This window comes from Arthrobacter sp. TS-15 (assembly GCF_006964045.1).
GTDB lineage: Bacteria > Actinomycetota > Actinomycetes > Actinomycetales > Micrococcaceae > Arthrobacter.
Genome location: NZ_SDXQ01000050.1, coordinates 1 through 54,992, shown reverse-complemented (window position 1 = coordinate 54,992; position 54,992 = coordinate 1). Strand labels below are relative to the sequence as shown.

General features: G+C 62.2%; 61 protein-coding genes (1 of these 61 running past the window's edge). 40 read left to right on the top strand and 21 right to left on the bottom strand.

Translation table 11 applies throughout. The features are described from left to right. The 5 genes from EU811_RS19960 to EU811_RS19940 all read left to right on the top strand — a co-directional run. Positions 1–1,840: the 3' portion of a DUF5107 domain-containing protein gene (locus tag EU811_RS19960; protein ID WP_238703477.1), read on the top strand. 98 nt of this gene lie to the left of the window's left edge; 1,840 of the gene's 1,938 nt are visible here — the last part of the coding sequence; its start codon lies off the left edge, out of view; it ends in the stop codon at positions 1,838–1,840. An 87-nt stretch (positions 1,841–1,927) separates the two neighbouring features. Continuing rightward, a complete protein-coding gene (locus EU811_RS19955) occupies positions 1,928–2,530 on the top strand; it encodes a DUF1349 domain-containing protein (RefSeq protein ID WP_142940043.1) in 603 nt (200 codons plus the stop codon). Positions 2,531–2,626: 96 nt separating this feature from the next. Then, positions 2,627–4,861: an McrB family protein gene (locus tag EU811_RS19950; RefSeq protein WP_142940042.1), complete on the top strand. Its 2,235-nt coding sequence runs from the start codon at positions 2,627–2,629 to the stop codon at positions 4,859–4,861. Between the two features lie 151 nt (positions 4,862–5,012). Further along, complete coding sequence (locus EU811_RS19945; protein ID WP_142940041.1) at positions 5,013–6,221, top strand: 5-methylcytosine restriction system specificity protein McrC; 1,209 nt, start codon at positions 5,013–5,015, stop codon at positions 6,219–6,221. Positions 6,222–6,254: 33 nt separating this feature from the next. Beyond that, complete coding sequence (locus tag EU811_RS19940) at positions 6,255–6,506, top strand: PLD nuclease N-terminal domain-containing protein (RefSeq protein ID WP_142940040.1); 252 nt, start codon at positions 6,255–6,257, stop codon at positions 6,504–6,506. Positions 6,507–6,509: 3 nt separating this feature from the next. Here EU811_RS19940 and EU811_RS19935 read toward each other — a convergent pair whose 3' ends face one another. Then, complete coding sequence (locus EU811_RS19935) at positions 6,510–8,180, bottom strand: sensor histidine kinase (RefSeq protein WP_142940039.1); 1,671 nt, start codon at positions 8,178–8,180, stop codon at positions 6,510–6,512. A 99-nt stretch (positions 8,181–8,279) separates the two neighbouring features. Here EU811_RS19935 and EU811_RS19930 point away from each other — a divergent pair, with 99 nt between their 5' ends. Next, a complete protein-coding gene (locus EU811_RS19930) occupies positions 8,280–9,023 on the top strand; it encodes a response regulator transcription factor (protein ID WP_142940038.1) in 744 nt (247 codons plus the stop codon). Between the two features lie 67 nt (positions 9,024–9,090). Here the strand turns inward: EU811_RS19930 and EU811_RS19925 are convergent, their stop codons facing one another. Continuing rightward, a complete protein-coding gene (locus EU811_RS19925; RefSeq protein ID WP_142940037.1) occupies positions 9,091–9,477 on the bottom strand; it encodes an Hpt domain-containing protein in 387 nt (128 codons plus the stop codon). 188 nt (positions 9,478–9,665) lie between these two features. Between EU811_RS19925 and EU811_RS23825 the strand changes: the two genes are divergently transcribed. Continuing rightward, positions 9,666–9,842 carry a hypothetical protein gene (locus tag EU811_RS23825; protein WP_165450215.1) on the top strand — a complete coding sequence of 59 codons (177 nt, stop codon included), beginning with the start codon at positions 9,666–9,668 and terminating at the stop codon, positions 9,840–9,842. 69 nt (positions 9,843–9,911) lie between these two features. Here EU811_RS23825 and EU811_RS19920 read toward each other — a convergent pair whose 3' ends face one another. The 3 genes from EU811_RS19920 to bioB all read right to left on the bottom strand — a co-directional run bounded on the left by EU811_RS19920 (position 9,912) and on the right by bioB (position 11,688). Beyond that, complete coding sequence (locus EU811_RS19920; RefSeq protein WP_142940036.1) at positions 9,912–10,352, bottom strand: very short patch repair endonuclease; 441 nt, start codon at positions 10,350–10,352, stop codon at positions 9,912–9,914. 41 nt (positions 10,353–10,393) lie between these two features. After that, positions 10,394–10,531: a biotin synthase auxiliary protein BsaP gene (gene bsaP / locus EU811_RS24770; protein WP_446698068.1), complete on the bottom strand. Its 138-nt coding sequence runs from the start codon at positions 10,529–10,531 to the stop codon at positions 10,394–10,396. A 131-nt stretch (positions 10,532–10,662) separates the two neighbouring features. Beyond that, the gene (gene bioB, locus EU811_RS19910) at positions 10,663–11,688 is read right to left on the bottom strand and encodes a biotin synthase BioB (RefSeq protein ID WP_142940034.1); all 1,026 of its coding nucleotides are present in this window, start codon (positions 11,686–11,688) and stop codon (positions 10,663–10,665) included. Positions 11,689–11,883: 195 nt separating this feature from the next. Here bioB and EU811_RS19905 point away from each other — a divergent pair, with 195 nt between their 5' ends. Then, positions 11,884–13,611, top strand: coding sequence for a purine-cytosine permease family protein (locus EU811_RS19905; protein WP_142940033.1), 1,728 nt, complete (start codon positions 11,884–11,886; stop codon positions 13,609–13,611). A gap of 160 nt (positions 13,612–13,771) precedes the next feature. Here EU811_RS19905 and EU811_RS19900 read toward each other — a convergent pair whose 3' ends face one another. Both EU811_RS19900 and EU811_RS19895 read right to left on the bottom strand, forming a co-directional pair. Next, on the bottom strand, positions 13,772–13,957 hold the full coding sequence (locus tag EU811_RS19900) for a CsbD family protein (RefSeq protein ID WP_142940032.1): 186 nt from the start codon (positions 13,955–13,957) through the stop codon (positions 13,772–13,774). A 113-nt stretch (positions 13,958–14,070) separates the two neighbouring features. Next, on the bottom strand, positions 14,071–15,246 hold the full coding sequence (locus tag EU811_RS19895) for a zinc-dependent alcohol dehydrogenase (protein WP_142940031.1): 1,176 nt from the start codon (positions 15,244–15,246) through the stop codon (positions 14,071–14,073). A 236-nt stretch (positions 15,247–15,482) separates the two neighbouring features. On the opposite strand from EU811_RS19895, the gene EU811_RS19890 reads away from it, so the two are divergent. The 12 genes from EU811_RS19890 to EU811_RS19835 all read left to right on the top strand — a co-directional run bounded on the left by EU811_RS19890 (position 15,483) and on the right by EU811_RS19835 (position 26,675). Further along, entirely contained in the window at positions 15,483–15,740 is a 258-nt protein-coding gene (locus EU811_RS19890) for a hypothetical protein (protein WP_446698067.1), read from the top strand. 137 nt (positions 15,741–15,877) lie between these two features. Beyond that, positions 15,878–16,393, top strand: a complete 516-nt coding sequence (locus EU811_RS19885) for a hypothetical protein (protein ID WP_142940029.1) — start codon at positions 15,878–15,880, stop codon at positions 16,391–16,393. Positions 16,394–16,416: 23 nt separating this feature from the next. Continuing rightward, on the top strand, positions 16,417–17,037 hold the full coding sequence (locus tag EU811_RS19880) for an SIS domain-containing protein (RefSeq protein WP_187697265.1): 621 nt from the start codon (positions 16,417–16,419) through the stop codon (positions 17,035–17,037). Between the two features lie 108 nt (positions 17,038–17,145). Next, on the top strand, positions 17,146–18,216 hold the full coding sequence (locus tag EU811_RS19875) for an alkene reductase (protein ID WP_142940028.1): 1,071 nt from the start codon (positions 17,146–17,148) through the stop codon (positions 18,214–18,216). Positions 18,217–18,370: 154 nt separating this feature from the next. Beyond that, positions 18,371–19,069 (top strand): GntR family transcriptional regulator, encoded by a 699-nt coding sequence (locus EU811_RS19870; protein ID WP_142940027.1) that lies wholly within the window; start codon positions 18,371–18,373, stop codon positions 19,067–19,069. A gap of 281 nt (positions 19,070–19,350) precedes the next feature. Next, entirely contained in the window at positions 19,351–20,352 is a 1,002-nt protein-coding gene (locus tag EU811_RS19865) for a sugar phosphate isomerase/epimerase family protein (RefSeq protein ID WP_142940026.1), read from the top strand. Positions 20,353–20,355: 3 nt separating this feature from the next. Continuing rightward, a complete protein-coding gene (gene dhaL, locus EU811_RS19860; protein ID WP_142940025.1) occupies positions 20,356–22,110 on the top strand; it encodes a dihydroxyacetone kinase subunit DhaL in 1,755 nt (584 codons plus the stop codon). Then, entirely contained in the window at positions 22,107–22,589 is a 483-nt protein-coding gene (locus EU811_RS19855) for a ribose-5-phosphate isomerase (RefSeq protein ID WP_142940024.1), read from the top strand. Before dhaL ends, EU811_RS19855 begins: the two co-directional genes overlap by 4 nt. Before the next feature lie 2 nt (positions 22,590–22,591). After that, positions 22,592–23,581, top strand: coding sequence for a 3-hydroxyacyl-CoA dehydrogenase family protein (locus tag EU811_RS19850; RefSeq protein ID WP_142940023.1), 990 nt, complete (start codon positions 22,592–22,594; stop codon positions 23,579–23,581). Positions 23,582–23,600: 19 nt separating this feature from the next. Continuing rightward, on the top strand, positions 23,601–24,365 hold the full coding sequence (locus EU811_RS19845; protein ID WP_017197721.1) for an SDR family NAD(P)-dependent oxidoreductase: 765 nt from the start codon (positions 23,601–23,603) through the stop codon (positions 24,363–24,365). A 156-nt stretch (positions 24,366–24,521) separates the two neighbouring features. Next, the gene (locus EU811_RS19840; protein ID WP_142940022.1) at positions 24,522–25,871 is read left to right on the top strand and encodes an MFS transporter; all 1,350 of its coding nucleotides are present in this window, start codon (positions 24,522–24,524) and stop codon (positions 25,869–25,871) included. Between the two features lie 6 nt (positions 25,872–25,877). Further along, a complete protein-coding gene (locus EU811_RS19835; protein WP_142940021.1) occupies positions 25,878–26,675 on the top strand; it encodes a triose-phosphate isomerase family protein in 798 nt (265 codons plus the stop codon). Here the strand turns inward: EU811_RS19835 and EU811_RS19830 are convergent. Further along, a complete protein-coding gene (locus EU811_RS19830) occupies positions 26,672–30,265 on the bottom strand; it encodes a TM0106 family RecB-like putative nuclease (protein WP_142940020.1) in 3,594 nt (1,197 codons plus the stop codon). The genes EU811_RS19835 and EU811_RS19830 overlap by 4 nt on opposite strands. A 145-nt stretch (positions 30,266–30,410) precedes the next feature. Here EU811_RS19830 and EU811_RS19825 point away from each other — a divergent pair, with 145 nt between their 5' ends. The 3 genes from EU811_RS19825 to EU811_RS19815 all read left to right on the top strand — a co-directional run bounded on the left by EU811_RS19825 (position 30,411) and on the right by EU811_RS19815 (position 34,053). Beyond that, positions 30,411–30,863, top strand: a complete 453-nt coding sequence (locus EU811_RS19825) for a nucleoside deaminase (protein ID WP_142940019.1) — start codon at positions 30,411–30,413, stop codon at positions 30,861–30,863. Positions 30,864–30,994: 131 nt separating this feature from the next. Further along, complete coding sequence (locus EU811_RS19820) at positions 30,995–31,429, top strand: CBS domain-containing protein (RefSeq protein WP_142940018.1); 435 nt, start codon at positions 30,995–30,997, stop codon at positions 31,427–31,429. Positions 31,430–31,593: 164 nt separating this feature from the next. Beyond that, complete coding sequence (locus tag EU811_RS19815; protein WP_142940017.1) at positions 31,594–34,053, top strand: Tex family protein; 2,460 nt, start codon at positions 31,594–31,596, stop codon at positions 34,051–34,053. A 3-nt stretch (positions 34,054–34,056) separates the two neighbouring features. Here EU811_RS19815 and EU811_RS19810 read toward each other — a convergent pair whose 3' ends face one another. The 3 genes from EU811_RS19810 to EU811_RS19800 all read right to left on the bottom strand — a co-directional run bounded on the left by EU811_RS19810 (position 34,057) and on the right by EU811_RS19800 (position 36,504). Further along, positions 34,057–35,088, bottom strand: coding sequence for an alpha/beta hydrolase (locus EU811_RS19810; RefSeq protein ID WP_142940016.1), 1,032 nt, complete (start codon positions 35,086–35,088; stop codon positions 34,057–34,059). Further along, on the bottom strand, positions 35,085–35,447 hold the full coding sequence (locus tag EU811_RS19805; RefSeq protein ID WP_142940015.1) for a DUF1622 domain-containing protein: 363 nt from the start codon (positions 35,445–35,447) through the stop codon (positions 35,085–35,087). The genes EU811_RS19810 and EU811_RS19805 overlap by 4 nt, the downstream gene beginning before the upstream one ends. A 136-nt stretch (positions 35,448–35,583) precedes the next feature. Continuing rightward, positions 35,584–36,504, bottom strand: coding sequence for an MSMEG_6728 family protein (locus EU811_RS19800; RefSeq protein WP_142940014.1), 921 nt, complete (start codon positions 36,502–36,504; stop codon positions 35,584–35,586). Positions 36,505–36,587: 83 nt separating this feature from the next. Here EU811_RS19800 and EU811_RS19795 point away from each other — a divergent pair, with 83 nt between their 5' ends. The 3 genes from EU811_RS19795 (at position 36,588) to EU811_RS19785 (ending at position 39,054) form a co-directional block, all read left to right on the top strand. After that, entirely contained in the window at positions 36,588–37,619 is a 1,032-nt protein-coding gene (locus EU811_RS19795; protein ID WP_142940013.1) for an adenosine deaminase, read from the top strand. Positions 37,620–37,764: 145 nt separating this feature from the next. Then, on the top strand, positions 37,765–38,676 hold the full coding sequence (locus EU811_RS19790) for a pullulanase X25 domain-containing protein (RefSeq protein ID WP_142940012.1): 912 nt from the start codon (positions 37,765–37,767) through the stop codon (positions 38,674–38,676). Between the two features lie 93 nt (positions 38,677–38,769). Beyond that, entirely contained in the window at positions 38,770–39,054 is a 285-nt protein-coding gene (locus EU811_RS19785; RefSeq protein WP_142940011.1) for an acylphosphatase, read from the top strand. 256 nt (positions 39,055–39,310) lie between these two features. Here the strand turns inward: EU811_RS19785 and EU811_RS19775 are convergent, their stop codons facing one another. Both EU811_RS19775 and EU811_RS19770 read right to left on the bottom strand, forming a co-directional pair. Further along, positions 39,311–39,826 carry a DinB family protein gene (locus EU811_RS19775; RefSeq protein ID WP_142940010.1) on the bottom strand — a complete coding sequence of 172 codons (516 nt, stop codon included), beginning with the start codon at positions 39,824–39,826 and terminating at the stop codon, positions 39,311–39,313. After that, the gene (locus tag EU811_RS19770; protein WP_142940009.1) at positions 39,823–40,254 is read right to left on the bottom strand and encodes a VOC family protein; all 432 of its coding nucleotides are present in this window, start codon (positions 40,252–40,254) and stop codon (positions 39,823–39,825) included. The genes EU811_RS19775 and EU811_RS19770 overlap by 4 nt, the downstream gene beginning before the upstream one ends. A gap of 81 nt (positions 40,255–40,335) precedes the next feature. Between EU811_RS19770 and EU811_RS19765 the strand changes: the two genes are divergently transcribed. Together EU811_RS19765 and EU811_RS24350 are read left to right on the top strand one after the other, a co-directional pair. Beyond that, positions 40,336–41,025, top strand: coding sequence for a hypothetical protein (locus EU811_RS19765; RefSeq protein WP_142940008.1), 690 nt, complete (start codon positions 40,336–40,338; stop codon positions 41,023–41,025). Then, entirely contained in the window at positions 41,022–41,228 is a 207-nt protein-coding gene (locus EU811_RS24350; RefSeq protein WP_208096528.1) for an SDR family oxidoreductase, read from the top strand. Before EU811_RS19765 ends, EU811_RS24350 begins: the two co-directional genes overlap by 4 nt. 143 nt (positions 41,229–41,371) lie before the next feature. Here EU811_RS24350 and EU811_RS19755 read toward each other — a convergent pair whose 3' ends face one another. Both EU811_RS19755 and EU811_RS24345 read right to left on the bottom strand, forming a co-directional pair. Continuing rightward, on the bottom strand, positions 41,372–41,872 hold the full coding sequence (locus tag EU811_RS19755; RefSeq protein WP_142940007.1) for a GNAT family N-acetyltransferase: 501 nt from the start codon (positions 41,870–41,872) through the stop codon (positions 41,372–41,374). A gap of 140 nt (positions 41,873–42,012) precedes the next feature. Further along, positions 42,013–42,423, bottom strand: a complete 411-nt coding sequence (locus tag EU811_RS24345; protein WP_223942011.1) for a hypothetical protein — start codon at positions 42,421–42,423, stop codon at positions 42,013–42,015. 268 nt (positions 42,424–42,691) lie between these two features. Here EU811_RS24345 and EU811_RS19745 point away from each other — a divergent pair, with 268 nt between their 5' ends. The 3 genes from EU811_RS19745 to EU811_RS19735 all read left to right on the top strand — a co-directional run bounded on the left by EU811_RS19745 (position 42,692) and on the right by EU811_RS19735 (position 45,287). Then, a complete protein-coding gene (locus EU811_RS19745) occupies positions 42,692–43,426 on the top strand; it encodes a GAF and ANTAR domain-containing protein (protein WP_142940006.1) in 735 nt (244 codons plus the stop codon). A 114-nt stretch (positions 43,427–43,540) separates the two neighbouring features. Beyond that, positions 43,541–43,801: an SHOCT domain-containing protein gene (locus tag EU811_RS19740; protein ID WP_142940005.1), complete on the top strand. Its 261-nt coding sequence runs from the start codon at positions 43,541–43,543 to the stop codon at positions 43,799–43,801. Between the two features lie 121 nt (positions 43,802–43,922). After that, positions 43,923–45,287, top strand: coding sequence for an MFS transporter (locus EU811_RS19735; RefSeq protein ID WP_142940004.1), 1,365 nt, complete (start codon positions 43,923–43,925; stop codon positions 45,285–45,287). Positions 45,288–45,325: 38 nt separating this feature from the next. Here the strand turns inward: EU811_RS19735 and EU811_RS19730 are convergent, their stop codons facing one another. After that, positions 45,326–46,528 carry a hypothetical protein gene (locus tag EU811_RS19730; protein ID WP_142940003.1) on the bottom strand — a complete coding sequence of 401 codons (1,203 nt, stop codon included), beginning with the start codon at positions 46,526–46,528 and terminating at the stop codon, positions 45,326–45,328. 90 nt (positions 46,529–46,618) lie between these two features. Between EU811_RS19730 and EU811_RS19725 the strand changes: the two genes are divergently transcribed. The 3 genes from EU811_RS19725 to EU811_RS19715 all read left to right on the top strand — a co-directional run bounded on the left by EU811_RS19725 (position 46,619) and on the right by EU811_RS19715 (position 49,152). Then, positions 46,619–47,614 carry an NADP-dependent oxidoreductase gene (locus EU811_RS19725; protein ID WP_142940002.1) on the top strand — a complete coding sequence of 332 codons (996 nt, stop codon included), beginning with the start codon at positions 46,619–46,621 and terminating at the stop codon, positions 47,612–47,614. A gap of 27 nt (positions 47,615–47,641) precedes the next feature. Then, positions 47,642–48,487, top strand: a complete 846-nt coding sequence (locus EU811_RS19720) for an alpha/beta fold hydrolase (RefSeq protein ID WP_142940001.1) — start codon at positions 47,642–47,644, stop codon at positions 48,485–48,487. A 62-nt stretch (positions 48,488–48,549) separates the two neighbouring features. Further along, positions 48,550–49,152 (top strand): TetR/AcrR family transcriptional regulator, encoded by a 603-nt coding sequence (locus EU811_RS19715; protein WP_142940000.1) that lies wholly within the window; start codon positions 48,550–48,552, stop codon positions 49,150–49,152. Positions 49,153–49,183: 31 nt separating this feature from the next. Here the strand turns inward: EU811_RS19715 and EU811_RS19710 are convergent, their stop codons facing one another. Continuing rightward, positions 49,184–50,371, bottom strand: coding sequence for a TerC/Alx family metal homeostasis membrane protein (locus EU811_RS19710; protein ID WP_142939999.1), 1,188 nt, complete (start codon positions 50,369–50,371; stop codon positions 49,184–49,186). Between the two features lie 181 nt (positions 50,372–50,552). Here EU811_RS19710 and EU811_RS19705 point away from each other — a divergent pair, with 181 nt between their 5' ends. Together EU811_RS19705 and EU811_RS19700 are read left to right on the top strand one after the other, a co-directional pair. Further along, positions 50,553–50,996 (top strand): hypothetical protein, encoded by a 444-nt coding sequence (locus EU811_RS19705; protein WP_142939998.1) that lies wholly within the window; start codon positions 50,553–50,555, stop codon positions 50,994–50,996. Then, complete coding sequence (locus tag EU811_RS19700) at positions 50,993–51,298, top strand: winged helix-turn-helix domain-containing protein (RefSeq protein WP_142939997.1); 306 nt, start codon at positions 50,993–50,995, stop codon at positions 51,296–51,298. Before EU811_RS19705 ends, EU811_RS19700 begins: the two co-directional genes overlap by 4 nt. Positions 51,299–51,474: 176 nt before the next feature. Here the strand turns inward: EU811_RS19700 and EU811_RS19695 are convergent, their stop codons facing one another. Next, the gene (locus tag EU811_RS19695) at positions 51,475–52,569 is read right to left on the bottom strand and encodes a hypothetical protein (protein ID WP_142939996.1); all 1,095 of its coding nucleotides are present in this window, start codon (positions 52,567–52,569) and stop codon (positions 51,475–51,477) included. Between the two features lie 246 nt (positions 52,570–52,815). Between EU811_RS19695 and EU811_RS19690 the strand changes: the two genes are divergently transcribed. Then, on the top strand, positions 52,816–53,265 hold the full coding sequence (locus tag EU811_RS19690) for a hypothetical protein (protein WP_142939995.1): 450 nt from the start codon (positions 52,816–52,818) through the stop codon (positions 53,263–53,265). A gap of 35 nt (positions 53,266–53,300) precedes the next feature. Next, positions 53,301–53,480, top strand: a complete 180-nt coding sequence (locus EU811_RS19685; protein ID WP_142939994.1) for a DUF4175 domain-containing protein — start codon at positions 53,301–53,303, stop codon at positions 53,478–53,480. Positions 53,481–53,541: 61 nt separating this feature from the next. Here EU811_RS19685 and EU811_RS19680 read toward each other — a convergent pair whose 3' ends face one another. From EU811_RS19680 to EU811_RS19675, 3 genes are read right to left on the bottom strand one after another with little or no spacing between them, the layout of a single operon-like run. Then, a complete protein-coding gene (locus tag EU811_RS19680) occupies positions 53,542–53,973 on the bottom strand; it encodes a hypothetical protein (protein ID WP_142939993.1) in 432 nt (143 codons plus the stop codon). Between the two features lie 12 nt (positions 53,974–53,985). Continuing rightward, a complete protein-coding gene (locus EU811_RS23575; protein ID WP_160147667.1) occupies positions 53,986–54,135 on the bottom strand; it encodes a hypothetical protein in 150 nt (49 codons plus the stop codon). Between the two features lie 23 nt (positions 54,136–54,158). After that, positions 54,159–54,404 (bottom strand): MarR family winged helix-turn-helix transcriptional regulator, encoded by a 246-nt coding sequence (locus tag EU811_RS19675; protein WP_238703476.1) that lies wholly within the window; start codon positions 54,402–54,404, stop codon positions 54,159–54,161. A gap of 2 nt (positions 54,405–54,406) precedes the next feature. Here EU811_RS19675 and EU811_RS24340 point away from each other — a divergent pair, with 2 nt between their 5' ends. Both EU811_RS24340 and EU811_RS24335 read left to right on the top strand, forming a co-directional pair. Beyond that, a complete protein-coding gene (locus EU811_RS24340; protein WP_342211723.1) occupies positions 54,407–54,667 on the top strand; it encodes an EamA family transporter in 261 nt (86 codons plus the stop codon). Continuing rightward, positions 54,664–54,992 (top strand): EamA family transporter (locus EU811_RS24335; protein WP_238703475.1); only part of this gene is annotated, 329 nt, incomplete at its 3' end. The genes EU811_RS24340 and EU811_RS24335, both read left to right, overlap by 4 nt.

Here is a 54,992-nt window from a genome sequence, read left to right as displayed (position 1 = left end):
GCTGGACCAGCCCTACACCGTGGGAGAGGGGGTGCCGGAGGATCTCCAGGCCTCGGCGCGGTTCGGTGTGGTGCCCAACGTTTACCCGTACCTCATGCAGGACGGCTACAGCCGGGACGCGGCACCCAAGGAAGTGCCCGCCGTCGTGCTTGAAAACAGCAAACTCAAGGTGACGGTCCTCCCGTCGCTGGGAGGCCGCATCTGGGAACTGTTCGACAAAAAGACGGGCAAGCAGCTCCTCCACACCCACGATGCCCCGCAACTGGCCAACATCGCGCTGCGCAAGGCCTGGTTCGCCGGTGGGCTGGAATGGAACATCGGCACCCGAGGCCATTCGCCCACCATTTGCGATCCTTTGCACACCGCGATTGTCCGCACCCCGGACGGCAAGCACATCCTGCGAATGTGGGAATACGAGCGGCTGCGGGAAGTGGTTTTTCAAGTGGACATCTGGCTGCCCGGCGACTCGCCTGTGGTCTTCGCGGCGGTGCGGATCCGCAACCCAAGCGACCACGAGGTCCCCATGTACTGGTGGAGCAACGCAGCCATCCCTGAGACGGAGCGGACCCGCGTGATCGCCCCGGCGGATGAGGCCTTCGGCAGCGACTACACCATGGACATCACTCGCGTCCGGCCCACCGACCACGAAGGATATGACGGCACCTGGCCGGTCAACAGCCCCCACGCGGTGGATTTCTTCTTCGACATCGACCCTTCCGAACGGCGTTGGGTTGTTGCAGCCGACGACGACGGCGACGGGCTGGCGATGCTCTCCACGGGACTCCTCCGCGGCAAGAAGCTCTTCGTATGGGGCCAGGGGCAGGGCGGCAAGCGGTGGCAGGAATGGCTGAGCCCCGGAGCTGGACCGTATGCCGAAATCCAGGCGGGTTTGGCGCAGACGCAGTTTGAACACCTTGTCATGCCAGCCGACGCGGAGTGGGCATGGGTAGAGGCCTACGGTAACGGTCATCTCGATCCGGAAACCTCGCACGGTGCCGACTGGGACGCTGCGGTGGCCAACGCCAGCCAGCGATTGGAGCAACTCCTGCCCCATGACGAACTCGAGGCCATGCTTCCCGCAGCCCTCAACGACGCCGACATCCCGCCGTCCACCATGCTGCTGCGCGGCAGTGGTTGGGGCGTTCTTGAACGCGCCCGGCGCCGGAAATCCGGGAAGGGCTGGGTGGATGAGAGCGGTACACCTTTCGGGGTGGAGAGCGTCACGGCCGAGCAGGAACCGTGGCTCGGTCTGTTGGAGGGAAAAACGTTCGACGGCGGGCCCGGTTTCGTCGCCGGGGCGGACTGGGAAGAGTTGCTTGGTGGGCAGGCCAGCCCCGAATCGAGGTTTCACCTGGCCACCATGAAGCACGCCCGTCAGGACCTGGACGGTGCGAAGGCGGGGTACCGCGGGGTGCTTTCCGACGGAGGGGCCGCTCCCGGCATCAGGGCGCTCGCGCACCGCGGCTTGGGCTTGGCCCTGCTCGCCGCAGGTCAGGAGACTGATGGACTTACCGAGCTCCGGAGGGGCGTTGACGCTGACCCCTCCACCACAGCCTTGCTGACGGAAGCCGTCACGCTCAGCATCCGGCACGGGGACCCCGCCATGGCACTGGGACTGGTGGAGTCGGCACCCAAGGAGGGCGCCGGCGTCGGACGTTTGAGGTTCCTCAAGGCGCTGGCGCTCGCGCGAACCGGGAAAGCCACCGAAGCAGCCGCGATCCTGCGTGAGGGCGTCGAGATTCCGGACCTCCGCGAGGGCGAGGACGCCATAGCGGCCTTGTGGGAAGAAGTGTGCCCGGACGAGCCCGTCCCTGCGGCCTATCAGTTCGGGATGCACTGACGGGCGCGCGGTGTGGCCTCCCGCACATCGGGGGTAATCTCTGAAAGCGTGTTCTGGTACATGCAGACGCAACGAACGGAGCACGTAATGCCCCCCGAAATACCGGGACTGCCAGCCTTGGAATGGTCCTCCTCAGACGGCCATGCCAGCTACGACCAGGCGGAGGGGACGCTGACGCTCACGGCAGCCCCCGGCGTCGACTGGACCAACGATTCCCTGGGCGGCGAGCCGCAGCACCGCGCCACAGCGTTGGGCTTCAGGGCACCTGCCGCGTTCTCACTCTCAGCCCGGGTGTTGGTGGCCTCACCACGGACAACGTTCGACGCCGGTGTGCTGACTTTGTGGGCGGACAGCGAGCACTGGGCCAAGCTCTGCTTCGAGTATTCTCCGCAAGGGGAAGCCATGGTGGTCAGCGTTGTGACCAACAACTACTCCGACGATTCCAACGGCCCCGTGGTGGACGCCCCGTGGGTTTACCTGCGCGTGAGCCGGGTAGGGCCAGCGTGGGCTTTCCACTGGTCATCGGACGGCCGGGAATGGTCCTTCGTACGGCTGTTCAGGCTGGATACGGAGAAGGCAGTGCACGTCGGGTTCATGTCGCAAGCGCCCATGGGCGAGAGCTGTGAGGCACGTTTCGACGCCATCGAAGTGAAGGACGAACCTCCGGCTGACCTCCGCGACGGAAGTTAGCGCTGGTCAATCGGGGGTTGAACGCAGCTTAGCCGGGATGGGCAGCAAGCCTGTGGATATCCAGATGCTTGGATAAACCAAACAAGGTAAGTTGGCATGGTGATTCCCTCCGTAAAAACTGCCATTGACCGCGCCCCCGGAGTCTCCAAGGAGATCGAGGACGCAGCTTGGTATGTGCTGGGTCCGGCGCTCCACGGGAGACCCTCGGCGCTGGACGGCAGGACGTTGACGTGGACCGCAGATGCTGCCGCTGAGCTCCTGGAAAGGCTTGAACGCGGGGTGGAGGACTCCAAAGCCCCCATGATGACCAACCTGCGGCAGAACCTTCATGGCGCGTCCCGGGAAGCCAAGCTGCTGGCCGTGGAACTGCTATTCCTGCAATCACTGCCGCTCGCGCACGAGGTCAAGTCCCTCCGGGTCAAGCGTGCCCGCGTCACCGAGGCCGCATCATGGGTTGAGCCGCCCATCGAGCTGCCGGAAGAGCTATATGAGGGCATGACGGACCACGGCGTCATCCGTGACCGCACCGCCGAGTTCAACTGGACCATCTGGGACCACCTGAAATGGCTGTGCCGCTTCGTGGCCCACGTGGACAGCCAAAGCACAGCCACCATCAACGAGGCACTCGCGGACCCGCTGAAGTTCCATGAACTGGCCGCCGCAACGCCCGAGGATCAGCCTGCCCTGCGCCGCAGCATCGAGTACTTGGTGTGGCCGAGCTACTTTGAGCCCGTAGTGGCAGACGTTGAACGCCAGGAAATCCGGGACGCCTTTGCTTCTCTCGTCGGCGGGGCCGGGGGCGATACAGACGAGGACATTACCGCCGACATCCACCGCATCCGCCTGCACCTGGACGAGCAAGCCGGGCAGCGCATCGACTGGTACGGACGCCAACTGGTAAGCCAATGGCGCAAGGTGGGAGATCCGGGGCGCCGTTCCTGGCTCCTGCGTACCCATCACGACAATGCGGACCTGCTGGCCGCCTGGGTTGCCGAAGAGAAGGCCACCTTGGATGTGGAACATCTGCGCGCCCTCAACGCAGGCGTCACGGCAGGCGTTGTCCAGCATGCCGTGGATGAGGATTACAAGCACCTGGGCTACGTGGAGCGCGAAGACACCAAAACAGCTGTTTTCGCTTTCCTGACAGTCATGAAGCCAGGTGACCTCACGCTGTACCAGCACGCCGGCCGGGTAAGGGTTGGGGTGGTCCTCGGAGAACCCGAACACCATGAAGACAATCGGCGGATCCGCCGCAAGGTCCGCTGGTTCGATGACAGTTACGCTATCCCCGAGCTTCCCCGTCACGCCCAGCGTCAACTTTCCACACCGGGCATCATCGTGGACGTCACCAGGGTGATTCAGGCCCTGCAGGAGCTGCTCCCCGTGGAAGCCGAAACCGATGGCGAGGACGAAGCCCCGCCCACTACCGTCGTCGAGGTTGTCCAGCAAGGGTTCCGGCCGCTGACCGAAGAGTTTGCAGCGTCCCTGCACATGGACGTTGAACCACTCAAGGAGATCGCTGAACTTCTCGAGGAAAACCGCCAACTGGTTCTTTATGGTCCGCCGGGAACCGGCAAAACCTACCTTGCAAAGCATCTAGCCGCCGAGTTGGCCGGTGACCACACCGACGAACGGGTGAAGCTGGTCCAGTTCCATCCCTCGTATGCCTACGAGGATTTCTTCGAGGGCTACCGGCCGGACAAAACTGATGATGGCCAAGTGTCCTTCAAGCTTGTGGCCGGTCCACTGCGGCGTCTCGCCGAGGAGGCCGCGAAACCCGAGAATGCGCACAAGCCGTACTTCCTGATCATCGATGAAATGAACCGCGCCAACCTGGCCAAGGTCTTCGGCGAGCTCTACTTCCTCCTGGAATACCGGGACGACCGCATCTACCTCCAGTACAGCCCCAATGAGCCCTTCAGCTTGCCGGACAACCTTTACATCATCGGAACCATGAACACCGCGGACCGTTCCATCGCCATGATGGACGCCGCCATTCGCCGGCGGTTTGCGTTCATCGAGCTCCACCCCAAAGAGGAGCCGATCCGTGGCACGCTGCGTCGCTTCCTGGAAGCCCGCGGTCTGGACACCCTCAACGCGGACCTGCTGGATGCGCTCAATGACGCGATCGACGACTGGGACCGGGACCTGATGATCGGGCCGTCCTACTTCATGAAGAACGCGGCCCAGAACCCCACTGGACTCCGCCGCATCTGGAAGTACGAGCTCATGCCGTTGCTGGAGGAGCACTATCACGGGCAGCTGAACCGGGCGCAGCTGGAGGAACGCTTCGGCCTGGACCAGCTGCTGGGACGTCTTGCAGCCCGCTAAAGGCATCCCGCCAAGGCCCGGCCGTGCGCCCGCCAGCGCGGGGGGTGTGCCCGCCAGCGCGGGAAGTGCGCCCGCCAGCGCGGGGCGGGTCACTACGGGCCGTGCGTCCGCCAGCGCGGGGCGGGTCAACTCCGGCCCCCGGCATATCGTCATGGACGAGCTCTCCCGCGGGGTGGTGGAAAAACTCGATCCCCAATCGGCGGCATTCATCAACACCAGCGGGCTGGCCAAGGCCTCTCCCATGGGCATGGGCCTCTACCGGATTGAACCCGTTGGCAAGGTGGGCTCAGTACGGACCACCACGGTGCAGCTCGAAGTCCGTCCCAAGGACCGGCTTGGCCTGAGCAGGCTCCTCTTCCTGCTCAGCTACGCCGGAGAGCAGGGCTTCCGTGATCACTCAGTGGAGGCCGTGGAGCACCCGGACCTGTGGAGCGCACTGGCCGAATCACTAGCTCAGTTGGCGGACAAAGCCCTGAGCCGTGGCGTCCTGCAGGGCTACCTCACCGTGGAGGAGTCCTTGCGCACCGTCAAAGGGCGCATCCGGATCTCGGACCAGATTTCACGACGTCCCGGGATGATGGTGCCATTGGAAGTCTCCTACGACGAATTCACAGAGGACATCGCGGAGAACCGTATCCTCCGTGCTGCCTTGGAGCGCATGGGTCAGGTTCCCGGCGTCCGGCCCACTGTCCTGAGCCGTTTGCGGCAGCTCAAGGGAAAGCTCGACGCCGTCACACGGCTCCAGTCCGGAGCGCCCCTGCCGCCGTGGCGGGCCAGCCGGATGAACCTCAGGTACCACCCCGTGCTGCGCCTGGCCGAGGTGATCCTCCGCAACGCTTCCGCCGAGGCCGGTGAGGGTAAGCAGCAAACTGCGTCCTTCGTGGTGGACATGGGCCAGGTGTTCGAGGAATTCGTGGGGACCGCGTTGCGCAGCGCCATGAGTGCCCACCCGGGAGAGATGCGCCTCCAGTACGGCGCGCTCCTCAATGAGGCAGTCCGGGACTCCGATCGCATTACCGTTCGTCCGGACGCCGTGCATTTCCTGGGTGGGCGTCCCGTGGTGGTCTACGACTCCAAATACCAGGCAGCCTCCGACGCCGGCGCGTCCCTAAGCGCGGACCACTACCAGTTGCTGGCATACTGCACAGCCCTCAGGGTACCCACCGCATGGCTCGTCTACGCGGGTTCGGGGGAAATGAAGCTGCGTAGGATCCTCAACACGGACATCGACATTGTGGAGTACCCGCTGGACCTGTCCTTGCCGCCGTCGGAAATCCTGGCCGCAGTCGCTGACCTGGCCGAACAATCCTGGGGCGAAGTAGTACGCCAGGCTGTGGCGGGTCGCCCGGCGTCGGACTAGCCTGATAAGTAAATCTTCACTGGAGGAGGCATCATGGCCCGCAGGAAATCGTGGCGCGACATGTCCAAAGGCCAACGGATCATGCTGATGGTCAGTGGCGCCGTCAACATGGCCTTGCTGGGCGCGGCGCAGCGGAGCATCGGCAAGACTCCTGACGATCAGATCAGAGGCAAGAAGGCGGTCTGGCGCGCTGTCTCCTTCATCAACTTCTTCGGCCCGGTCAGCTACTTCCTGTTCGGCCGCCGTCGGGACGCTGAGATGGGTGCAGGCGCCCCTAAGCGCTGATGCTCACGAGGGCATCTTCACCGTGAACGTGGTGCCCCGGCCTGGTTCGCTGTCCAACGTGATGGTTCCGCCGTGCGCCTCAACAATGGCTTTGCTGATGGGCAGTCCAAGCCCGACGCCGGGAATGGCGCTTTTGCGTACGCCGCCGGCCCGGAAGAACTTGGTGAAAGCCTCGGCCTGTTCCTCTTCGTTCATCCCCATCCCGGTATCGGTTACCCGGCAGAAGATGAAGTCCTGATCCTCCCAAGCGGCCACTTCAACGTCCCCGCCGTCGGGGGAGTACTTGATGGCATTCGATACCAAGTTGTCCAGTACCTGCGCGATCCTTGAGGAGTCGATGCGGGCTTCCAAGGCGTCGGGGAGATCCACGGAGAGCCTGATGCCGGCCTTGGCGGCACGGGGCTCTGCGGAGTTGACGCTCCCGCGCACCAACTCGGCAACGTCCACTGTGTGAGGTTGAATGACGATCTGGCCCGAACGTATGGCCAGCAAGTCCGAGACGAGGGTCAGGAGCCTCTCCGCGTTCCGCCTGACGATGTCCAGCTGTTTGCGTGCCTTGGCGTCGAGGGTGTCCGGCTCATCCAGGATCAGCTCAACGTACCCAAGGATGGACGTTAGAGGCGTACGGAACTCGTGGGATACGTTGGCAACAAAGTCGTCTTTGGCGGCGAGGGCGTTCACCAAGTCCGTGACGTCGCTGAACACCACTACGGACCCGGCGAACTTGCCGGAGTCGTCCACCATGGGGCGTGCGCTCGCGGTGAAGGCACGTTGATCGCTCCCAGAACCCAACCACACCAACTGGTCGGTGAACCTTTCGCCCAGGACTGCACGGCGCACCGGCCTGCGGTCGGCATCCAGGGGCGTGGTCCGGTCCGTGTCGAAGATGAGCAACTGGGATTCGTTGGGATCGTCATTGTCCGGGGGAGTTGCCAGTGCGTGTGTTTGGCGCTGGCGACGGTTCATGAGGATGTCATGGCCATCGCCGTCGACTGCCACCACGCCCAGGGGAAGGGCTTCCATGACGGTGTTCAGGAGCCGTTCCTGTTTGGTGCTGACGCTCAGTGCTTCCTTAAGGGCCTCGTCCTTCTGCTCCAACGCACGCTGCTGACGCACCATGCTCAGGGTCAGAACACTCACGGAAACACCGATGCCCAACATGAGGATGGGGAACAGCAGTGGCTTGGTGAGGTCCTGTTCGCTGAGGGTCCCTCTCACGAACAAGGGAACCCAGACGATCCCTAACGGTCCCAGGAAGGACAGGACAATGGCCAGTTTCGGGTACAACCCTGAAGCACACAGCCAGATGACGGGCAACACCACCAGGACGCTGAGGCCGGTGATGGACTCCACCGCACCTTCACGGGCGAAGCCGATGGAGACCATGTCCAGGATGGGGATGCTGAGGAAGGTGGCGAACGGGAGCCGGTGCCAGGGCACAATGATGCACAGTGCCAGGAGGAGCGCCTGACTCAGCAGGAAAATGAGGAACAGCGGATTTTCGAGCGTGGCAGGAAAATACAGCCAAACCAGGATGGCCGAAATACAGACACACACGGATAACGGCAATTGGCTGAGCACTACTCGCATACGCAGGGTATGTTCGTGGAAAGAGCGCCGAAAAACCAACAATTGCTTCTTTTCACCAATGTCCCACGTTGACGGCGGGGTCATGGCACATCCACCAAAAATGCGGAAGAAAGTCGGTTCATGAGATCAGCCTAACCATAATGGATATACTTCTGAGGTTATCGAAGGGGCTGAGGGGCAGCGATGAGTGAAGCACGTGTGGGGCTGGTCATTGAAGATGATCAGGATATCCGCGAATTGGTACGCGTAGTTCTATCCCAGGCGGGGTTTGATGTGCACGTCGCGTCCACCGGATCCGCAGGTGTGACGTCGGCCCGCGAGCTGAATCCGGATGTCATTACGCTGGACTTGGGTCTTCCCGATATCGACGGTTTTGAGGTTGCCCGCCAGATCCGGAAATCCTCGGACGCCTACATCATCATGTTGACCGCCCGCGCCGAAGAGCTGGACACCCTCATGGGTCTGGAAGCCGGCGGCGACGACTACCTCACCAAGCCCTTCCGTCCCCGGGAACTGCGCGCGCGCGTCGAAGCGATGATGCGGCGTCCGCGGGCGTCGTCCGAATCCAAGAGCGCTCCGGAAGAAGTGGTGGACCCCGAGGTTAGCCACAACGGTCTGGCCGTTTCCGCCGGGTCGCGCACAGCGGTCCTGAACGGCACCGAACTCAAGCTGACCCGCACCGAGTTCGACCTCCTGCTCGCCCTGTTGGAGACCGGGCGGATTGTGCGGACCAAGGCAGACCTCGCCCGTCGCCTCCGCAACGAACCCTACGACGTCGGCAGTTACGTCAGCGACGCGGACGAGCGCGCCGTTGAGGTACACATGGGAAATCTGCGCAAGAAGCTCGGCGACAGCATTCAGGCGCCCCGCTGGCTTGAGACGGTACGCGGCGTCGGCTACAGGCTCGCGCCCGCCTCAAACAACTAAGCCCGGCCGTCCATGAACTGGGCTGCAGGGGCTAGTTGGGCTGCAGCGCCTAGTTGGGCTGAAGCGGCTAGTTAGGCTGCAGGGGCGTTTCCAGTTCCTGGATGGTGCCGGAGACAAAATTCTCGATTTCGTGGACCTGCGCGGCCAAGCGGTCCAAGTGGTCTCCGTTCGGCAGGAGTCGGATGCTGATCTCCAGCTCGGTCGCCAAGCGGTTCATGCAGATGGCGCCCACCATGTGGCTGGAGGCTTTGAGGCTGAGGACTGCGTCCATGGCGTCCTCAATGTCCTGCCTTTCCAGTGCGCGGTGTAGCCGACCCACCCGCCAGGGCAGAAGCTCCACATAGTTGCGTACGAAGCTGCTGATGATGCTGTGGTCGCCGCCCAACTCTGCTTGGAGTTCGGTGAGAACGGTGCGATCCACCAGGGCGTCGGTGCACTCGTCGTACTCAGACACCAAACCCCTCCCGCCTCCAAACAATAGATTCACCATTCAACAGTAGGACCCGTGGAAGTTGCGCAACGCCAAATATCCAAAGATTGATCCAATCTTGAGCGGACTCAGAGGCGCTCTTGATCTCGCCCCCACAAAGTAGTGAAAGCAGATCTGGATGTCTCCAGGCTGGACCAGGAACGGGGAAGAACATGGACAGTGGTGCTCGCCCGTCACCGGGCCTCCTGCTCATCATCGTGGTCTGCATGACGGTACTGCTGGGCATTGGAGGTTCGGCCGCCTTCTCGCTTTGGCAGCAGAGTTCCCAGCCCAATGTCACGGACAACACGGTCAATTCCGCGCCAACCACCACAACCGCGCCTAGATAGCCGCTGACTTGCGGAGCCGCATCGCTGGCATAGTGCGGAGTTAATTTGCGGGCGTAGTGCGTAGCCGGCCTAACCCGCAGCGGACTCCAGGAATGCTGTGAGCCGATCCTCGAGCACGGACATATTCTTAAGTTGGCACTCCCAGACCGTGAGCACCTGCCAGCCGGCAGCTGTCAACTGTTCCCGCTGCAGGGCGTCCCTTTCGCGGGTTCGTCTTCTCTTGACTTCCCAGAACTCGGCATTTGCCGCCGGAGCATGCTGTCCCGCTTTGCAATCATGGACATGCCAGAAACAGCCATTGACGAAAATGACCTTGCGCCTGCCCGCAAACACCAAATCCGGGCGGCCCGGCAGCTTCACTGCTCCGGACTGCCCGTGCAACCGGTACCGGTAGCCTTTCGCGTGCAGGAGTTTACGAACCAGCAGCTCTGGTTTGGTGTTCTTCCCGCGGATTTTCGACATGTTGCGGCTGCGTTGCTCCCGCGTCAGAAGGTCCCGGCTCCCGGTCATGCATCCAGCCTACCCAGGGAGTTTTTGTACAGATACCGCCCTTATGAGGTGCTGTTAGGGGCGGTATCTGTACAAAAACTCATCAGGCCGTGGCGCGAACACTCCGCGGTCCACCCCAACGGAGTGACCTGCACTTTCATGCGGCGCCGGCACTCCGGACAAAAGCGCGGCGGCTCCATCGCCAGGCGCTGTTGGCAGCTGCGGTGGGCGTCCGACGTCGGACCGTCACCATCGGTGCCGAACGTGCCGCCGTCGGTGCTGAAAGTGCCGCCGCCGCAGTGGCCGCAGAACTTCTGTGACTCTGCAGCCTTCATAGAGACTTCTGGAACTCCTTGATGGGCATGTTCAGTTCCACCAAGAGGTTGAGGTCCGCATTTGCCGGCCGGCCCAGGGTGGTGAGGTAGTTGCCCACAATGACGGCGTTGATACCACCCAGGAGACCGTCGCGGGTGCCGAGGTCGCCAAGGGTCAGTTCACGGCCGCCGGCGTATCGGAGAACGGTCCGCGGCATCGCCAGCCGGAACGCGGCGATAGCACGGAGGGCATCCTTGCCGTCCATGATTCCCTGGTTTTCCAAAGGTGTGCCGGGGCGGGGATTAAGGAAGTTCAGTGGGACTTCGTGCGGTTCAAGGGCGGCAAGCTGGGCAGCGAGTTCGGCCCGCTGGGCCAATGATTCACCCATGCCGATCAGCGCACCGCAGCATAGTTCCATTCCGGCGGCCTTCACCATGGCGCACGTCTCGAGGCGTTCCTCATAGCTGTGAGTGGTAACGACCTCGGGGAAGTAGCTGCGCGCTGTCTCAAGGTTGTGGTTGTAGCGGTGGACGCCCCACTCGGCCAGCTGGTCCACTTGGCGTTGCGTGAGCATGCCCAGCGAGCAGGCGATGTTGATGTCCACTTCTTCATTGATGCGGTCGATCGCGAACTTGATCTGGTTCATGAGCTTGATGTCCGGGCCCCGGACAGCCGCCACGATGCAGAACTCGGTGGCACCGGTGGCTGCGGTTTCCTTGGCTGCCTTAACCAGCTCCGGGATGTCCAGCCAAACGCCACGGACGGGGGAGTCGAACAGGCCCGACTGGCTGCAGAAATGGCAGTCTTCCGGGCAGCCACCGGTCTTGATGGAGATGATGCCTTCCACCTCAACATCCTCACCACAGTGCTTGAGGCGAACCTCATGCGCGAGTTGCAGGGCTTCGGGGATGGCGTGGTCGGGGAGCTCCAGGATCTGGATGAGTTGGGATTCGTTCAGGCCTTCGCCCCGTTCAAGGACCTGCTCGCGGGCGGTGTCCAGAATGGCGTAGGTGGTGGTCTCAAGGGGTGCTTGGGTGCTCATGTCCTTGACGGTATCGGTGCAGGTGGAGGGCGATTTTGTGGGGTGCGCACAAACTGTGGAGCTGGATTTTGGTGCTGGCCGCGCGGGGCGGCTGATGCAGAAGTTACAGCTGTGAAACATGGACGTGACTGAATTGACGCGCTGCGTGACTAGCGTCGTGGGCGAAGCACCCTCCCCGGACGAAAGCGACCACGAATGAGTGACGATAAGACGAGTACCGCAACATTGGAGCCGACGACGGCGGCTGGAACCGCCGTCGGAACCGCCGGCTCTGTTCCAATAGCGCAAGGCAACGCCGACGCGATGAGTGCTGCGAAGGAGAGCCTGGAGGATTACACGCTCCGGTTCGCTCCGCGGTCCTACCGGAAATGGAGCGCCGGTGTGGTGGCCACCAGTGCGTTGGGCGGCATCGCCTACCTGGCCGACTTCTCCATCGGCGCGAACATCGGCATCGCCTATGGAACAGTGAACGCGATCTTCGGCATCATCGTGGCCGCGGTGATCATCTTCGCCACCGGCTTCCCCTTGGCCTATTACGCAGCACGCTACAACATCGATTTGGACCTGATCACCCGCGGCTCGGGGTTCGGCTACTACGGCTCAGTGGTCACCAACATCATTTTCGCCACGTTCACGTTCATCTTCTTCGCGCTTGAGGGCTCCATCATGGCCCAAGGGCTGCAGCTGGGCCTCGGTATTCCGCAGTGGATCGGCTATGCGGTGTCCACCATCATCATCATTCCGCTGGTGATCTACGGAATGAAGACGCTCGCTACTTTGCAGGTGTGGACCACGCCACTGTGGCTGCTGCTCATGGTGGTTCCCGTGGGCTATCTGCTACTGTCCCACCCCGAGAGCATCGACGCCTTCTTCGCGTTCACCGGCGCTTCCGGGCAGGGTGGACCTAACCTGGCATCGGTGATGTTGGCGGCCGGTGTGTGCCTGTCACTCATGGCACAGATCGCGGAGCAGATCGACTACCTGCGCTTTATGCCGCCCAAGACTGCTGAGAACAAGGGTGCTTGGTGGCGTGCAGTGATCCTGGCCGGACCGGGCTGGGTCATCTTCGGTGCCATCAAGCAGATCATCGGCCTGTTCATCGCGATTTACCTGATCGCCAAGCTGGATCCTGCGGCTGCGGTGCATGCAAATGAGCCCGTTCACCAGTTTCTGGGCGTCTACGAAGAGATGATGCCGGCCTGGCTCGCCATGACTTTGGCCGTGGTGCTGGTGGTCATCTCGCAGATCAAGATCAACGTCACCAACGCCTACTCCGGCTCGCTGGCCTGGACCAACTCCTTCACGCGCATCACCAAGACCTACCCGGGCCGCATGGTGTTTGTTGTGGTGAACCTGGTGATTGCGCTGGTGCTTATGGAATCGAACATGTTCGAGTTCCTCAACACGATCCTGGGCTTCTACGCCAACTGCGCCATGGCCTGGGTGGTCACGGTGGCCTCGGACATAGCCATCAACAAGTATCTGCTGAAGATCTCGCCCAAGGTTCCGGAGTTCCGCCGCGGGATGCTCTACGCCGTCAATCCCGTGGGTTTCGTGTCCATGCTGGTCTCCGCAGGGGTTTCCATCGCCGTCTTCTTTGGCGCCTTCGGTTCCGCAGTACAGCCGTTCTCGCCGATCTTCGCAGTGGGCCTGGCCTTGGTGCTGCCGACCCTGTTGGCTCTGGCCACCAAGGGGCGCTACTACCTCCGCCGGATCGACGACGGCATCGACCTGCCGATGTTTGACGCCGACGGCAACCCCAGCGATGCCAAGCTGATGTGCCACGTGACAGGCATCGAGTTCGAACGTCCGGACATGCTCCGCTCCGCTCAGGACGGGCCCGACGGCGAACCCCAGTACATCTCGTCCCTGGCGTTGTCCACGGACAAGACGGGCGCGCTGGTACTCCCGGCCCAAAAGTAACCCCCGCCGACCCAACTGAGTCGCAGTTAGGCGCGTTTAGAGCCCTCAAAACGCGCTTGAATGCTACTTACTTGGGTGCACGCAAACGCCCCGGCCTTCTTTCGAGCGCCGGGGCGTTGTGCTGTGTGAATTATTTAGTTGTGGTTGTTGCTGTGGGGGCTTACTTGTCGAAGACGTCCTTCGCGGTGTCCTTGACGTTCTCGCCGGCCTGCTTGGTCTTGGCAGCCGCTTGATCAGCGACGCCCTCGGCCTGCAGTTTCTCATTGTTCGTTGCGTCGCCCAAGGCTTCCTTTGCCTTACCGGTGACTTCCTGTGCCTTGTTGCTGATCTTGTCTCCGAGTCCCATGGGCCCTCCTTCGATGTAATCCAACGCTGACAATCGCTAGGCTAACGAGCAATTCTGGGTACTTCCTGAACACATCGCTATGGCATTGGTACCACGCGACTGTGAAGCGCCGCCTAGGGCTTGAGCACCACCTTGATGCAGCCGTCCTGCTTCTTCTGGAACTTCTCATAGAGGGCGGGCGCCTCATCCAGCCCTCCGGTGTGGGTGACCAGATGCATGACTCCCAGCGGATCGGCGTCGTCCTCTACCAGGGGGAGCAGCGCGTCAGTCCAGCTGCGAACATTGCACTGCCCCATGCGGAGCTGGATTTGCTTGTCGAACATGGTCATCAGGGGCATGGGATCTGCTTGACCGCCATAGACGCCGCTCAGCGAAAGGGTTCCGCCACGGCGGACCAGATCCACGGCTGTATGGAGCGCGGCTAACCGGTCAACGCTCATGGTTTCCATGGCCACCTGCGCGGGCTTGTCCGGGAGTAACGAGACGGCCCGGTGGAGGAAGGATGCCACGGGGGATCCATGAGCCTCCATACCCACCGCATCCACCACGGAGTCGGGCCCTCGCCCGAGCGTATCTTCACGAATCTGCTCCGCCACGTGGGAGCTGTAATCCATGGTCTCTACGCCATGTGCCTCCGCCATCGCGCGGCGTTCGGGGACCGGATCGACGCCAATCACGCGGAAGCCTTTGTGGACGCCTATCCTTGCAGCGAACTGGCCCACGGGGCCGAGCCCGAGTACAGCCAGCGTGCCACCGTCCGGCACGTTCGCATACTCAACTGCCTGCCACGCTGTGGGCAGGATGTCTGAGAGGAAGAGATAGCGCTCATCCGGGGCATCGGAATCAATTTTGACAGGGCCGTAATCTGCGAAGGGAACGCGCAGGTATTGAGCCTGTCCGCCGGGGACTGAGCCATAAAGTTCGGAGTAGCCGAAAAGTGCGGCCCCCGACCCCTTGGCTGTCACCTGCGTGGTTTCACATTGCGACTGAAGGCCTTGGTTGCACATATAGCAATGACCGCAGGAGATATTGAATGGCACCACCACGCGGTCACCCTTTTTGAGTCGGTGGACTTCGGAGCCCACTTCTTCCACGATTCCCATGGGCTCGTGACCAATTACATCGCCCTTATGCATGTACGGGCCCAGAACTTCGTAAAGGTGAAGGTCGGAGCCGCAAATGGCTGTGGATGTGATCCGGACAATCGCGTCCGTGGGCTCCTGGATGGAGGGATCGGGGACGTCTTCGACGCTGACTGAGCGCCGGCCTTGCCATGTCACTGCTTTCACGATCGATGCTCCCTGCGTTAAGGCTGGGTAGGTCCCTCGCTGCTGGAGACCTTCCCAGCGAAGCAGAGATGGCATCAGCGCACAAGGCCGCCTTGCCTCGACATCGCCGGAAGATCAGCGCTCAGGGAACACATCGAAAGCCACTGAAACCCAAAAGTAATAAGCATCCTGATTGTTAGTGTTAAGATGGTGCGAAGGAGAGAGTTTCGGGCAGAGCCGACCGAGGAGTGATCGCGTTGTCCATCATGAAGAACCCGCTAGTTTCCGGAGACGCTGCCGCAATCCCCAATCGCAGCGGAAACGTATCCGGTCTGCTCCAATCCGGTGGTCACTATTTCCACTGCGGTGAGCCCATGGCATTTGCCGAATCCTCTGCCCGTAGCGTCTACGCGCCCATGACCACCGAAGACGTGGACGATGGCCTACTGGATGTGTACTTCACGACCCGTGTCATCCATTGCAGGTGCGGCTTCCGGATGGAGCTGCCCGTCTGAGAACCCGGAATCGTTTCGAGATGTGTACCTGGGGTACACCCCAGGTACACATCCCGGGCATCAAGCATTTCACGTACTAAGCCAGCACGGGCCACGAGCGGCGCCCATAGAAGCCGCTCATCAGGGAGGTAACGCACATGGATACAGGAACACTGGTACTGATCATCGTGCTGGCCGTCGTCGTCATTGCCGTTGTGATCGTCGCAGTTGTCATCGGGCGACGCAAAAAGGCCGAGGTCAATCGCCGCCGAGCTGAGGAGCTGCGCGAGAAGGCGGCCGAGGAAGCCATCGGTGCGCACCAGGCAAAAGCCGAATCAGCGCAGGCAGAGGCCGCCGCGCTTCAGGCGGAAGTCGAAGCCAACCGGCTCCGGAAGGAAGCGGAAGAACGAGCGCACAAAGCCGGAGAAGCTCACGAACGCGTCGAGGAACATCTCCGTCGCGCCGACAAACTGGATCCGGCTTCGAACACGGGGAGGTCGCATGACGCTGACCGCTCCCGTGACACTGACCGTACGCAGGGCGCTGACCACTCCCGCGAGGCTGACCACGATCGGTCCAACCTAACTGAGGGCGAGCGGCTTACACGGGACCGCGGCGGCCGGGATGGTTCGGCGAATGACAGTCCAACGCGCGAGGGCGGCAGGAACCTGTAGCTTCAAGGGACGGAGGTAGGGGCGTGAGCATTGTGGTGAGGCGAACAGGTCAGGCGGAACGCTCTACCGGGTCGAAACCGAACCGGCATGCGGTAGACGTGGTCTTAGGACACCTGGGTGAGATCGGCCCCGCTGTGGCGGCCCTCCGTCGCGAGTCTTCGCGGCTCGCCGAATGGGGCGAGGAGTTGGCGCGTGTCAGGTTGCGCGGGGGGTGCGTCTTCGCCGCAGGCAGCGACGGATCTTCGCACGAGGCGCAGAGGTTCACCTCAGAGCTGAACGCGCACGATCCTGTGGAGGGGTCCGGTTTCAAAGCCATCTCCATCACCAAAAGCGCTGCCGGCTCTAACGGCAGCGGAAGCATGGGAGCTCAGATATCCACCCAGGTGCGAGCGGGTGACATAGTGGTCCTTCTCGCTGCCAGGGGGATCACCGAGGAGCTCCGTGAAGCTGCAGCCGCGGCGAAATCAAGAGGTGCACGGGTCTGGGCGCTCACGGGCAAGGAGTCCAAGGACCTCGCCCAGTCGGTCAACGAGTCAATATGCATCGACACGGATCCTCCTCATGCAGAAGAAGCTCACCTTGTGGCGGTACTGGCCCTGTGCGAGTGCTTCGAAGATGCCTTGAAAAGCGTCGAACCGGAGTGAGTCCTGATTTTCCATCACAGTCGGTGTGATGTCCGACTCCTTCGGAATAGTTGCAGACGCCATGCAGTTGCCCAAGGTGAACCTGATTCACTCTGAAAGGAACTGCGCATGCTGTTTACCCCCCTGGCCCTCGGCGAGCTTGAACTTTCCAACCGTCTGGTGATGGCACCCTTGACGCGTCTACGCGCAGGTCAGAACGGTGTGCCTGGTTCATTGATCGCTGAGCATTACCGGCAGCGGGCTTCCCTTGGGCTGATCGTCAGCGAAGGCACCTATCCGACGTTCGCAGGCCAGTCGTACCCGGGGCAGCCAGGGCTTGTCACGGAGGAGCAAATTGCGGGCTGGAAGAACGTCACCGACGCAGTCCACGCCGAGGGTGGCCGCATCTTTGCTCAGGTCATGCATGGCGGCCGCGTTTCACACGCCGACATCACCAACGGCCACGAGATCGTGGGCCCCAGTGCGGTGGCCATCGAGGGCGAAGTTCGCACGCCCAACGGCAAGCAGCCCTACCCGGTGCCGCGCGAACTTCGCACGGATGAGCTTCCGGCGGTTATTCAGGAAATTGTCACCGCGTCCAAGAACGCTATCGAGGCAGGATTCGACGGCGTTGAACTCCACTCCGCCAACGGTTACCTGCTGCACGAATTCCTTGCACCGAACTCCAACGTTCGCACGGACAGCTATGGCGGCTCCCCGGAGAACCGGGCCCGTTTCGTGATCGAGACCGTCAACGCCGTGGTCGAGGCTCTCGGTGCCAACCGGGTGGGCATCCGTATTTCCCCAGAGCACAATGTGCAGGGAATCGCCGAAATCGACGCCGACGACGTCCGGGCCACATACGAAGTGCTGGTTGACACCATCGCTCCGCTGAACCTGGCGTACTTGAGCATCCTCCACCATGACCCTAAGAGCTCTTTGGTGCAGGACCTCCGCGAGCGCTTCAACGGCACGTTCCTGGTAAACACAGGCTTCAGCGAGATCACCACCCGCGATGAAGCCTTTGCAATCATCGAAGACGGACTCGCCGACGCCGTGGTGGTGGGACGCCCCGCCATTGCCAATCCCGATCTCGCCCGTCGCTGGCGCGAAAGCCTGCCGCTCAATGAGCCGGACGCTTCCACCTTCTACGCCGACGGCGCCGAGGGTTACACCGATTACCCGTTCTACGCCAACTAAGAACCCCGCGCACTTTTAGCGCAAAGTACTTCAGCAAGACCACGACGTCGGCACCCACGCCCGGGTGCCGACGTCGTGGTTTAACATGTGGTCACCCGGATTGTGACAGGGGCGCTGCCCGGCCAGCTGCCGGCGTTCCTATAGGATTTGTGGCATGGCTGATCCTTCACCGTCCGCTGCCCGCGCTGGCTTCCCCGTCAGTCGCCAAGTGCTGGCGGACCACGTCTACGAGGCACTCCTTGAGTGGCTGATGGATGGTCGGCTGGAGCCAGGTGCAGCGGTGAGTATCGACGGGATGGCCCGGGAACTCGACGTATCGCCCACCCCGGTGCGTGAAGCGTTGGCCCGTTTAGAACATACGGGCATGGTGCGGCGCGTGGCACTAAAGGGGTACCGGGTGGCTCCGGTTTTCACGAGGGAAGACTTCGCTGAACTCATGGAGGCCCGCCTTTCCATTGAGCCGGTCAACGCTCGATTGGCCTGTTCGCGAATGACGCCCGACGGTCTGGATGCGCTGAAACAGGCCGTGGAGGACCTGAAAACTGCTCCCAGGGGTGGGTCGTTCGCCGAATATCGCAGTTACCTTGAAGCAGACGAACGATTCCACCAACTCATTGCTGCGCAGGCCAACAACCAATTTCTGCTGGCGGCCTACAACACGCTGGGTGGCCAGATTCAACGCTTCCGATTGTTTGGGGGAGTGGGCATCACCGACGCCGAGCAAGCGATCGCAGAGCACCAAGCGGTGCTGGACGCCATGACCAGCGGCGACCCTGAGAAGGCAGCCGCGATGATGGTGGATCACGTGGAGAAGGTCCGCGGCCGCGCCATGGCGGACGCGCCGGAGGACTAAAGCCCACCCTTTCGCCGGGGCCGCGCACGCCGCACCCGTTTCCGCCGTGCGCACCTGTTGGCGGCTCCCACCCGTCCGTGCCTCGCGCCCGTTTCCGCCGTGCGCACCTGTTGGTGGCTGGTGTCGCTCCCTTTCGGCGCCAAATGCGCCAGAGGTTATGGGGGAGATCGGCGGGTAGTGGTGCGCGCGGCCGCAGCCAGGAAGTTTCGCGAAAAGGGTTGACAGCCTTGCTCCGTTCATAAATCCTATAGGAAACAGGATTCCACGAAGGAGTGATCATCATGGCCTACACCGCCGAGAATTGGCCCATCACCGCGGCCCTCCTGCAGTTCCCCGGCACCGATGCTGCGGGTCAACACATTAACGACGCCGATGCTTCCGTTTGGGCGGATGTCCTCCAGGAAGTAAAGGACGCAGGTTTCGCCAACGCTGACCTCACCGACAGCTGGGTCCGTCCGGGTGATCTCAGCAAAGAGCGCCTCGCCGAGTTCAAGCAGACGGCTGACGAAGTGGGAATCGGCGTCCCTGTCATTTCTGCCATTCGACGCAGCGTCATTCACCAAACGGACTGGGCGGACAACCTCGCCTACAGCCACCGCACCATCGACGCTGCTGCGGAGCTGGACTGCGAAGTGGTGTCCTTCGGACTTCACCAAGCCATCACTCCTGAGCAGCAGAAGCAGCTGTGGTTCTGGACCGTGGAGGGGTACAAGGACCCCGTGGGGGACAAGGAGGCGTGGGGGAACGCCGTCTCCCGCATCCGGGAGCTTGGAAAGCACGCCGCAGACGCAGGTGTCCTCATCTCCTTGGAAATGTACGAGGACACCTACCTTGGCACCGCGGACTCCTCCGTCCAGCTGGTCCAGGACATCGGATTGGACAACGTGGGCCTCAACCCGGACCTGGGTAACCTGATCCGCCTGCACCGCCCCATCGAGGACTGGCGCGAGATGGTGGCAAAGACCCTCCCGTACTCCAACTACTGGCACATGAAGAACTACATCCGGGACGAAGACGTGGCCCGTGACAGCTACATCACCATGCCGGCTCCGATGGAAAGCGGTCTCATCAACTACCGCGAGGCGTTCAAGGTGGCACTCTCCGTGGGCTTCCAAGGCATCCTTTGCACCGAGCACTACGGCGGCGACGGACTCAGCGTTACGGCAAGCAACCAGGACTACCTCCGCAGGCACGTCCTGCCCAAGACCGAGGGCTATGAGCTCGGCAAGAGCCAGGTAGCCCAGGGGCGCCAAGTACCGGCAACGCAGCTCGCAGGAGTCTAGAAAATGACACAGATTTTCGACAACCCAGCCGATTTTGCCGATGACGCACTGGACGGCTTCGTAGCTGCCAACCGTGGCTACGTCGCCCGAGTTGACGGCGGCGTGGTCCGGTCCACCGAGGTCCCCTCCGGCCAGGTCGCCCTGGTGGTGGGCGGTGGCTCGGGACACTACCCAGCCTTTGCCGGACTGGTTGGCCCAGGCCTGGCAACCGGCTCCGCCTGCGGCAACATGTTCGCCTCCCCGGCGGCCGGCCAGGTTTACCGTGTAGCCAAGGCGGCCAACGCCGGCGGTGGAGTGCTGCTCAGTTACGGCAACTACGCCGGCGACGTGTTGCACTTCGGCCAGGCGCAGCTCCGGCTCAACGCTGAGGGCATCGAAACGCGCACTGTTACCGTCACGGACGACATCGCCAGCGCTCCGATCGAGCAACTCGAGAAGCGCCGCGGCATTGCGGGGGACCTCACCGTTTTCAAGATTGCCGGTGCCGCGGCCGAAGCGGGACTGAACCTTGACGACGTCGAGCGTCTGGCCATCAAGACCAACTACCGGACGCGCTCGCTGGGTGTGGCCTTTGATGGTTGCACGCTCCCGGGCGCCAAGGAACCACTGTTCCATGTGCCGAACGGGCAGATGTCGCTCGGTCTCGGGATCCACGGCGAGCCAGGAATTTCCGAGCACCCCATGCCCACCGCGTCCGAGTTGGCGGATCTGCTGGTCACGAAGCTGCTCAACGACAAGCCGGAGGACGCCGGGGACCGCGTCGTCGCCATCGTCAATGGCCTTGGCACGGTGAAGTACGACGAACTTTTCCTGCTGTTCGGCAAGATCGAGAAGCTCCTCACGGCTGCAGGCCTCACCGTGGTTGAACCCGAGTGCGGCGAGCTGGTGACCAGCCTGGACATGTCCGGGCTCTCGCTGACGCTCCTGTGGCTGGACGAGGAACTCGAGCAGTACTGGGCTGCGCCAGCTGACACCCCGGCGTTCCGCAAGGGCAGCATGGCGCCCCGCGCACTACGCGCCGAGGCAGCAATCGACGACGCCGAAACCGCCGACGTCGAACAGCCCACCCCGGCAGCGGCTGAACTCGGGCGGCAGGCCGTGGCCATCCTCGCCCAGGTGCGGGACGTCGTCGTGGAGCACGAAGAGGAACTCGGCAAGCTGGACGCCATTGCCGGCGACGGTGACCACGGCATCGGCATGCGTCGCGGCGTCGATGCTGCCGCGGCGGCCGGCGAGGCTGCGAGTGGTTCATCGGTAACCCGTGTCCTAGCGGCGGCAGGAGAAGCCTGGAGCGAGAAAGCCGGCGGCACCTCGGGAGCGCTGTGGGGTTCGGCTCTCATCGCGGCCGGACAGTCGCTGGGCAACCGTGAAAGCTACACCTCGGAGGACGCGGCCGCCGCCGTAACCGCCTTCGTCCGCGCCATCACCGAACTCGGCAAAGCCGATCCCGGGGACAAAACCATGGTGGACGCACTCCTGCCGTTCCGGGACACCTTCCGCACAGAGCTCGACGGCGGGACTCCCGTTGACCGGGCCCTGGCGGTTGCCGCTGGGGCAGCCGAAATCGCGGCCACCAAGACGGCTGAACTCCGGCCGCTCAAGGGCCGGGCGCGTCCGCTGGCGGAGAAGAGCCTGGGTCACCCTGACCCGGGTGCTGTGTCCTTTGGCCTGATCGCCGCCAGGATTTCGCAATTTATTGATTCACAACTGGCCACCGCGTCTTCAGCGGCAGCGGCCGGAAACGGAGCCAAAGCATGAGCAACAACCCAGGTTGGCGCATCGTCGTCGGCAATGACGAAGCCGGTGTGGAGTACAAGCAGGCACTTATTGCCCTGCTGGAAGGGGACCCACGCGTTGCGTCCGTGACGGACGTCGGCGTTGGCTTTAGCGACTCCACGGCCTACCCGCACGTCGCCGTGGACGCCGCCCGCAAGGTGGCTGAGGGCGAAGCTGACCGGGCATTGTTGATCTGCGGTACGGGACTGGGTGTCGCCATTGCCGCCAACAAGGTTCCCGGAATCCGCGCCGTCACAGCCCACGACAGCTACTCCGTTGAACGGTCCGTGCTGAGCAACAACGCCCAGGTACTGACGCTCGGCCAGCGGGTGATTGGCTTGGAACTGGCCAAAAAGCTCGTAGGGGAGTGGCTGGACCACCACTTCGACCAAACCTCGTCCTCCGCCGCCAAGGTGGACGCCATCTGCTCGTACGAGCCCGACTACACGAAGGCAGTCTGAACATGACCATTTCTGAAGCAACCGAGGGCAACGCCACCAACGCAGCCCGGAAGATCGCCGTCGTCGGCTCCGGCTACATGGGCGGTGGCATCGCCCAGGTGCTGGCGCTCGGCGGAGCGCGCGTTGCGCTGGCCGACGTGTCCGCTGAGGTGGCGCAGAAGAACTACGACCGCCTGCTGGTGGAGTCGGACCAGTTCATCGCGGATGGGCTTTTCCCTGAAGGTGCCACCGAGATCCTGAAGCAGAACCTGTGGGCCGCCAAGGACATTGAGGAAGCTGTCTCGGATGCGGACTTCATTGAGGAATGCGTTCCCGAGGTACTGGACATCAAGCACCAGTCCCTGGCGCGTATCAGCGCTGCAGCCCGCCCGGACGCCGTGATCGGTTCCAACACGTCCACCATCTCCATCGCCGCCCTCGCCGAGGCCGTCACCCATCCGGAGCGCTTCCTCGGCGTGCACTTCTCCAACCCGTCGCCGTTCATTCCCGGCGTGGAGATCATCCCTCACGCTGAGACTTCTGCCGCGACGGTGGCAGCGTCGCGCGAGCTGGTGCACGCTGCCGGCAAGCAGACCGCCGTCGTCAAGGACGTTACCGGTTTCGTGCTGAACCGCCTGCAGTATGCGCTGTTCCACGAGGCAGCGCAGCTGGTGGAGCAGGGAATCGCAACAGCGGACGACGTCGACACCCTGGTGCGTACGACGTTCGGCTTCCGCTTGCCGTTCTTTGGTCCGTTTGCCATCGCGGATATGGCCGGTTTGGACGTGTACAACTTCTGCTACAAGTCGCTGCAGACCGGCTTCCCGGAGCGCTTCGCGACGCCGAAGATCCTCTCGGACCTCGTGGATGCGGGCAAGCTCGGCACCAAGACCGGCTCTGGCTTCCTCAACGTGCCCGCCGAACGCACCCCGGAACTCATCGCCTACCGCAACAAGGCCTACGTCGCCATGCAGAAGCTCATTGAAGAGCTCGGCCCGGCTCCCATCAACTAAGACCTTCAGGAGAAAACACATGACTTTCCCCGCAGAACGCACCGCAATTGTCACCGGCGCCGTTTCCGAACGCGGCATCGGCCGAGCCACCGTCAACTACCTGGCCGCACAGGGCTGGAACATCGGCATCATTGATCTTGATGACGCTGCCTGCAAGATAGCAGCCAAGGAAATCGCCGCGGAATACGGTGTCCAGGCCCACGGCGTTGGCGCCAACGTGGCCAGCGAAGCCGAGGTCCGCGCCGCTATTGATGAACTGGAAGCTGAACTCCCGCAGATCGTCGCCCTGGCTAATGTGGCCGGCGTCAGCTCACCCGTTGGCTACCTGGAACTCGAACCCGCTGAGTGGGACCGCGTCCTGAACATCAACCTCAACGGAGTCCACTACGCCACCCGCCGTGTGGCCGAATCCATGGTCAAGAACCGCATCGGCCGGATCGTGAATATCTCCTCCGTTTCGGCCCAGCGCGGCGGCGGAACGTTCTCCAAAACCCCGTACTCCGTAGCAAAGGCAGGCGTCATTGGATTGACCCGCGCTACGGCACGCGAACTTGGCGAGTACGACATCACCGTCAACGCCATCTCTCCGGGGCCCATCGACACCGACATCATGGGCGGAACGCTGAGCCAGGAACGCAAAGATGAGCTCACTAAGGACCTTGTAGTGAACCGTGTGGGCTCCACCCGGGACATCGCAGCCGCCATCGCCTTCCTCATCAGCGAGGACTCCGGCTACATTTCCGGGCAGACGCTGAATGTGGATGGCGGACTGTACATGCACTAGGCGCCTGGCCATGAAGAGCTGGACGAGAGAACGCAAGATCTACCTTGCCGTGGGCGTCCTCGCCTGCGCAGTGGGCATGGTGCTCATCTTCTTCCCGCGCTGATCGTGCTGATCGCGCTGCACTAGTCATTTCCTGTCACTCAAAGAGGAGTTTCAATGTCTCTTGCCACCAATTCCACCAAGGAGTTGCTGGATACGCCGGTCTTGAAATCGGCGATCTCCAAAGCGTCGCGGCGGCTTATGCCAATGCTCGTCATTTTGTACGTGGTGGCCTTCCTGGACCGCACCAACGTGGGCTTCGCCGAAGCTGCACTGGAAGTGGACAGGGGCATCACCGCCGGCGCTTACGCGCTGGGTGCCGGTATCTTCTTCATCGGCTACGCACTGTTTGAAATCCCCAGCAACTTGCTGCTGACCAAGTTCGGCGCCAAAGTGTGGTTGGCCCGTATCGCCATCACCTGGGGCATCGTCTCGGCCTGTTTCGCTTTCGTACAGGGTGAGACGTCCTTCATCATCCTGAGGTTCCTGCTGGGCGTTACCGAAGCCGGCCTGTTCCCCGGTGTCATCATGTTCCTGGCGGCGTGGTTCCCCAACAAGGTCCGCGTGAAGATGTTCGCCATCTTCTACCTGGCCCAGCCGTTCTCCCAGATGATGGGCGCACCGTTGTCCGGCTGGCTCATCAACATCGGCGACCAGGTTCCGGGAGTCGCAGGCTGGCAGGTCATGTTCTTTGTTGAGGGTATGCTCGCCGTTCTCGCAGGTATCGCGGCCTATTTCTTCCTCATCAACAGCCCCCAAGAGGCCAAATTCCTGACCAAGGAAGAGAAACGGGCCCTCTCTGATGTTATGGCACTTGAAGACACGGTCAAGGAGGAAACCGGGCCGCGAGGTGTCTTGGCGTCCATGCGCAACGGCCGGGTCTGGTACTTCACCGTCATCTACTTCTGCCTGCAAGTAGCGGTCTACGGCGTCACGTTCTACCTGCCACAGCAGGTGGCGCAGCTGACCGGCCAAAAGGTGGGCATCGCCGTCGGGCTCCTGGCAGCCATCCCGTGGTTCTTCGGCATCTTCGCCTGCTACTTCATTGGCAAAGCAGCCAACACTGTGGCCCGTCGCCGCCGCTGGGGCACCGCGTTGTTCATCTCCACGGGCCTGTGTATCTTCGGTTCCGCCTGGGCTGGTGCCAACCAGATGCCAGCCATCGGCATTATCTTCATCACGCTCGCGGTGTGCAGCTTCCTCTCCACCGGCCCCATTTGCTGGTCATATCCGACGGCGTTCCTCACCGGAACTGCCGCGGCTGCCGGCATCGGGCTGATCAACTCCTTGGGAAACCTGGGTGGGTTTGTTGCCCCGATCCTGCGTACCACGGTCAACCAGGTCACGGCCTCCGACACCGGCACCATGGGTGTGTACGCGCTGGGTGTCCTGCCGTTCGTGGCTGCGCTACTGATGTTCGGCACTAAGCGTTTCAGCAACAAGGCTGACGAACTGTTGGGGAAGTAAACCGTGATGCCGTCTGCTCCTGACAGCGTGTTCATTGGCGTCAGCACCAAGATGTACATGGGCTACGCGCAGAGTTTGGCGTGGTTGGAGCAGTTGGTGGCAGAAGTGGACGCCCGTCCGGCCCTCGCGGCCGGGCGGGTGGTCCCGTTTGTGATCCCGTCGTTCCCGGTGCTGCCCGAGGCGGCGCGCTTGATTGCGGGTACGCCCCTGATTTTGGGCGCCCAGAACTGTGGATGGTCCGATGGCCCGTGGACGGGGGAAGTTTCTCCGTCGATGCTTGCTGAGCTTGGGGTTGGCCTAGTGGAAATCGGGCACGCCGAACGCCGGCGGTACTTCGCTGAAGATGACGCGATGATTGCGCTCAAGGTGAGCGCCGCCGTCGACGCCGGGCTGACGCCGCTGTTGTGCGTGGGGGAGTCGGAAGTCCTGGAACCCGAAGCGGCTGCAGCTGCGGTGTTTCTGCAGATCAAGGCAGCCGTATCGGGGGATTGGTCCGTTGCCTCCCAACTGGTGGTTGCGTATGAACCTGTATGGGCGATAGGGGCTCCTGAGCCTGCCGCGGCCGAGTATGTTTCCCGCGTGGTGGCTGCGCTTCGGGGATCGTTGGGGCAGCACGGCCTTGCAGGGATCCCGATCATTTATGGCGGCTCGGCGAAGCCTGGACTGTTGCCGCAGCTGGACGGGGTGTCCGGGCTTTTCCTCGGTCGCTTCGCCCACGACGCTGCCAACTTCGGCAGGGTCTTGGACGAAGCCCTGAGTTTTTGTACAGCAGATGCCCTTAAAGCGCCTTCTAAAGGGCGTTAGCTGTACAAAAAACTCCGCTGGCAGAGTGCCACGAACCCACCAAGGTTCTCAAGGCCCTCGGGATGCGTTGGCAGGTAGTTGGTCAGCTCGGGCGAACGTACGACGACGGCACGCCACTGACCGCGCGACACCGCCACATTGATCCGGTTCCGGGACAGCAGGAATTCCATCCCGCGGGGGACTTCTCCGGCTGCCGAGGCGGCCATGGAAACAATGACGACAGGGGCTTCCTGGCCTTGGAATTTATCCACTGTGCCAACGCGGACCTTGCTTAGTCCGGCGTCCCGGAGATGGTGCTTGATCAGTTGGACCTGGGCGTTGTAAGCGGCAACCACCAGAATGTCGGCCTCACGCAGGGGCCGGCTTCCGATGGGTTGGGGTTGAGCTGACGTGTGGTCCGCCGACGTGGACGGGTTGTGCCACGCCAGGCCGAGGTGGGCCCGGACCTGCCGCACCACCTCCGCTGCTTCCTCGGGTGAGTTCGTCGAGTTGCCGGTGTGCGGAACATAGACGCAGGAGATACCGGGTGCGGCGCCCTCCAGATGGCGTGCTTTTGCTGCGGATGCCGACTCGAGCAGGTTGTCGTAGGAAAGTTCTGAAACCGCGCTGCAGAGTTCGGGATGCATGCGCCACGATAACGCCAGGAAGTAGCCCAGATGGGGCGGCAAGGTGTTGTAACCGTCTGACAACCAGCCCAAGGCTGATTCATCTACCGGCTCAGGGTGCTTGCCTTGCGTGACCTGAGGCAGTTGCTGCGGATCGCCCAGAAGCAGAAGTCGTTTGGCTGCGCGGCTCACGGCCATGGTGTTGGCCAGCGAGAACTGCCCTGCTTCATCGATGACCAAAAGATCCAGGGATCCGGCCGGAACCGAACTACCCACCATGGTCCAGGCTGTGCCGCCAATCAAGGCGCCGCCCGGTTTGGACAAGAGTTCTTCCACGTCACCTTTGCCGCATTGGGTCCATGGTACGGGGTCGTCGTGTTTGACTTCCTTAGCCACCCGACGCGGATCCACTCCGGCCTTATCCACTGCAGCGCAGAGCATGTTCTCCACCACGGCATGCGACTGGGCCACCACGCCCACCTTCCACCCGGCTGTGATGAGCCGTGCCAGGACGTGGGCGCCCACGTGGGTCTTGCCGCTCCCTGGCGGACCTTGGACAGCCAGATAGGAGTGGTCCAGGTCAGTGAGGGCTGCGGTGATGGCGTCGATGTACCCGTCGGGGCCAGGCTTCACGGGCGGGAGGGCGTCAAGGCTGCGCAGCTTGGGCGGCCTCCTCCGCACCAGGTCCAGGGCGGGATCCTGCGGCCACTCGGGAAGCGTACCCCTGAGCTTTGTGGCCAAAGCAGCGAGGGCGGCGCGCTGGCCTTTGGTGGCGATGGGTGGATCCGGTGTCAGGGCCATGGGCAAGTGGGTGAAGGCCGTGGAGTCTTTGCGAAGGCCTTCCGTGATGGTGACCGTTTCGAAGTCTTCGAAGTCGCCCGCTTCGGTGACCAAGGTTCCGTTCCAGCCTGCACGGCCCAGCGCAATGGACTCTTTTCCTTGCAGCGATTCCGGCAGCGGTGGGCCGTACATGCGGAAGTACTTCTTGCCAGGTTCCAGCCCTGCGCCGTCCCCGGACCGGCCGTAGAGTTTCACTGTCCGCACCGGGTTGCTGCGGGGTGTGGGCTTGGCCCAGTCCTCAAGCAGTTCAGCGTGGTCAACAATGAACAGATCGCGCTCGTCAGGCCACTGCGAGGTCGGTTTTTCCAAGCGGTCGAAGTGACCCCACCAGTGTTGTTTGTCCTCGCGGCGGTGATATCCCACCCCAGCGGCCACGATGCCTATTGCACGCGTATCCGCGGTGTCATTTTCTTCCTCGGACAGCCCGGCAATGTAGTCGAACAGCGCTCTTTCTTCCGGTGCTGCCTCGTACTTCTCCGGTTCGGTATCAGGTGGCGGCGCGTCCCCTGCACCACCCGGCTGGATGGAGCGTTCAGCAGCACGGGCAAGGAGCCAGTTGCGAAGTTCCAGCGTCGACAAACAGTCGTACTCGTTGTAGTCACGGATGCCTTCGAGGATCACGGCTGCGTCCTCAGCGTTCCCGTTGTCCCGGGCCGTGCAGTAGTCCGCGTAGGCAACAACGGAGGCTCCGGCGTCCGTTACGTCGCCGGAGCGGAGATGCTGCCCCATGTAGAGCGGTTCGAGTTTCTTGATGCTGTAGGAATTCTCAGAGATCCGGATGCTGTGCCGGACGGTGTCGTAGAGATCTACCAGGACGCCTTGGCGCAGGAGGTCGTCGACGGCGGATTCGCCCACCACATGTGTCAGGGACAGGTTACGCAGGGCCGTTTTCTCGTACGCGGCGTAGTGGTAGATGTGCATACCGGGATACATGGCGCGGCGCTTGGCCACGTACTCAAGGAAGTCCACAAAAGCCTGTCCTTCCTCGGCCCGTGAGTGCGCCCAGAATGGCCTGAACACCGGGTCAGCTCCGGGTTCCACAGGGTTCTCGACCACCCCGAACAGATACTCCAGCCCCCACTTCCCGGTGGCAGGGTCCTGCCAGAGAGGATCACCTTCGAAGTCGAAGAAAATGTCGCCCGGATCAGGAGCGGGCAACCTTCCCAAGGTGTTGTCCGGCAAAACGTTGTAACTGATGGCTTTGGCTTCTCCGGACTTGTCCGTGTACTTGACCGTGCCGTCCGGCGTGCCTGCCCCGGTCTGTAACCGGGCCTGCTCCCGGAGCCTCAACAACGTGGGGTCGCCCGATTCGGGGAGGGCTGCAAGATCGTCAATGGTGGTGACGCCGGCCTCTATCAGCTTCTTGCGGCGGCTGATCCGCATGCCGGCCACCATCAGGAGGTCACGGTGTAATTGGACTTGCTCAGCACAGTAATCGCAGCGGCCACAGGCGGAATACCGGGTGTCGCCCCACTCAATGGGCCCGGCTGCTTCACCATGTGCCCGGGTCATATCAAGGAAGCGCTCCCGACGCTCCTTGAAAACGGGAAGGATCTGCGCAAGAGGGTGGTCGCTGTGAACCCGGTTACCCAGCACCAAAGTGACGGTGGGGTCCGGTGTGATCCCTGCCTGGATGAGTTGATCTCCATAGGCGGCCAATTGCAGGAGAGCCGTAACCTTGGCGTGCCGAGCGAGCTTGGTATCGAAGACCGCGTACTGGCCGCCGGGGCGTTTCACCAGGAAATCGGAACGGCCATGGAATTGACCATCGAAAAACGCTGCCTGAAAGACGACATCCGCGCCGGACCGCAAGGCGTCGATGGAATCCGCATGCTTGGCCGACAGGGTGGCGCGGTCCATCGCCGTGGCGGGGACGACGTCGTAAACGCCCTTCCCGGAAGCCGGATCCCACAGCCCGAACTCAGCCACAAACTCGTCAAGGACCCGATGCTCGTGATCGTCTCCCAGTTTGGCCGTGCGCTCCAACATGGCATCCGTGGCAAAGTCAGGCTTTGGCGTGCGGCCCAGTTTTTCGTCGAGTTTGCGGAGCGCCTGGTACTCACAGGTGGCAGCAATGACGAGGTCGCTGGCTGAGAACACCAGGTCCTTCGGTGCGCCCGCGTGCTCGGGCTCGAGGAAGAACACCGCAACCCACCTACCTCTCTGTGCCGTGAATAAACTCAGTGCCGTGAATAAACCTTTGCAGCCAAGCTATCAGCGAGCCACGACAAAATAGCTTCGACAAAATAACTCCTGACAAAACAGCTTCCGGCCACTCTAGACTGCACCCATGACTGAAACAGCCCCCGCCCTTGACCCCGCTTTCGAGGCCGCCTACCAAGCAGCGCAAAAAAGCCTCAGCGAGGGCGGCATCCCCATCGGAGCCGCACTGGCCCGTGGCGGGAACGTCATTGCCAGCGGCCACAACGAGCGCGTACAGCACGGCGACCCAATCGCCCACGGTGAGATGTCAGCGCTCAGGGCTGCCGGCCGCCAGAAGACATACCGGGACACCACGCTCTACACCACCTTGGCACCCTGCGCGATGTGCACGGGAACCATCATCCAATTCAAAATTCCCCGGGTAGTGGTTGGCGAAGCCGAAACGTTCCCCGGTGAATTCGATCTCCTGCGCTCACGCGGGGTAGAGGTGGTGGTGCTGGACGATCCCCGGTGCGTGGACATGATGCGCACTTTCCAAAAGGACCACGCCGAATTGTGGGCTGAAGACATCGCCGAATAGGGACCATAAAGAGGCCCGTGATCGGGCGCAAAATCGCCTAGCCACCGGTACCCTCCGAGCGTAGGCTGGCATCATCGGCGTCGGTGCCGAGAGGCCCCGCGTCGATAACCCCAATCGATGAAGGAGGACCCATGAGTGCCGTACGTGAATTCATGACAACCAACGCCCAGTGCATCGAAGAGGACAAAACTCTTCAGGACGCCGCCAGGCTGATGAGGGACATGGACTGCGGTTCACTCCCTATCTGCGGCCATGACGGCAAACTCACCGGCTTCATCACCGACCGCGACATCGTGGTCAAGTGTTTGGCTGAAGGCAAGGACGCCAGAGAAGTCCGGGCCGGCGAACTCGCCACCGGCAAGCCTTACTGGGTGGACGCTGACGCCAACGTCGACGAAGCCGTGAGCATGATGGAAGAGCACCAGGTGCGCCGCCTGCCCGTCATCAGTGATCACAAGTTGGTAGGCATCATCAGCCAGGGCGATATTGCCCGGAACCACTACGCAGAACAGCGCCTCGGTGAAATGGTGGAGCACATTTCCGCCAAGGAGCACATGTCCCACTGACCCATGGCACTGATCATCCAAACCCAGCCGCCGCGAGGCATCCCTAGAGAGGAACGCCTCGCGGCCCGTTCCTGCTTGGTCCAACTACAGCACTAACACAGCCGCCCGGATAGTCCTCAAGGATGCGTGTACCGGAAATTGTCGGCCACGTGAGGCAAACTGTCATGGTGACTTCAAATCTCCAACACCAGTCAGCTGCCTCTGCCATCCATGCCCAGATCGCCGAAGAACTCGGCGTCAAGACCTGGCAGGTCAAAGCCGCTGTGGAACTGCTCGACGCCGGATCCACCGTTCCCTTCATCGCCCGCTATCGTAAGGAAGTCACCGGGACGCTCGATGACACCCAACTCCGCGACCTCGAAGAACGCCTCAGATACCTGCGTGAGCTCGAAGAACGACGCACCTCGGTCCTGGAGGCGATTGCCGCCCAAGGCAAGCTGACCCCGGAACTGGAAGCCGCCGTCGTCGGGGCCGATACCAAGGCCCGGTTGGAGGACATTTACCTCCCCTTCAAATCCAAGCGCCGCACCAAGGCCCAGATCGCCCGCGAAGCCGGGCTGGAGCCGCTGGCCGACGTCCTGCTGGCCAACCCGCACCTGGACCCCGCAACCGAAGCCGCCAAATACATGAACGCCGAGCACTCCATTGACGACGCCGCCACGGCGCTCGCAGGTGCCCGCGCCATCCTGGTGGAGCGCGTCGGGCAGGACCCGGACCTGGCTGAGGATCTCCGCGAACGCCTGTGGAAGCAGGGACGCATGGTGTCGCGGGTCAAGAAGGGCATGGAGGCGGAGGGTCAGAAGTTCAAGGACTACTTCGAATTCACGCAGGTGCCGTCCGGCATGCCGTCGCACCGCGTGCTCGCTTTGCTGCGCGGCGAGAAGGACGGCGTCCTTGAGCTCGATCTCGCCGAAGCAGACCCGGCCGACGACGACGCCCTGGCCGCCGCTCGCGGCCGCTACGAAAACGCTGTGGCCAAGTGCCTTGGGGTCGCCAACCAGGGCCGGCCCGCCGATGCCTGGCTGATGCAGACCGCACAGCTGGCCTGGCGGGGCCGCATTCTGGACCGGCTGACCACGGACCTTCGCGGACGCATGTTCGCCGACGCCGAGGACGAAGCCGTTCGAGTTTTCGCCGCCAACCTGCGTGATGTCCTGTTGGCCGCACCTGCCGGCAACCGCGCCACGCTTGGCCTGGACCCCGGACTCCGGACCGGCGTGAAGGTGGCTGTGGTGGACGGTACCGGCAAAGTTGTCACCACGGACACCATCTACCCGCACGCACCCGCGAAGAAGTGGGACGAAGCGTTGGCCACCCTCGGACGCCTTGCCAAGCAGCACAACGTAGAGCTGGTGGCGATCGGAAACGGAACGGCCTCCCGCGAAACGGACAAGCTCGCCACCGAACTCATCAAGTCCCTCGAAGCTGCCGGTTCCAAGGGAATCCAGAAGCTGGTGGTGTCCGAGGCTGGAGCGTCGGTGTATTCCGCGTCCGCACTGGCCGCTTCTGAGCTTCCGGGAATGGATGTTTCGCTGCGTGGCGCTGTGTCCATCGCGCGTCGCCTGCAGGACCCCTTGGCGGAGCTGGTCAAGATCGAGCCCAAGTCCATCGGCGTAGGTCAGTACCAGCATGACGTCACTGCCGCGAAGCTCGATCGCTCACTGGATGCCGTAGTGGAGGACTGCGTGAACGCCGTGGGCGTGGACGTGAACACAGCATCGCCGGCGCTGCTTTCCCGTGTGGCCGGCGTCGGGCCGCTGCTGAGTGAGAACATCGTGGCTTACAGGAACGAGAATGGGCCGTTTGCGAAGCGCAGCGACCTCAAGAAGGTTCCCCGCCTGGGTGCCAAGGCGTTTGAACAGTGCGCAGGCTTCCTCCGGATCACCGGGGGAGCGGAGCCATTGGATGCCTCCAGCGTGCATCCGGAAGCATACTCGGTGGCCCGGAAGATCCTGGTCGCAGCCGGTGGCGGTCCGGCTACGGCGTTGGATCCGCAGGCTTTCGTTGACGGCACGTTCGGCCTGCCCACGGTCAAGGACATCATGTCGGAACTGGAGAAGCCCGGCCGTGACCCCCGTCCTGCGTTCAAGGCGGCGTCGTTCTCCGAGGGCATCGAGAAGATCTCCGACCTCAAACCCGGCATGATCCTGGAAGGCACAGTTACCAACGTTGCCGCTTTTGGTGCGTTCGTTGACGTCGGAGTGCACCAGGACGGGCTTGTTCACGTGTCGGCACTATCCAACAAGTTCGTCTCGGATCCGCGCGAGATCGTGAAATCCGGCCAAGTGGTACGGGTCAAAGTGTTGGAAGCCGACCCCGAACGCAAGCGCATCTCCCTAACGTTGAGGCTCGACGACGAACCCGGCACAGCCGGCGGCCGCACCTCGGGTGGGCGTGCTTCAGGCGGGCGTGCTCCGGGCAACCAGGGTGCTGCTGGTCAGCGTGGCGGCGGCCAGCCGGGTCAGCCGGGTCAGCGTTCAGGTCAATCAGGCCAAGGTTCGCCGCGACAGGGGCAGGGTCAGGGCGATCGGCGCCAAGGAGGCGCGCGGCAAAGTAATCAGCAGGCGGCTCCTGCCAACACAGCCATGGCGGAAGCGCTGCGAAGGGCCGGGCTCGGCAAGTAACCCCTACAAACCGGCGGTCCTGGCTTCCCACACGTCTGCATCCGAGGGCTGGAGAGCTGTGGGAAGCCAGCGCCCGATCCGCGCGAAGGCCTCTCGCCGGATTGGTTCCGGTGAGAGGAAGGTGTCGTGGAGCGCGTTGGGGAGCCGGCTCACCGTTACGGTGTCGGCCAAGGACAACGAGCGGTGAGCCACGGCATCCACGTTGAGTGCGACGTCAGCCGTGAGAGCGTCGGCAGACCATTTTGGCTGGAGGTAGCTCTTGTCCGAGAGCAGCACGAGTACCGGAACATCGATCCCCAAACCGGCGGCAACAGTGGCCTGGCCGCGGAACACGGCGTCGAGGAATGCCGGAGTGATGGGAAAGCCCCGGTCGGGCCGCCACTGGAGGTTGTAGTCCCACTCACCGTCAAGGGTGGCTGATACGGCCCGGGTGTAGATGCCCGGATCCACTGGGGGCAACGGTGTCAGGGGGTGGAGCCGGGCGCGCAGTCCCACCAGCGGGGCGATCGCGCGTCTACCGAGCTCGGTGGCTTGAAATTCCAGCCACGGGCTGTTGAGGATCAGTGCAGAAGCCACGCCAGGATGACGGGCAGCCCACAGACTGAGGGTGAGCCCACCGGTGGAATGGCCCAACAGGATGAGTGGTCGGTCATGGCCAGGGACGTCGGAGCGGCCCATGGCGGTCAGCGCTGCGGCGATGTCGGCGTCATAAGCGGACAGGTTGGTGACGAAACCCGGAACCATCCCGGGACGCAGGCTGCGCCCGTAGTTGTGAAGGTCCAGGGCGTGGAAGCGCGCGCCGGTTCGGTGCCAGAACTCGGCTACGTGCTTTTGGAAGAAGTAGTCGGACCAGCCGTGGACGTACAGGACGTCGGCATCGATTCCTGCGGGGTCCGGAACGCCGTCCAAGTCCTCCGGCCACTCGGGGCCGGTGCCGAGGTACCTCACCAGGGTGGCTTCAGCACCGCCGTCGAGTTCTAACGTTTGCTGCTCAAAGCCTTCGCCAAGAATGTCCGGGATCCACTGCTGGGTCACGCGTCTTTTTCCTTCTGCCACGGCCAGCGGCCCGTAATTTCCAGCTCCAGCGAGAAACTGAGGAACGTCCGGATCAGCACAATGATGGCCAGCACCCCGACGCTCTCAAAAGTAGGAGTGACGGCCACGGTTCTGATGATGTCGGCGGCCACCAGGAGCTCGAGCCCCAACAGGATGGACCTGCCCAACAGTTGCCGGTAGGAGCGGTACGGGGAGAAGGGTGCCAGGCCGCGGGCCCGCTTTGGCTGGTATCCCCGGAGGGCCATGGGGATGGACACCACGGCACCTATCACCATCACCGCCACCCCGGCGACGTCCATGTACCGGCCGACTTCTTCGATGACGTGCTGGAAATCCATGGCCCTCCCCGGTTAGGTGCGTGCCCTTACCGTCTCACAGAGCGGGCGCCGCATGCAGCAAACAAACGACGGCGGCAGCCAGGTTCCGTGGATACAGAACCCGGCTGCCGCCGTCGTATGCTGGTGAAAAGTACCGCTACTGCGCAGGCGCAGGCGCCGGGACCGGGAAGAAGACCCGGGGATCCTGAAGCAGTGCGGGGTAGTCGAAGTCGGTGCGCTTGATCACGTTGGTGACCTCGAAGTTGCGTGCGAAGCGGCCATCAACAGTGATGGGGCGGCCCTGAATCAGACCAACAGCGAAGATTTGGCCATCGTCAAAAGGCACAGCGAGTTCGGTCTTGCCAGGCAGGGTGTTGAAGGCCTGCTCCTGTGCCTGGCGCTTGCGCGTGGGCTTCTTTTCCTTCTGCACCACCGGGCGCTTCTTGGGTCCACCCACTTGTCGGCGGGACTTCTCCTCGGCGTACACAAACTGGTACTCGTCGGGGTCTGCCGGGGCCGCGGCACGTGCTTTGCCATGCGGCGGCATGGCGACGGTGGTGAGCTGCTCCGGGCGGAGGTCATCAACGTTGGCGCGCAGAATCAACAGGCGATCCTCTTCCGGGTCTTCCGGGTGGAACTCATGCTTGGGTTCCGGCCACACATACTCAAGCTTTTCCTCAGTGCCGGGAAAGAGCTGGGAGTAGTGCTTTGGATCCTTGGTGATCAGCTTGGAACGGTGGCTGAGGTGCAGGTCCTCGTGTCCAAGCCACGGCGGCATGATGATCCTGGAAGCGTAATCCGGGTGGGCAGCCTGAGGCGCGAACTCCGTGATGTTGGTGCGGGTGTTATCCGGGTGCCCACGCGCAATCCACTCATCAGCCATGGCCAGGCCGTACATGGTGAGCGCCGGGACGTGGCCCATCCACATGCGCACGGCGGGGTGGGACTGCCAACCGTACTCCGGGATCACCAACGCGCGGAGAACCTGGAGGGCTTCGACGCGCTGTTTGCCGAGCCTTGAAGTGTCGAGCGCCGCGGCACTCTCACGGAAATCGGCGAAAGGGAGGAAAGTCTGCATCCTTTCAGTTTGAGGGTGCCGGGCTTGAGAACCAAGTTGAGTGCTCCGGGACACGTGCAGGTGTTGGGGCCTAGAGTTGTCAGGTGGAAACTTTTGGCGAGAAAACTACACCCACGGCGCCCCCGGTTGCCGAACTGCACCTGCACATTGAAGGGACTCTCCAGCCAGAGCTGATCTTTGCCCTAGCCGAACGAAACGGCATCGAACTGCCGTACCAAGACATTGAGGAACTCCGGGAAAAGTACCAGTTCACTGACCTGCAATCTTTCCTGGACCTCTACTACGCCAATATGGCCGTCCTGCAGACCGAGCAGGATTTCACCGACATGACTCGTGCTTATCTGAAGCGGGCCGCCGCCGGGGGCGTGCGTCACGCGGAAATCATGATGGATCCCCAGGCACACACTTCCCGGGGAGTGGCTTTGGAGACCTGCGTCAATGGCGTGGCCAACGCCTTGGCCACCTCCGAGGAAGATTTCGGCGTCACCACCCTCCTCATCGCGGCATTCCTGCGCGACATGTCCGAGGATTCGGCGCTCGAAGTTCTGGACCAGCTCCAGGCGATGCACGCACCGATCGCAGGCATCGGCCTGGACTCCGCAGAGGTGGGCAATCCGCCGTCGAAATTCAAGCGACTGTACCAGCGCGCCGGCGAGGCAGGGCTGCGACGAATCGCCCATGCGGGCGAGGAAGGACCGGCCTCCTACATCACCGAAGCGCTGGATCTCCTTCATGTGGAACGGATCGATCACGGCATCCGCTGCATGGAAGACACAGACGTGGTGCAGCGGCTCGTTGCTGAGCAGGTTCCCCTGACGGTTTGTCCCCTCTCCAACGTGCGTCTCCGTGCGGTGGATAAGTTGGAGGACCACCCGTTGCCGGAGATGCTGGCGATCGGCCTGAACGTTTGCGTGAATTCTGACGACCCCGCCTACTTTGGTGGTTACGTGGACGAGAACTTCGAGCAACTGGTGAAGGTACTGGAGTTCTCAGTTCCCGAACAAGCCACCTTGGCAGCGAACTCCATCCGCTCCTCCTTCGCCAGCGACGCCCGGAAAGCGGTGCTGCTGGACGAGGTCACGGAGTGGGTCAAGGCGTCCGTCTCGGCGGCCTAAAGCACAGCAGCCGAGACCCGCACATCACTTGCGGCGTCCGGCATGTCACACTCAGTCACGACACACGGTGTTTACCTTCCGCAGTCGCGGGAATTAACAATTCATTGGCAAACTTCTATGGAGTATCCACCGTTGAAGGAGAAGCATGGGCGCGAATACCGCCGAAAACACCAACCTTCGTCTGAAGGCCGTACTGGACATCCTCGCTGAAAGCGTATGGTCCGGTGCAACGCTGAACGCCGGCGAGGTGCTGGCCGAGGCGATCGTCCGGGTGCCTTTCAATGACCACGAGGCTGAGCTTCTCAGTGGCGGCATCCCCCGCGGACACAAGACCTTGACGTCGGCTTCGGCCAAACTGGTGAAGGCCGGTTGGTTGGTCAAGGGCCGTTCCGGCTGGACCATTCCGGAAGATGGTCTGCGTGCCACGGTCGCCTTCGCGGATGCCGAGGCATTTGGTGCAGCGCTCGACGCCGGAACTCCGGTTCCTGCCGACGTCGCCGTACCGACGGCCCCGCCCGTGAAGCCACAGGCCAAGAAGGCGGCGGCGACCAAGCGGGCCGCTGCGAAGAAGCTCACTGCGCCTAAAGTGGCAGCGGCCGATGTAGCTGAGCCGAAGGTCGCTGCGGCCAAGGTCTCCGCGCCGAGGGCCAAAGCTGCAACAGCCAAGGCTTCCTCCGCGGCGGCTGAACCCGCCGCTAAGAAGTCCCCCCGTAAGGCGACGGCCAAGACGAAGGCGGCCTCCGCCGTCGAGACCCTGCCGCAGCCGGACGCTGTGGCGATCGCGGGCGACTTCAACAAGATCCTTGGAGCACCCGAGGACTGGGCACCGCAGTACGACGAAGCCCAGATGGAGTTCAACCCCATCGTCCAGCTGTGGACGCTCACGGCTGAACTGCCTGCCGGTTTCTACACCTACAAGATCGCGCTGAACCGTTCGTGGGACGAGAATTATGGTGCGTTCGGTGCCCGGGACGGCGCGAACCACGAGTTGAACCACCACGGCGGACCCGTCACCATCACGTACAGCCACGCCACGCGGGACATCGTGATCGGCTAGTTCGTTCAAGGCACGAAACCCGCCCTTGTTCGCTCTCCTCTCCGTTCGACGGGGAGTGGGACGGACGAGGGCGGGTCTGCTTAAGGTGGTTCCATGACTGACGAAACCGTTCGCCTGACAGCCCGTATCACCGGCGTGGTCCAAGGGGTGGGATTCCGCTACTGGACAGCCCGGAAAGCTGATGAGCTGTATTTGAAGGGGACGGTGCGCAACAGCACGGACGGTTCCGTGGAGCTTGTGGCCGAAGGGGAAGTCGGGAACGTCAGCGACTTCACGGACTGGCTTCACTCGTCGCGCGTCCCGGGCCAGGTGGCGGACGTTGAGTTCCAGGTTTCCGAGGCCACCGGGGCTTTCGACGACTTCCGGATTATCGATTAGCGCTTGAGCCGCTGCTAAGCCCCGGGCGATGCGGTGGTTATCCCTGATTCGGTGGCGGCCAGAAGTAATTCGTGATCGTAGGCGACCATGCTGTCGGTCTGTAGTCGTATGGCTGTTGCTAGGTGAATAGCATCCGCACTTCTTAGCTGTCCCGGAAGTGCCGCCGCGCACGCAGCGAAATCGCGGGAATGCTGCGAGTTCGCCGTCCCTCTCCGGCGATCACGCACCCTTCCCGCGACCTGGGCGATCACGGTGCTCACCTTTTCCAGGGCCGGTCTGCATCAAGGATTTGTTCACGCAGGATCTCCGCGTGCCCGCAGTGCTGCGCCAGTTCCCGCAGCATGTGGAGGTACACCCAGCGGAGGGGCAGAGGGCCACGGCGGTTTCCCAGCAGGAGATCATCAAGGCTCAGCTCCGCAACCGCGCGCCGGGAGGCCGCGCAAGCTTCCAGATAAGCCGTCTGAATGCTGGCGATGGTGTCGTTGCTGTCCAGGATGAACGATTCGTCTGGTGACGCCGGGATCCCAATCTCTGTGCGGGACCTTCGCGTGACGGCTTCGTCGAACCACACCTTCTCCACGAAAGTAGCGTGCTTCACCAAGCCCAGCAGCGTGGTCCGCGACGGAACCAGCCGGCGTCGTGCTTGTTCTTCCGTGAGTCCATCCAAACTGGCGCTCAGAGCTCTGCGGTGCTCGTCCAAAAACGTGTCGAACTGTACCCGGCCGCTGTGGTTGATGACGTCGTCGGCGACCGTCGGCGGGAGTGCGCTCATCCGAAAACCACCGTGCCGTCGTCGTCAATGCGCCAGCCGGGATTGTGCGCGATCTCCCAGACGATGCCGTTGGGGTCCTTGACGTGTCCGTGGAAAATACCGCCAAACGCGCCGGCCTGGGCGGGTTTCAGCACAATGGCCCCGGCCGCGACCAAGGCGTCGATGGTACTGGCGACCTCCGCCGGGCTGCCAACGTTGTGTGAGAGCGTCACACCGCTGACTCCCTGTGTAGGAGCAGTGGCGCCGAGGTCCTGATCGAACTTTTCGGCGTCGAACAGGCCGAGCATCAGCCCCGGCGCGATCTGGAAGAACAAGATCTCGCCGGGAACGTCCATGGCCGGATCCCAGACAAGCCCTTCCTTATAGAAGGCGCGCGCGGCGTCCAGATCCTTGGTGGCGAACGTGAGGAAATGTAGTCGCTGGTCCATGAGGGAAGCCTAGCGGGATATGGTTGCCCGACTTGGCCAGTCTTGTTGAGACCCGGTCCGCGCCGGTGGGAGGATGGAGCAGTGGAACCCCTCTTCGACTTCCTTGGCAGTTACTGGTGGCTCATTTTCCCTATTGGCGGGATGGCTGGTGGCTGGGCGAGGTCGTGGTCCAAAGCCAGCGAAGAGCGGCACCGGCGCAAGGTGGAGTTGTTGAAGCTGCAGAACCAGCTGGCGGTGCACGAGGAAGCCAACCAGACAGAGGTAGTCTCGCTCATTGCTGCGCACGATTCCGTGAACCACAGGTGGCTCGAGTACGAGCTGGACGTGGGTAACCTCATCGATTTCCCGCTCATGACGGACGTCCGCGAACCGCTCACGGTCGCGTTCCTGCGGGCCAAGAAAGAGGCCGACAGCTTACGTCCCGCCACACCTGAAGAAATTTCGACGCCGGCCAGGCTGGCTGAGTATCGGGCGGCTGTCCACAGCTACGAACTCGCTTTTGATGTTGCCGAACGGGAAGCCAGGCGCATCAAGGACGGCAACTTCACCGGCCCGGAGCGCCAACGACTGGCGACTGCGAGGAAGCTCCTGCGCATCGCAGAGGACACAGCCGCCACTCCCGCCGAACGTCAAACGGCCTATAAGCGGGCCCGGAAGGAACTTGATGGCTTGATCGTCCTGCCGGAGGCAACCGTTGCCGCACTCGAGAGCAAGATCATCAGCATGCTGGACAGCCGGAAGGACCCGGATACGGACGTCCGATTCGCATGATTCCCAACGGAAGGCTGGCAGTCATTACGGGTGCCGGCCGTGGACTCGGAAGGTCGTTAGTAGACGAATTTTCCGAGGCCGGTTGGGCGGTAGTTTCGAAGGATCCACGGCAGGCGGCTCGCGAACTAAGGGAACTGGTTGATTCTCCGGACCGTACCTCGCCACGCTTCGTCTCGCTCGGAGCCGCCGACCTCAGCTGGTAGCCCCCAGCGCGCTTCACAGCCCGTGGCTGGCGCTTCACCACCTTCTTTGAACCAGGAAAGCCCGCAAAACAACCAGTTTTTGCTGATCTTGGACCTCCCAGCAGCCAAAGCCGGTGGTAGCGGCACACCTGACTAGCCCCCGGCTACCTCAGTTCGATGCCCATCACGGTCCGCACCATGGATCCGCCCATGTCGTCCTCGAGCTGCTGCATTCCCATCCGCTCAGCAACCCTCCGTGAAGCCACGTTGCCCGGGTGAATGATCGCAACAAGGAGGGGGACCCCCAGGACATCGCGTGCGAAGTCCCGGGACGCCAATGCTGCCTCCGACGCATATCCGCGCCCCTGCACGTCCCGACGAACGTGGTAGCCCACCTCAAGTTCAGCCCGCCCGTTGACGTGTTGCCACGTCAGCCCGCAGTCGCCGACGAACTCGCCGTCGCGCGTTTCTACGATCCACAACCCGTATCCGTGGCGAGCGTAGTTGTTCTGGTTCCACTTGATCCAGGCTGCTGATTCATCCCGCGACTTAGGCGCCGGGTAGTACGTCATGACGTCGGGATCACCCAGCAAGGAGCTCATCAGATCGAGATCGGCGAGGGTCATCTCCCGGAAGCGCAGCCGGGCGGTCGGGTTGGGGAGCATTCCCGAAGCCTATCTGCCCTTGAGATGTACCGTCCTCACCTACTTTCGGCCCAAGAAGTCCCAAAAACAACCGTTTTCGGCTGAATTATGGCCTTTTTAGGTTTAAAGTGGGTCGTGACGGTACAAGCTGGTGAGCCTTCCTAGCCGCGGCCCATGCTCGTTGAGGGGTCGCCCCCGCTTTCCGAGGGATCTGCGCGCAGGTCATCGGGGTCTCCACTGGGCAGGCCGGCCGGTCCCGCTGCGTCACTTGAGCCGACAGCAGTGCCATCGTGCGGTTTGCGGCCCTGAGTGTCGCCGTCGGTTCCCGGCCTCGGTGAGGTGGTTCCGCCGTCGGGTTCTCCATCCGCACGGTGGCGGCCCTTTGCCCTGGTGTTGGGGGAGTGATCTTCGTCGATGGCGTTTGAGCCTTCGCTTATGGAGGAGTGGACCTGGATATCGTCGTCCTTCTCGCCGGGCGCTGGAACCTGCTGATCATTCACCGGCTTGGAGGTCCCGGCCAGGTCTTCCATAGCGTTTTCGGTGGCCTTACGGATGCTGTCTTCAACGCCCATCTGATGACTCCTTTGTACGAATAGTCCTTATGACGGATCTCAGATCCTTTTAGTAAGCCTACTTACTTTTGGGGACGCGTGAAACCCTTGCCTTAGTTGACAAAATGCCATATCCGGAGTCGCGTATCCGCAGGTCAAGCCGTTCCGTGCAGCACTTTGTACCGGTGATCGTTGGGCGATAAGGTATTGCCAGACCGTTTTGCAGAGGGCGGCAATTTTCGCTCCTTTGCTGTCTGCTGGGGACGCATTTCAGTCAGTAGGAACGTGCATGGTCAACCCCCGCCCCGAGCAGGAAGCTCTCAAGAACGGTTTTTTCTTGGATCTCGTCCTGGGCAGCGAAGACGTCGAGGCTTTTCTCGGCGAGCTCGCGGCTTTCTCCGCCGAAAGCCTCTCGCGCCCGGAACCCGTCTTCTGTGGCATCACCGTATTGCGTCGTAAGAAGTCGGCCACCGCTGCCAGCAGTGATGATCGCGCCAGAGTAATGGACGAACTCCAGAACGACTTTGATGGTCCCTGCCTCACTGCCATGGATAAGCTCACCCCCGTGATGGTGCCGGATCTTCTCCAGGAACATCGTTGGCCCGAGTACGTGCAGGCTGCTTCGCACCAAGGCCTGCGATCCGTCCTGAGTGTCCCCCTTCTGGTTGAAGGCGATACACGTGCAGCGTTGAACCTCTACTCCGAGCAGCCGGACGCGTTCAGCGATGACGACGTAGAGAGTGCCGAGGAGTTCGCCTCCCACGCCTCCAAGTCGTTGCGCCTGGCCCTGAAGATCGCGCAGCTCAGCGACGCCCGGAATGATCTTGCCGCAGCAATGCAGACCCGCACTGTGATCGACCTTGCTGTGGGGGCCATCATGGCGCAGAACCACTGCAGCCAGGAGGAGGCCTTCACCATCCTCCGCACGGCGTCCAGCAACCGCAACATCAAGCTGCGCCACCTGGCCAAGTCCATCATTTCTGCCGTCTCGTCCGGGAAGATCACCACGCACTTCGAGGAGTAGCCGCCTCCGACGTTTGCCGCCGTCGGGGGACTTAAGACTCTGACGCGCCGCTCCTTGCGGGGGGATAGTGGAGGCCGGGAGCACGGACGTGCCCGCTGGTCTGAAGGAGTAGCCATGATGTATTGGGACGGAAACATGGGCGTCTGGGGATACGCACTCATGGCTGTGAGTTTCATACTGTTTTGGGGAGCGATCATCACAGCGATCGTCTTTCTTGCCCGGTCCATGGGTGCCGGCAGCCGGAGGTACGCTGGCGGGCCGCACCGTACGGGCGGAGCGGAGGAGCTTCTCGCGGAAAGGTTTGCCCGCGGTGAGATCGACGATACTGAGTACAACGCCCGCCTGAATGCTCTGCGGCGGAGCAACTTCGGTTAAGCCCCTGGCCCCTACCCGGCATGGATGGTTGGCCAGAGTTTGGGCGGAGGCGTCCGCTCTGTGACCCGGTGTGGTCACCCGGGTTCGTGACCCGAGGCAACCATGGAGCAGACTTGGACGGGTGACCGCCAACAAACCACGCCCCGGCCTTGCGATTGCTGCGCTGAGCCTCGGGACGGCGCTGAACCCGTTGAACTCGTCCATGATCGCCGTAGCGTTGGTGGTCTTGCGGGAGCATTTCGAGCTCGACGTCGCCACCGTCACCTGGGTGATCACCTCGTTCTATCTCGCGTCCGCGGCCGGTCAACCGCTGATGGGTCGACTCGCTGACCGCTTCGGCCCGCGGCGCCTGTTTATGTTCGGTATGGCGTTGGTGGCGGTGACGTGTGCGATCGCGCCGTTCCTGCCCAACTTCGCGCTGGTATGCGTGGCCCGCGCGCTCATGGCTGTAGGGACCGCGACGGCGTACCCGTCCGCCGTCGTGATGGTCACCGAGCTCAGCCGGCTGGCCAACTTGCCGTCCACGCGGCCGCTCGGCCGGATCCAGATGGCCAACACTTCGGCCGCTGCCGTCGGACCCGTCGTGGGCGGGTTGCTGGTGAGTCTGGTCGGGTGGCAGGCGCTGTTCGCGATCAACGTTCCCATTGCTTTGTTGGCGTTGATTGTTGTCCGCCAGACCGCGCCCGCAGATGCCGGGCGCGAGACCGGCAAACTCGGCCAGCTGATCCGCGATTCCGACATCCCCGGCATCCTCGCCTTCGTGGTATCCCTCATGCTCGCCATGATGGCGCTGCTCAACGTGCTGCCCGGCTACCGCTGGTATCTACTGGGTGCGGCCACGGTGATCGGAGCGCTGTTCGCCTGGCGTGAGCTGCGATTCCAGCCTCCGTTCCTGGACCTCCGCCTGCTGGGCCGGAACCGTCCGCTGCTGTTGGTGTACTTGCTGTTTGTGGTGTTCAGCGGCGTCTACTACTTTGCGTTCTTCGGCCTTCCGCAGTTGCTGCAGGAGGCAGGGAATTACGACGCCGGTGTGGTGGGCCTGCTGATGCTGCCCCTTGCGGCGTTGTCGGTTGTGGTGACGCCACTGACCGTGCGGTTCATTGAGCGGTTCGGCGTGCGACCCGTTCTGATCACCGGGGTGCTGATCCTGACAATTGCGGCAGGCACGCTCGGGTTCCTGACCCTGAGCTTGTGGGCGCCACTGGTGTTCGTGCTCACCGCGTTGATGGGTGTTCCGTACGGCGTGGTGAGTACGGCCTCAAACCAAGGCCTGTACGTTTCGGCCCGGCCCGAAGAGAGGGGAGTGGCGGCCGGTATTTTCCAGACATGCCGCTACCTCGGGGCCATCACCGCCACTGTCCTGATCGGCGTGCTCTATGGCCCCGGCGTGAATCAGGCCAACTGGGGGATCATGGTCCTGGTGATGCTGGGGCTCAGTGCTGTGGTGCTGGTGCTGGCTGTGATGTGGCGGAAGCCCGCGGCCTAGGGGAGGCGTGGCCCTGGTCGCCACAAGGCCCGGTATCGTCAGCTCCGGCGCCGCTGCTCCGCAGCCCAGGTGTGGTTCACAATGGCCGCCGCGACGCTCTTGGACAACATGGCGCGGTCAGGCCCACGGTAGAGGTCTCTCCGAAAATAGGGTGATTCCTCAGTGTGGGGGCCGCTCTTATCAATTCGCTTGGCGAGGTCGGAGAGATAGTCGTGGCCACCGGTCCTATAGGCATCGGTTTCGGCCTGGTCCAGGCGAAGCAGGGCCGTTGAGTCCACCATCGTATTGATGCAGTACCTCCCTTCGAGAAAAAGAGATCCTTGCTGTTCAACCAGGAACCATGAGCCCGGCTGGTGGTCCACGTAATGCATGGCATCGCGATCCTTGGCTATCCTCAGGTGGTCTCCCCACTGCTCAACCGGCGGAATCGCTTCGAGTGGCCGTTGCCGGGCTTCGTTGAGCACCGTGTATTCAAACGTCGGGGATGATTCGCGGTAGAGCGTCAGGCAGATGATTCGCAGGCACGCCGAACAGCTAAGCTGGCTCTCCACCCGTTCCATCAGTTGTGACGCATGGAGTTGTTGGAGGTCTGCGAGCGGGACCCAGCTGGGGCTTTCAGTGATCAGGCCCGCCGCTGCGGCTGAGGAGAGTGCAGCGATGGTTTGTTCCACGTCCATCCCGCCGGTGTGGGCTCCGCGAACCAAGAGATCGCTGCATGTTGGACAATCGTCATCCTCGGGGCGGCAGGCATGCTGCGGAGCCTCCGCCCTGAAACTAAGGCTGAGAAGATTGCCGGGCTCGTTCCAGCCGCGGTTGTTCTTGAAGCGGGGTTCCACGTAGGCACCGTCCAGTACGAAGCCCATACCTCCGGGAGCGCGGGGAGCATCGAGGGCTCCCTTGAGGTCGCTGAGGGTAGCGTCCTTATCCAAGCCGGGGATCCATGACGGCAGGTGAAACCCGCCAGGTGCGAACCCAGTAGGTGCTGCGTGCAGCACGACCGCCACCGTGACGCCGTCGTGCATGATCATTTGGCCGCCCGAGGCGAACTGCAGCCGTCGCGATCGGTACGCGGGTTCGCCCACCAGTTGATCCTTGGCTCTTGCCGCGGGCCCGCCGAAGGCATCGATCAACTGGCGCACGGCTGGCTCTTCTTCGGATCCCAGGAGGGCGTCCAGGATGAGTGGCAGCCGTGTGCTGGTCCGCCATGGTTCGTTCACGCCGTCATCGCTCCGCTGTCCCATCCGACCATTATCCAGCGGAGAACTCTTGCTTAATTTACTGAGTGCACTCATAATTGAGTTAAGTCAGCTATGCAGTCCAGGAGAACCCCCATGAAAGCCTTCGTCCTCAGCCAGTACAAGGAACCCCTTCAGCAGCAGGACGTCCCCGAGCCCGTGCTCGGAGACCACGATGTGCTGGTGGAAGTCCACGCAGCAGGCCTCAACCAGCTGGACGAGAAAATTCGGTTGGGAGAGTTCAAGCAGATCCTCCCGTACAAACTGCCGCAGATACTGGGCCATGACGTTGCCGGTGTGGTCCTGAAGGTCGGGGCAAAGGTTAAGTCCTTCGAGTCCGGCGACGAAGTATTCGCACGCCCGGGAAATGACCGAATCGGGACTTTCGCGGAGCGGGTGGCCGTTGCCGAGGAAGACCTTGCCATCAAACCGGCCACCATCAGCATGGAAGAGGCCGGCTCGCTTCCATTGGTGGCATTGACTGCCTGGCAAGCGCTGGTGCAGCGGGGCAATGTTGGCCCCGGGCAGAAGGTACTCATCCATGCTGGAGCCGGGGGAGTGGGGTCCATTGCCATCCAGCTGGCCACGTATCTCGGGGCGACGGTGGCCACTACTGTCAGCGCCGGAAACAAGGACTTCGTCCGGGACCTTGGCGCGGACGTGGTGATCGACTACCGGACTGAGGATTTCACGGAAATTCTCAGTGACTATGACCTCGTCCTGGATAGCCTCGGCGGCGAAAACCTGGAGCGGTCCCTGAAAGTCCTGAAGAAGGGTGGCCGGGCCATTGGCATCGCCGGCCCGCCGGATGCCGGTTTCGCCCGACAGCTGGGCGGAAACCCGGTTCTGCTGGGGTTGATGACCCTGCTCAGCTCGGGGATCCGGCGCAAAGCCCGCCGCCTGGGAGTCACGTACGAGTTCCTCTTCATGCGCGCTAATGGTGGCCAGTTGAGGGAAATCGCAGCACTCATCGACGCCGGAGACATCAAGCCAGTGGTGGGACGTGTGGTGCCTTTTGACCAGACGGCCGATGTACTTGCGGCCCTCGACAACGGCGGCGTCCGCGGTAAGACCGTTGTCAGCCATCTCTAACCACTCCATACCGACAGGACGAACATCATGAGCAGTGAACAGCAGTCGTATTTACAGGTGCCCGCGAAGACGCTGACAGCCAACGGCGTCAGCTACGCATACCGCGAAATGGGGCCTAAAGGTGGGGTTCCGGTAGTTTTCCTGATTCACCTCGCCGGGACCATGGACAACTGGGATCCGAGCATCATCCACCCCATTGCTGAGAAACACCACGTGATCACCTTCAGCAACCGCGGAGTCGGTGCAACCACGGGGTCCGTTCCGGACAGCATCGAAGCCATGGCGGATGATGCTGCCGCCTTTATTCAGGCCCTCGGCTATCCGGCAGTGGATCTCTTTGGATTCTCGCTCGGCGGCATGATCGCCCAGTCGCTGGTGGTCAAACACCCCGGCCTTGTCCGCAAGCTCGTCCTGGCTGGCACGGGACCTGCCGGTGGTGAGGGCATCCAGAAGATCATGGGAACCACGTACTTTGACGTAGTTCGGGGCGCCCTCACCCGGCAGGACCCCAAGGAGTTCCTGTTCTTCAACCGGAACGCCGCCGGAAAACCCGCTGCGAGGGCATTCATCCATCGGCTCAAGGAACGGACCACCAATCGTGAGGCACCCATCTCGCTCAAGGCATTCCAGACGCAACTGAAAGCCATCAGGCGGTGGGGAGTGTCGCCGTCGGCCGATCTTGGCGTGATCACCCAACCCACGCTCATCGCCAACGGCGACAACGACCGCATGGTGCCATCGGTACTGTCCAGCGACATGCACCGGAGGATTCCCGGCAGCGAACTGGTCATCTACCCCGACTCCGGGCATGGCGGTATCTTCCAGTTCCATGACAGGTTCGTCCCGGTAGCGCTCGAGTTCCTGGGCCGCTGATACGGACGGCCCGCTGATGCGGACGGCCCGCTGATGCATCGGCCCGCTGATACGGTAGCTAAATGCAGCCTGCGCCCCAGACACTTGGCCGACGTGAGCGGAATAAGCAGGAAAAGCTTGACCGCATCACCGCGGCCGCACGCGAACTTTTCACCCAGTACGGAGTGGACGAGGTCACCACCCAGCAGGTGGCGGAAAAGGCTGACGTCGGATCGGGAACCTTGTTCCTGTATGCCAAGACGAAGGCGGAGCTGCTTTTGTTGGTGCACAACGCCAAGTACGCCCAAGCGCTCGACGCGGGAGTCGAAGCGGCCGCCGCTGAAATCACGGTGCTGGACGCGGTGATGGCCATCATCCGGCCCATCATTGAGTGCAACCGTGTTCAGATCGAAAACGGCCGAACCTACCTGCGGGAGATCGTCTTCGGTGACCCTGCCGAACCTCACCATGCAGAGGCGTTGTCCCTCACGATGCGTACGGAAGAGGCCATTGCCGGAGTGCTGGGCCGCGACGGTCAGTTGTTGGCCCGCGACCCGGCGAAACTGGCTCGGATCGTCTCCGCCATCATGTTCGTCAGCATGGCGTCCTCAGCGACTATTGACATGACAGACGCCCAGGTTGGCGACGAGATCCGGGATCAGATCAGCGTGCTCCTGGGCGCCTGACTTGGTAGTGAGCCTTAGCGTTTGGTGAGACTTACCGTTTGAGGAATTCCTCGTGCTGACGGTGTGCCTCGGCCACTTGCTCGCGGATGGTCTCCACGTCCTTGGCCTTGTTCCGGTACTTCAGTGGCATCTGCACAATCTGCGCTTCCTCAGCCGTGAGGGCACGGTAGATACGCTCGCGCTCGTTGGCGTCGGCGGTGTAGTCGAGGTCCAGATAATCGACGGCGTGACGGCGGGCGTTGTTGATGGCCGTCTGGGCCTTGCCCGCAGGGCTGATCAGGGAGAGCACCACGGTGATGATCAGGACGCCGATGATGACGCTGAGCGAGAGGCCCGTGGTGATTTCAATGACGTTGACGTGCTCGCCGTCGTTGATGAATGGAAGGTTGTTCTCATGCAGGGCGTGCAGGATCAGCTTGACGCCGATGAAAGCGAGGATGGCCGCCAAGCCGTAGGAGAGGTAGATGAGGCGGTCCAGCAGTCCGTCGATCAGGAAGTACAGCTGGCGCAAGCCCATTAGTGAGAACGCGGTGGCGGTGAAGACGATGAACACGTTCTGCGTCAGGCCGAAGATTGCCGGGATGGAGTCCAGCGCAAAGAGGATGTCCGTGCCGCCAATGGCCACCATTACAAGGAGCATGGGAGTCAGGGCGCGCTTGCCGTTCACCACGGTGAAGAGCTTGTCGCCGTCGTACTTGTCCGTGGTGTGGAAGAGCTTTTTGGCGAGCCGGATGATGAAGTTGTTGGCCTGACCGTCACCGTGGTCGCCGGGCTTGAGCAGGTTGCCAGCCGTGAGGAGCAGGATCAGTCCGAAGATGTAGAACACCCACGCGAACGAGTTGATGAGTGCTGCGCCAAGGAAGATAAAACCTGTACGGGCGATCAAGGAGAACACGATGCCGAACAGGAGGACCTTCTGCTGATCCTCACGTGGCACCCTGAAGCTCGCCATGATGATGAGGAACACGAACAGGTTATCTACCGAGAGGGCCTTCTCCGTGATGTAGCCGGCGAAGTACTCGGACCCCATTTGGGCGCCGCCGAAAATCAGGACCAGGACGCCGAAAACTATTGCGAGTCCAACGTAAATGGAGGACCAGACGGCCGCTTCCTTGAGCGATGGGACGTGGGCCTTGCGGATGTGGAAGAAGTAGTCAAAGGCCAAGAGCGCCAAAATGACGACGATGGTGATACCCCAGATGAGGGGAGAGACGGTCATATGATCCTGCTTTCGTGAGGCGCGCGAGTGGTGTTGCTCACCGAGGGTCAAACTCTTGGGTTTAAATTTACCGGGGTTGGCGGGGTTGTTGGTAACTCGACTGCCATGGGAAAGTAGTTGACAACTTGGAAAGTACTTTCTTAGGGTGGGGGTATCGATCCGCACAAACTTGGGGGACACCATGAACGAGACCACCGGCAATATGTCAGCAGCCGAAGCACGGGAACTCCTTGCACGGGCCGATTCACTGGGCGCCTCCTCCATCAACGCGGCAGCTTGGCCGGTGGCTGTAATGTTCACCAGCCTCGCGATTATGGGTTCGCTGCTGATGATCGGGATGCACATCGTTCTGGTCGGCGGCTACGGCGCGGCATTGTTGGCCTGTTCTGTGGGAGCCTGGGGCGCAATTACCGCGAGCATCTGGCCAATGTTCCAACGGTCCACCAAGGTCGGCTTCACCAAACGGTTCCTGACGTCTCTTCTGGGGTACTTCGCGCTGTACGTCGTGGCGCTCGTGGTTGGCGCCTACTTCTTCCGGGACGGCAACCTCTGGTTCTACATCCCCGCGGCCATTGCCCTGGCAGCCATTGGCCTTGCTGCTGCCTTCCGTGAGCTGCGCGCATGAGCGCCCCGGCGGAACACCCGCGTCACAAGCTCAACGAGCTCGTCCACTCACCGGTCCGGTTCTCCATCATGGCTGCGCTCGCGAAGGCTGAGTCGTTGGACTTCAAGGACCTGAGGGACGCCATTCAGGTCAGCGATTCGGTGTTGAGCAAGCAGCTCTCGATTTTGGAGAAGGCCGAGTTCGTGAAGATCAAAAAGAGCTTCGCCGGGAAGTTTCCCAGGACATCGGCCAGCCTGACGGGTACCGGACGGAACGTGTGGGCGGCGCACTTGCAGACGCTGCGGGAGATCGCGGGCGGCTAGGTCCTTTGGTGCCGGCTCAGTTCGAGTTGCCCTCGTGGAGTTTCCGCTTAAGCCACTCCGGCTGCTTGTGCTCATCTCGCGAAGGGTCGATCACGGTGGAGCTCGATCGTAAAGTCGGGTCCTCGGTCAGTGACAGAACGGCGCCGGTTCTTCCAGTCACAGCTTGAACTGGGAACTTAGCTCGCAGAACGGTCATTCGGGATGCCATTATTGTCGGCTCTGAATGCGGCTTCGTATCTTTGGGCAGCCTCCAAGGTCCAGTCCTTAAGGACCGCCAGAGTGCCCTTCCGGAGCGGGTGCAGATCGACTAGCGGGTCTTCCGGGAGGACGTAGCCGCTGTCGTTAGCGAAATAGGTGACAACGCCAACTGGTGGGTACCAGATGGGCTGGTCTCGGTTTTTCTTGGTTATTGCGGAGCTGAAGAGGCCACCCCGAGTGGGCTCCCATAGATCAATGAGGGAGGCGACGCCGTCAACGAGGGCGCCGCGTCCGGGGACCGCCGCTTCGAGAAAGTTGAGGTTGAAGGAATCACTGGATCGCCCATCTTGGTCACCGTCCGCCGTGGAGACTTCGAAGGGGCACACTCGTCTATCACTTCCAGCGAGGAAACCGAGCATGGAGACGTAGTAGCCCCAGCTCGGGTAGAAGGTCCCCACGTCATCTTTACGAGCGCCGTCCTCCACACTGAGTGCCATTTCGCGGTGGGTTCGGGGGAGCCTATTGTCGCGGCCCATTCGCTCGTCTGAATAGTTAACGTGGAGCCACTCCATGGGTAGGCTATCCAGACCCTCCAAACAGTCCAAAGTCGACAAAACCCGGGGCAGTCCCAAACGACTGATCACCTGCATGGCGTCAGGTTCTTCACCCCACCCATCGTCGTAGGCGTCGTCGAGGTCAACCAACTTCTGGGCAATGGGGTGACCTTCATGGCCGACAACCCTGTGCGCCCACGATGTGAGTTCCCGTATCCGCAAGTTGCCTTCGATGGCTCGGCGGGCGTAGAAGTGGGCCGCTATGAGTTTCGCTTCGTCGCCGGTCATCTCAACTGCTGCCAAGCCAAGCTCATTGAGGGCATCGTCGATGAGAACTCGAAGCTCGAAGACGTTGATCTGTGGCGAAGCGCCGGCAAGCTCTCGGAGTCCCTGGCCGTCGTGCCCTTCGACCAGAGCTTCCGTCGCAGCCGAGATCGCGGCCGTTGCGGCATCCTGCCTGATAACCCACAAAGCTCTTGCCGAAATGAGGTCGATTGCCGCCGAACTGACATTCTCCACACCATTTCCTTTTGACGACTTTGGAGTTCCTGGGTCAGCTTATGGTGCCATGACGCGTGGGCCATTGAACTCTTCGGGTGGGAGTGCGTGGCACCTAGACGAGGCTAGAGACCACTCATTTTTGGCCTTTTGGGCACCTAGTTTCAGTGAAATCGCCACCTAGTTTGCCTTTTTGCGTCTGTGCGGGCATTCGCTGGGCCCAGGCTGGGCGAGTCAAAGCAAGATCGTTCTTCACTAGGAGCAATCGTGATCCTGAGGCGCATCAGCAAGATAGCAATCGGCCTGTTAGTTGCCGCGGGTTTGGTCTTTACGGGCCTTGCCCCCGCCAACGCAGCTGAACCCGCGAGTTCAACGCAAGCTGCCATCGTTGAGATTCCGGAGGAGGTGAACAGCCCGGCACCGCCTGAACCAGCGGGTCAGTACTACTCGTTCTGCACGAATATGGGAATGTCGTTCGATTGGACCGCCAATGACCCTATGACGTGCCCCGGCTACCTTGATGTCTACATCGGTGGGCAGCAAACGGCGCACTTGAACATCGGAGGGAGCCCGGGGAGCTTGTTGTGGAGTTGCGCACTGGGGGTAGGCCTGAGTATGGTCACCATCTTCGTGCCAGGGGGAGCGCCTGTTGGGTGGGCCTTGGCAGGTGCCCTGTCCTCCATGGGAATCGCCTTGGCAGGTTGCGCGGGTTGGTGACTCGTGCAACCGTGCAGTGACGAAGGGTGACAGATATGAGAAGCAAGGTTCCGCCTCCCTTACAAGTGGCTGCGTTCTTCGCTTTGGCGATTGTGTTCGCCACGTGGCAGCCCTTCGCGTGGTGGCGGGCCGGTGCAGCGGTTCTCATGCTGGGGTTCGGTTGCTACGGCGTCTATGTGTTGCGGCGGGGCAAGCGTAAGCAGCCCGGAGCCTAACGACCTTGAGTGACCGGGAAGTTAGTGACGGCCTCTGGACTGACGTCTGCAGGCCATCTCTCTATTCTTGGGTGTTTTTGTCCTGACGAAGGCGATTCTGAAGATCAGGATCACCGGACCCGGCGACGAACCCGAAGTCGTACTTTCCGTTGTCCGGCCGGGCCTCGCGCTCCAGCTTCAGCGCCGTGGAGAGTGTGAACAGGGTTTTCGCGATCCCGCTCTCCGTATCAAAGCTAAAGGACCCAAAGATCGTCGGGTCCATGCTGTGCCTCAGCAGGAGCGTCGTGTCCGGGCCGTGTACTTCGGAAGCGACCGGGTGGTAGTCGTCCAAGTGTCGGCCCCAGATGGGCAGGGAAAGAGGGAAGGAGAGCTGGACGGCTTCAGGGAAGGAAAATGGGATGCGCTCAATGGAGAGGCCGTAGGGATCATCCACGCCGTCGGTCTGGATGATCAGTCTTCGGGGATCGAAGGTTAGGGTGCGTCCGTCCGGCAACTCCTTCGCAGATCACATGAAGGCCCTCGGGTGCACTGAAACGGCATAACTCATCTGATGGTTGTGGCCTTGGCAGAACACTGTGCCGCTATAGGCGCTTGCTTGCCCACCGCCCAGCGCTTTTCCGATTGCGATCGCCAGCTGCTCAGAGGAAGTGTCCACGCCTCATCCTTGCACGTGCCCGCTTAGGAGGGTTCGCCGTCGTTGTTTGTCAGCAGGAACTTGCGCAAAAGGTTGGCGAGCTGTGTCCGCTCTGTCTTGGAGAGTCCTTCGAGCATCTTGTGTTGGTTCTCTACGTGGTGCTCCACCACCTCATCCACCAGGGCCAGTCCCTCAGGGGTGAGGCTGATCAGCAGTTGCCGGCGGTTGTCCGGGTTGGTCTCACGATGAACCAGCCCGCGGTTGACGAGTCGGTCCACGCGGTTGGTCATACATTGGGCTGTTCTTCTTCCTCCCGTTCTTCACCGCGTACCAACTGCCGGGTGGGCTCGCTGCACTGGTGATGTCCATTCAGCCCCTGTTCGTGTTCTTCCTTGGAGTGCTGTTGCTGGGGGAGAGGATTCGCCTTACGCACGTGGTTGCCTGCGTGGTGGGAGCAGCGGGTGTTGGCTTGCTCGTCCTGCGGTCCGACGCGTTCCTAACTTTTGTGGGTGTGCTCGCTGGGATGGCCGGTGCGCTGAGCATGGCGGGGTGAATGTGCTCACCAAACGCTGGGGAAGGCCCGACGGCGTGGGGCTGCTTGGGTATAATGGCCTGCAGTTAGCGATGGGTGGGGTCATGCTCATGCCGGTGACGCTGGTGGTTGAAGGGCTGCCGGCGTCGGTTACTTTGCCTAACCTCGCGGGCTTCGCCTATCTCAGCGTCATCGGTGCGTTGGCTGCCTACGCGGTGTGGTTCTGTGGGATCCAGCGGTTGACGACGATGGTGGTGTCGTTCCTGGGATTCCTGAGCCCGCTTGTGGCGACAGTGCTGGGGTTCGTATTCCTGGGGGGCGATATCGGGGTGGCAGATTGTGGGGG

Excerpts from the sequence above, each read along its gene's own strand:
- EU811_RS19955 (WP_142940043.1), top strand. The coding sequence starts at position 1,928 with ATGCCCCCCGAAATACCGGGACTGCCAGCCTTGGAATGGTCCTCCTCA.
- EU811_RS19950 (WP_142940042.1), top strand. The coding sequence starts at position 2,627 with ATGGTGATTCCCTCCGTAAAAACTGCCATTGACCGCGCCCCCGGAGTC.
- EU811_RS19945 (WP_142940041.1), top strand. The coding sequence starts at position 5,013 with ATGGACGAGCTCTCCCGCGGGGTGGTGGAAAAACTCGATCCCCAATCG.
- EU811_RS19940 (WP_142940040.1), top strand. The coding sequence starts at position 6,255 with ATGGCCCGCAGGAAATCGTGGCGCGACATGTCCAAAGGCCAACGGATC.
- EU811_RS19935 (WP_142940039.1), bottom strand. The coding sequence starts at position 8,180 with ATGACCCCGCCGTCAACGTGGGACATTGGTGAAAAGAAGCAATTGTTG.
- EU811_RS19930 (WP_142940038.1), top strand. The coding sequence starts at position 8,280 with ATGAGTGAAGCACGTGTGGGGCTGGTCATTGAAGATGATCAGGATATC.
- EU811_RS23825 (WP_165450215.1), top strand. The coding sequence starts at position 9,666 with ATGGACAGTGGTGCTCGCCCGTCACCGGGCCTCCTGCTCATCATCGTG.
- EU811_RS19920 (WP_142940036.1), bottom strand. The coding sequence starts at position 10,352 with ATGACCGGGAGCCGGGACCTTCTGACGCGGGAGCAACGCAGCCGCAAC.
- bsaP (WP_446698068.1), bottom strand. The coding sequence starts at position 10,531 with ATGGAGCCGCCGCGCTTTTGTCCGGAGTGCCGGCGCCGCATGAAAGTG.
- bioB (WP_142940034.1), bottom strand. The coding sequence starts at position 11,688 with ATGAGCACCCAAGCACCCCTTGAGACCACCACCTACGCCATTCTGGAC.
- EU811_RS19905 (WP_142940033.1), top strand. The coding sequence starts at position 11,884 with ATGAGTGACGATAAGACGAGTACCGCAACATTGGAGCCGACGACGGCG.
- EU811_RS19900 (WP_142940032.1), bottom strand. The coding sequence starts at position 13,957 with ATGGGACTCGGAGACAAGATCAGCAACAAGGCACAGGAAGTCACCGGT.
- EU811_RS19885 (WP_142940029.1), top strand. The coding sequence starts at position 15,878 with ATGGATACAGGAACACTGGTACTGATCATCGTGCTGGCCGTCGTCGTC.
- EU811_RS19875 (WP_142940028.1), top strand. The coding sequence starts at position 17,146 with ATGCTGTTTACCCCCCTGGCCCTCGGCGAGCTTGAACTTTCCAACCGT.
- EU811_RS19870 (WP_142940027.1), top strand. The coding sequence starts at position 18,371 with ATGGCTGATCCTTCACCGTCCGCTGCCCGCGCTGGCTTCCCCGTCAGT.
- EU811_RS19865 (WP_142940026.1), top strand. The coding sequence starts at position 19,351 with ATGGCCTACACCGCCGAGAATTGGCCCATCACCGCGGCCCTCCTGCAG.
- dhaL (WP_142940025.1), top strand. The coding sequence starts at position 20,356 with ATGACACAGATTTTCGACAACCCAGCCGATTTTGCCGATGACGCACTG.
- EU811_RS19855 (WP_142940024.1), top strand. The coding sequence starts at position 22,107 with ATGAGCAACAACCCAGGTTGGCGCATCGTCGTCGGCAATGACGAAGCC.
- EU811_RS19850 (WP_142940023.1), top strand. The coding sequence starts at position 22,592 with ATGACCATTTCTGAAGCAACCGAGGGCAACGCCACCAACGCAGCCCGG.
- EU811_RS19845 (WP_017197721.1), top strand. The coding sequence starts at position 23,601 with ATGACTTTCCCCGCAGAACGCACCGCAATTGTCACCGGCGCCGTTTCC.
- EU811_RS19840 (WP_142940022.1), top strand. The coding sequence starts at position 24,522 with ATGTCTCTTGCCACCAATTCCACCAAGGAGTTGCTGGATACGCCGGTC.
- EU811_RS19835 (WP_142940021.1), top strand. The coding sequence starts at position 25,878 with ATGCCGTCTGCTCCTGACAGCGTGTTCATTGGCGTCAGCACCAAGATG.
- EU811_RS19825 (WP_142940019.1), top strand. The coding sequence starts at position 30,411 with ATGACTGAAACAGCCCCCGCCCTTGACCCCGCTTTCGAGGCCGCCTAC.
- EU811_RS19820 (WP_142940018.1), top strand. The coding sequence starts at position 30,995 with ATGAGTGCCGTACGTGAATTCATGACAACCAACGCCCAGTGCATCGAA.
- EU811_RS19815 (WP_142940017.1), top strand. The coding sequence starts at position 31,594 with ATGGTGACTTCAAATCTCCAACACCAGTCAGCTGCCTCTGCCATCCAT.
- EU811_RS19805 (WP_142940015.1), bottom strand. The coding sequence starts at position 35,447 with ATGGATTTCCAGCACGTCATCGAAGAAGTCGGCCGGTACATGGACGTC.
- EU811_RS19800 (WP_142940014.1), bottom strand. The coding sequence starts at position 36,504 with ATGCAGACTTTCCTCCCTTTCGCCGATTTCCGTGAGAGTGCCGCGGCG.
- EU811_RS19790 (WP_142940012.1), top strand. The coding sequence starts at position 37,765 with ATGGGCGCGAATACCGCCGAAAACACCAACCTTCGTCTGAAGGCCGTA.
- EU811_RS19785 (WP_142940011.1), top strand. The coding sequence starts at position 38,770 with ATGACTGACGAAACCGTTCGCCTGACAGCCCGTATCACCGGCGTGGTC.
- EU811_RS19775 (WP_142940010.1), bottom strand. The coding sequence starts at position 39,826 with ATGAGCGCACTCCCGCCGACGGTCGCCGACGACGTCATCAACCACAGC.
- EU811_RS19770 (WP_142940009.1), bottom strand. The coding sequence starts at position 40,254 with ATGGACCAGCGACTACATTTCCTCACGTTCGCCACCAAGGATCTGGAC.
- EU811_RS24350 (WP_208096528.1), top strand. The coding sequence starts at position 41,022 with ATGATTCCCAACGGAAGGCTGGCAGTCATTACGGGTGCCGGCCGTGGA.
- EU811_RS19755 (WP_142940007.1), bottom strand. The coding sequence starts at position 41,872 with ATGCTCCCCAACCCGACCGCCCGGCTGCGCTTCCGGGAGATGACCCTC.
- EU811_RS24345 (WP_223942011.1), bottom strand. The coding sequence starts at position 42,423 with ATGGGCGTTGAAGACAGCATCCGTAAGGCCACCGAAAACGCTATGGAA.
- EU811_RS19745 (WP_142940006.1), top strand. The coding sequence starts at position 42,692 with ATGGTCAACCCCCGCCCCGAGCAGGAAGCTCTCAAGAACGGTTTTTTC.
- EU811_RS19740 (WP_142940005.1), top strand. The coding sequence starts at position 43,541 with ATGATGTATTGGGACGGAAACATGGGCGTCTGGGGATACGCACTCATG.
- EU811_RS19730 (WP_142940003.1), bottom strand. The coding sequence starts at position 46,528 with ATGGGACAGCGGAGCGATGACGGCGTGAACGAACCATGGCGGACCAGC.
- EU811_RS19725 (WP_142940002.1), top strand. The coding sequence starts at position 46,619 with ATGAAAGCCTTCGTCCTCAGCCAGTACAAGGAACCCCTTCAGCAGCAG.
- EU811_RS19720 (WP_142940001.1), top strand. The coding sequence starts at position 47,642 with ATGAGCAGTGAACAGCAGTCGTATTTACAGGTGCCCGCGAAGACGCTG.
- EU811_RS19715 (WP_142940000.1), top strand. The coding sequence starts at position 48,550 with ATGCAGCCTGCGCCCCAGACACTTGGCCGACGTGAGCGGAATAAGCAG.
- EU811_RS19710 (WP_142939999.1), bottom strand. The coding sequence starts at position 50,371 with ATGACCGTCTCTCCCCTCATCTGGGGTATCACCATCGTCGTCATTTTG.
- EU811_RS19705 (WP_142939998.1), top strand. The coding sequence starts at position 50,553 with ATGAACGAGACCACCGGCAATATGTCAGCAGCCGAAGCACGGGAACTC.
- EU811_RS19700 (WP_142939997.1), top strand. The coding sequence starts at position 50,993 with ATGAGCGCCCCGGCGGAACACCCGCGTCACAAGCTCAACGAGCTCGTC.
- EU811_RS19685 (WP_142939994.1), top strand. The coding sequence starts at position 53,301 with ATGAGAAGCAAGGTTCCGCCTCCCTTACAAGTGGCTGCGTTCTTCGCT.
- EU811_RS19675 (WP_238703476.1), bottom strand. The coding sequence starts at position 54,404 with ATGACCAACCGCGTGGACCGACTCGTCAACCGCGGGCTGGTTCATCGT.